The organism is Jatrophihabitans sp. (assembly GCA_036399055.1).
Taxonomy (GTDB): domain Bacteria; phylum Actinomycetota; class Actinomycetes; order Mycobacteriales; family Jatrophihabitantaceae; genus Jatrophihabitans_A.
This window is the reverse complement of the sequence record DASWNX010000022.1, coordinates 1-52,787: the sequence shown is the minus strand read 5'-3', so window position 1 is coordinate 52,787 and position 52,787 is coordinate 1. Positions and strand designations below refer to the sequence as shown.

At 70.6% G+C, this 52,787-nt stretch carries 39 protein-coding genes; 21 read left to right on the top strand and 18 right to left on the bottom strand.

Annotated elements, in window-relative coordinates:
- Both VGB75_09140 and VGB75_09135 read right to left on the bottom strand, forming a co-directional pair.
- On the bottom strand, positions 1-474 hold a 474-nt coding region (locus VGB75_09140), incomplete at its 3' end, for a class II aldolase/adducin family protein (GenBank protein HEY0167194.1).
- Positions 471-2,030 carry an FAD/NAD(P)-binding protein gene (locus VGB75_09135; GenBank protein HEY0167193.1) on the bottom strand — a complete coding sequence of 520 codons (1,560 nt, stop codon included), beginning with the start codon at positions 2,028-2,030 and terminating at the stop codon, positions 471-473. The genes VGB75_09140 and VGB75_09135, both read right to left, overlap by 4 nt.
- A 986-nt stretch (positions 2,031-3,016) precedes the next feature.
- Between VGB75_09135 and VGB75_09130 the strand changes: the two genes are divergently transcribed.
- The gene (locus VGB75_09130; GenBank protein ID HEY0167192.1) at positions 3,017-5,605 is read left to right on the top strand and encodes a carboxypeptidase-like regulatory domain-containing protein; all 2,589 of its coding nucleotides are present in this window, start codon (positions 3,017-3,019) and stop codon (positions 5,603-5,605) included.
- Between the two features lie 238 nt (positions 5,606-5,843).
- Complete coding sequence (locus VGB75_09125) at positions 5,844-8,795, top strand: carboxypeptidase regulatory-like domain-containing protein (protein ID HEY0167191.1); 2,952 nt, start codon at positions 5,844-5,846, stop codon at positions 8,793-8,795.
- 47 nt (positions 8,796-8,842) lie between these two features.
- Here the strand turns inward: VGB75_09125 and VGB75_09120 are convergent, their stop codons facing one another.
- Together VGB75_09120 and VGB75_09115 are read right to left on the bottom strand one after the other, a co-directional pair.
- Positions 8,843-10,270, bottom strand: a complete 1,428-nt coding sequence (locus tag VGB75_09120) for an L-serine ammonia-lyase (GenBank protein ID HEY0167190.1) — start codon at positions 10,268-10,270, stop codon at positions 8,843-8,845.
- 69 nt (positions 10,271-10,339) lie between these two features.
- Complete coding sequence (locus tag VGB75_09115) at positions 10,340-10,762, bottom strand: organic hydroperoxide resistance protein (GenBank protein ID HEY0167189.1); 423 nt, start codon at positions 10,760-10,762, stop codon at positions 10,340-10,342.
- A 92-nt stretch (positions 10,763-10,854) separates the two neighbouring features.
- Between VGB75_09115 and VGB75_09110 the strand changes: the two genes are divergently transcribed.
- Positions 10,855-11,562 carry a siderophore-interacting protein gene (locus VGB75_09110; GenBank protein HEY0167188.1) on the top strand — a complete coding sequence of 236 codons (708 nt, stop codon included), beginning with the start codon at positions 10,855-10,857 and terminating at the stop codon, positions 11,560-11,562.
- A gap of 33 nt (positions 11,563-11,595) precedes the next feature.
- Here VGB75_09110 and VGB75_09105 read toward each other — a convergent pair whose 3' ends face one another.
- The 3 genes from VGB75_09105 to xylA are packed head-to-tail and all read right to left on the bottom strand — an operon-like array spanning position 11,596 to position 15,457.
- Positions 11,596-12,765, bottom strand: a complete 1,170-nt coding sequence (locus tag VGB75_09105) for an ROK family protein (GenBank protein HEY0167187.1) — start codon at positions 12,763-12,765, stop codon at positions 11,596-11,598.
- Complete coding sequence (gene xylB, locus VGB75_09100) at positions 12,762-14,207, bottom strand: xylulokinase (GenBank protein ID HEY0167186.1); 1,446 nt, start codon at positions 14,205-14,207, stop codon at positions 12,762-12,764. The genes VGB75_09105 and xylB overlap by 4 nt, the downstream gene beginning before the upstream one ends.
- Before the next feature lie 2 nt (positions 14,208-14,209).
- Positions 14,210-15,457, bottom strand: a complete 1,248-nt coding sequence (gene xylA / locus VGB75_09095) for a xylose isomerase (protein ID HEY0167185.1) — start codon at positions 15,455-15,457, stop codon at positions 14,210-14,212.
- Between the two features lie 101 nt (positions 15,458-15,558).
- Here xylA and pgm point away from each other — a divergent pair, with 101 nt between their 5' ends.
- On the top strand, positions 15,559-17,232 hold the full coding sequence (gene pgm, locus VGB75_09090; GenBank protein ID HEY0167184.1) for a phosphoglucomutase (alpha-D-glucose-1,6-bisphosphate-dependent): 1,674 nt from the start codon (positions 15,559-15,561) through the stop codon (positions 17,230-17,232).
- An 88-nt stretch (positions 17,233-17,320) separates the two neighbouring features.
- On the opposite strand, the gene VGB75_09085 is transcribed toward pgm, so the two are convergent.
- Together VGB75_09085 and VGB75_09080 are read right to left on the bottom strand one after the other, a co-directional pair.
- Entirely contained in the window at positions 17,321-18,151 is an 831-nt protein-coding gene (locus tag VGB75_09085) for an aldo/keto reductase (protein ID HEY0167183.1), read from the bottom strand.
- Positions 18,152-18,232: 81 nt separating this feature from the next.
- Entirely contained in the window at positions 18,233-18,724 is a 492-nt protein-coding gene (locus tag VGB75_09080; GenBank protein ID HEY0167182.1) for an Lrp/AsnC family transcriptional regulator, read from the bottom strand.
- Positions 18,725-18,813: 89 nt separating this feature from the next.
- Here VGB75_09080 and pdhA point away from each other — a divergent pair, with 89 nt between their 5' ends.
- Genes pdhA through VGB75_09060 form a run of 4 tightly spaced genes read left to right on the top strand, consistent with a single transcriptional unit; the run spans position 18,814 to position 23,395 of the window.
- Entirely contained in the window at positions 18,814-19,908 is a 1,095-nt protein-coding gene (pdhA, locus tag VGB75_09075) for a pyruvate dehydrogenase (acetyl-transferring) E1 component subunit alpha (GenBank protein ID HEY0167181.1), read from the top strand.
- Positions 19,905-20,966, top strand: coding sequence for an alpha-ketoacid dehydrogenase subunit beta (locus tag VGB75_09070; protein HEY0167180.1), 1,062 nt, complete (start codon positions 19,905-19,907; stop codon positions 20,964-20,966). The genes pdhA and VGB75_09070 overlap by 4 nt, the downstream gene beginning before the upstream one ends.
- Complete coding sequence (locus VGB75_09065) at positions 20,959-22,314, top strand: dihydrolipoamide acetyltransferase family protein (protein ID HEY0167179.1); 1,356 nt, start codon at positions 20,959-20,961, stop codon at positions 22,312-22,314. The genes VGB75_09070 and VGB75_09065 overlap by 8 nt, the downstream gene beginning before the upstream one ends.
- Positions 22,315-22,357: 43 nt before the next feature.
- A complete protein-coding gene (locus VGB75_09060) occupies positions 22,358-23,395 on the top strand; it encodes an adenosine deaminase (GenBank protein HEY0167178.1) in 1,038 nt (345 codons plus the stop codon).
- Positions 23,396-23,440: 45 nt separating this feature from the next.
- Here the strand turns inward: VGB75_09060 and map are convergent, their stop codons facing one another.
- Entirely contained in the window at positions 23,441-24,223 is a 783-nt protein-coding gene (map, locus tag VGB75_09055) for a type I methionyl aminopeptidase (protein HEY0167177.1), read from the bottom strand.
- A 64-nt stretch (positions 24,224-24,287) separates the two neighbouring features.
- Here map and VGB75_09050 point away from each other — a divergent pair, with 64 nt between their 5' ends.
- On the top strand, positions 24,288-24,590 hold the full coding sequence (locus VGB75_09050; GenBank protein ID HEY0167176.1) for a helix-turn-helix transcriptional regulator: 303 nt from the start codon (positions 24,288-24,290) through the stop codon (positions 24,588-24,590).
- Positions 24,591-24,665: 75 nt separating this feature from the next.
- On the opposite strand, the gene VGB75_09045 is transcribed toward VGB75_09050, so the two are convergent.
- Positions 24,666-26,024: a trypsin-like peptidase domain-containing protein gene (locus VGB75_09045; GenBank protein ID HEY0167175.1), complete on the bottom strand. Its 1,359-nt coding sequence runs from the start codon at positions 26,022-26,024 to the stop codon at positions 24,666-24,668.
- A 113-nt stretch (positions 26,025-26,137) separates the two neighbouring features.
- On the bottom strand, positions 26,138-28,192 hold the full coding sequence (gene paaZ / locus VGB75_09040) for a phenylacetic acid degradation bifunctional protein PaaZ (GenBank protein HEY0167174.1): 2,055 nt from the start codon (positions 28,190-28,192) through the stop codon (positions 26,138-26,140).
- A 95-nt stretch (positions 28,193-28,287) separates the two neighbouring features.
- On the opposite strand from paaZ, the gene paaA reads away from it, so the two are divergent.
- Genes paaA through VGB75_09010 form a run of 6 tightly spaced genes read left to right on the top strand, consistent with a single transcriptional unit; the run spans position 28,288 to position 33,156 of the window.
- Positions 28,288-29,292, top strand: a complete 1,005-nt coding sequence (gene paaA, locus VGB75_09035; GenBank protein ID HEY0167173.1) for a 1,2-phenylacetyl-CoA epoxidase subunit PaaA — start codon at positions 28,288-28,290, stop codon at positions 29,290-29,292.
- A complete protein-coding gene (paaB, locus tag VGB75_09030) occupies positions 29,289-29,576 on the top strand; it encodes a 1,2-phenylacetyl-CoA epoxidase subunit PaaB (protein HEY0167172.1) in 288 nt (95 codons plus the stop codon). The genes paaA and paaB overlap by 4 nt, the downstream gene beginning before the upstream one ends.
- 32 nt (positions 29,577-29,608) lie before the next feature.
- On the top strand, positions 29,609-30,400 hold the full coding sequence (gene paaC / locus VGB75_09025; GenBank protein ID HEY0167171.1) for a 1,2-phenylacetyl-CoA epoxidase subunit PaaC: 792 nt from the start codon (positions 29,609-29,611) through the stop codon (positions 30,398-30,400).
- Positions 30,401-30,414: 14 nt separating this feature from the next.
- Positions 30,415-30,951 carry a 1,2-phenylacetyl-CoA epoxidase subunit PaaD gene (paaD, locus tag VGB75_09020; protein HEY0167170.1) on the top strand — a complete coding sequence of 179 codons (537 nt, stop codon included), beginning with the start codon at positions 30,415-30,417 and terminating at the stop codon, positions 30,949-30,951.
- Positions 30,948-32,036 (top strand): 1,2-phenylacetyl-CoA epoxidase subunit PaaE, encoded by a 1,089-nt coding sequence (gene paaE, locus VGB75_09015; protein ID HEY0167169.1) that lies wholly within the window; start codon positions 30,948-30,950, stop codon positions 32,034-32,036. Before paaD ends, paaE begins: the two co-directional genes overlap by 4 nt.
- Positions 32,037-32,082: 46 nt before the next feature.
- The gene (locus tag VGB75_09010; GenBank protein HEY0167168.1) at positions 32,083-33,156 is read left to right on the top strand and encodes an AI-2E family transporter; all 1,074 of its coding nucleotides are present in this window, start codon (positions 32,083-32,085) and stop codon (positions 33,154-33,156) included.
- A gap of 17 nt (positions 33,157-33,173) precedes the next feature.
- Here the strand turns inward: VGB75_09010 and VGB75_09005 are convergent, their stop codons facing one another.
- Together VGB75_09005 and solA are read right to left on the bottom strand one after the other, a co-directional pair.
- Positions 33,174-34,268 carry a glycerate kinase gene (locus VGB75_09005; protein ID HEY0167167.1) on the bottom strand — a complete coding sequence of 365 codons (1,095 nt, stop codon included), beginning with the start codon at positions 34,266-34,268 and terminating at the stop codon, positions 33,174-33,176.
- Positions 34,265-35,431 carry an N-methyl-L-tryptophan oxidase gene (gene solA / locus VGB75_09000; protein ID HEY0167166.1) on the bottom strand — a complete coding sequence of 389 codons (1,167 nt, stop codon included), beginning with the start codon at positions 35,429-35,431 and terminating at the stop codon, positions 34,265-34,267. Before solA ends, VGB75_09005 begins: the two co-directional genes overlap by 4 nt.
- A 71-nt stretch (positions 35,432-35,502) precedes the next feature.
- Here solA and VGB75_08995 point away from each other — a divergent pair, with 71 nt between their 5' ends.
- The gene (locus VGB75_08995; GenBank protein HEY0167165.1) at positions 35,503-36,195 is read left to right on the top strand and encodes a hypothetical protein; all 693 of its coding nucleotides are present in this window, start codon (positions 35,503-35,505) and stop codon (positions 36,193-36,195) included.
- A gap of 157 nt (positions 36,196-36,352) precedes the next feature.
- Here the strand turns inward: VGB75_08995 and VGB75_08990 are convergent, their stop codons facing one another.
- Both VGB75_08990 and VGB75_08985 read right to left on the bottom strand, forming a co-directional pair.
- Positions 36,353-36,808 carry a MarR family transcriptional regulator gene (locus VGB75_08990; GenBank protein ID HEY0167164.1) on the bottom strand — a complete coding sequence of 152 codons (456 nt, stop codon included), beginning with the start codon at positions 36,806-36,808 and terminating at the stop codon, positions 36,353-36,355.
- 343 nt (positions 36,809-37,151) lie between these two features.
- Positions 37,152-37,340, bottom strand: a complete 189-nt coding sequence (locus VGB75_08985) for a hypothetical protein (protein HEY0167163.1) — start codon at positions 37,338-37,340, stop codon at positions 37,152-37,154.
- Positions 37,341-37,484: 144 nt separating this feature from the next.
- On the opposite strand from VGB75_08985, the gene VGB75_08980 reads away from it, so the two are divergent.
- Positions 37,485-37,712: a hypothetical protein gene (locus VGB75_08980; protein ID HEY0167162.1), complete on the top strand. Its 228-nt coding sequence runs from the start codon at positions 37,485-37,487 to the stop codon at positions 37,710-37,712.
- A 140-nt stretch (positions 37,713-37,852) separates the two neighbouring features.
- On the opposite strand, the gene VGB75_08975 is transcribed toward VGB75_08980, so the two are convergent.
- A complete protein-coding gene (locus VGB75_08975; GenBank protein ID HEY0167161.1) occupies positions 37,853-39,826 on the bottom strand; it encodes an ATP-binding protein in 1,974 nt (657 codons plus the stop codon).
- A 245-nt stretch (positions 39,827-40,071) separates the two neighbouring features.
- Between VGB75_08975 and VGB75_08970 the strand changes: the two genes are divergently transcribed.
- Genes VGB75_08970 through VGB75_08955 form a run of 4 tightly spaced genes read left to right on the top strand, consistent with a single transcriptional unit; the run spans position 40,072 to position 51,791 of the window.
- Positions 40,072-40,665: a DUF4255 domain-containing protein gene (locus tag VGB75_08970; protein ID HEY0167160.1), complete on the top strand. Its 594-nt coding sequence runs from the start codon at positions 40,072-40,074 to the stop codon at positions 40,663-40,665.
- A gap of 5 nt (positions 40,666-40,670) precedes the next feature.
- Positions 40,671-43,070: a carboxypeptidase-like regulatory domain-containing protein gene (locus VGB75_08965; protein ID HEY0167159.1), complete on the top strand. Its 2,400-nt coding sequence runs from the start codon at positions 40,671-40,673 to the stop codon at positions 43,068-43,070.
- Between the two features lies 1 nt (position 43,071).
- The gene (locus VGB75_08960) at positions 43,072-45,732 is read left to right on the top strand and encodes a carboxypeptidase regulatory-like domain-containing protein (protein HEY0167158.1); all 2,661 of its coding nucleotides are present in this window, start codon (positions 43,072-43,074) and stop codon (positions 45,730-45,732) included.
- Positions 45,733-45,737: 5 nt separating this feature from the next.
- The gene (locus VGB75_08955; GenBank protein HEY0167157.1) at positions 45,738-51,791 is read left to right on the top strand and encodes a carboxypeptidase regulatory-like domain-containing protein; all 6,054 of its coding nucleotides are present in this window, start codon (positions 45,738-45,740) and stop codon (positions 51,789-51,791) included.
- Positions 51,792-51,907: 116 nt separating this feature from the next.
- Here the strand turns inward: VGB75_08955 and VGB75_08950 are convergent, their stop codons facing one another.
- Positions 51,908-52,345, bottom strand: a complete 438-nt coding sequence (locus tag VGB75_08950) for a hypothetical protein (protein ID HEY0167156.1) — start codon at positions 52,343-52,345, stop codon at positions 51,908-51,910.
- Positions 52,346-52,787 lie beyond the last annotated feature (442 nt).

The following is a 52,787-nucleotide window of genomic DNA, read 5'->3' as shown; positions in this document are numbered from 1 at the left end:
TTGGTCCTGGTAGAAGGCCGCTGACTCCTGGTCCAGGGGCAGCAGCAGCCGCTCCAGCGAGCCCAGGGCGCGCGAGTGCAAGGTGTGGGCGTGGGCGGCGGCCTCGGCGTGGGGGTGCATCTCGTGGATGGCGGAGTGGATCACGAAAGCGCTCGGGTTGACCTTATGCTTGCCTTCCACCACCACCCCGGCGCTGTCGACGCAGATCAGGTCCTCGACGGTCACCAGCTTGAACGACACCCCGAACGGGTTCACCCAGAAGCGGTCGCGGTGCTCGGGGTCGCGCACGGAGATGTGCCCGGCGATCCCCTCTCCGAAGCCGAGCCGGCCGAAGATCCGAAGAGCGGCCGCCAGGCGCAGCTTGCGGTGCTCGCGCTCCTGCTGATGAGTGGCGAAAACCGGGGCGGAGGGCAGCGGAAGACCCGTGTGCGTGTCGGCCAGAAACGCCTGCTCCTCAGGCTTGGTCATAGTCATGCCGGTGCTCCTTGAATGGTGGGCGCCGACGCCTGCGGGCCGAGGCGTTCTGGCGGAGCGATCCGGCTGCGGATCGCCAGGTCGCGCGCGATGTCCACCGCGCGGTCGACCAACGACTGCACGCCGAAAGTGAAGAACAACGAACCCGAGGCCGGATCGCCCAGGGTGTAGAGCCGGGACGGCGACCCATCCGGGCGCCGGGCCCTGCTGTTAGCCCGGTCAGTGACCAGCCCGCCATGGCGATGACGCAACGCCAACCCCTGCTCGGTCAGGGAGTCAGTCAGATCAGCGGCGCCCAAAGAGTAACCGCGAACTCGCGCGTTCACGGCGCTGACCACCACATCCGCGCTCTCAACCCGCCCGTCGACGGTCACCTCGAAACCCGCCCCGCCCGCGGCCGGGGCGATGCCCTGCAACCCCGCCTCCACGCTCAACTGCCCGCTGTCGGCCAACTCCAGCAGAAGGCTGGCGCTGGTCGGGGGCATCGGGCAGCACAGGCTCATGATCGTGCGGTAATGACTGCTCAACATCAGCTCCTGCTCCTCACCAGCCAGATAAGGCCAGATGTCAGGACCCACCTCAGGCACCGCCTGCTGAACCAACCGAAGCGCCACCGAGCTGTCATCGACCAACCCCAGATGCCGACGCAACCGGGCGATCCCAGACTCATCCCCCACACCGGTGACCTCAGCCAGCAACTCAGCCGGGTCCTCACCCCAATGCGCTAACTCCTTCGACATCAAATCGACCACATCAGCGATACGCAGCTGACCCACCGACCCACGCAACTCCGCCAACGCCGCTGAGGTGAAATGCTGCATCTGCAAAGCCACCGCCCGCTGACGCACCCCCGGCAACGAACCCGAGCGCGACAGCAACCGAATCGGCCCCCGATGCCCCTTGGCCCGAAGACCCAACGCCACATCCACTGCCGTCAAGCCCGTGCCGATCACCGCCACCGAGCTGTCATCACCGACCCCGAACAACCTGCCCGCCACCGGATACGGATCAGCGATGAAACCCTTGACCCCCGCCAACCCATACACATCAGTCGGCGCACCCGCCCCCGTGGCCAACACCGCGTAATCGACCACCGACACCTGCCCACCCGCACGCACCTCAAGCCGGCCATCACCGCACTGCCCGAACCCGGTCACCAACTCACGGACAATCCGCACCCGCCACCCACGACGCCCCAACGACAACAACGCCTGCCGCGCCGACTGCTCCAAATAATCCCCATACACCGCCCGCGGAATGAACACACTGCCCGACAACTCATCCACCAGAACCGACCGCTCAAGCATGATCTCCCGAGCCTGCAACCAGTTCCACAGATGCTGCGAATCCCCAGCCACCACCGACATGTCAGCCGGCACCGAATTCACCCGAACACAATCATCATCAGGCTGATAAGGCCGCCCCCGCCACAACCACCGCGACGGATCAAAGATCAACAACTCACCCGGCTCCACACCACCCCCACCATCAAGAGCAGCCAAAAAAGCCACCGCAGACGCACCCGCGCCCACCACCGCTATGGAGATTCCCGCCACCCGATCGTCTCCATTCCATGTTGAAGAGTCATTGCCTTGATTGCACCGAGAAAATTTACGTTTCTACGTGAATAGGATGTGTGCAGAGCACCTTTTGACTTCGGCGTGGTTACGCATGGCAGCCCTTCACACAAATAACATCAATCCTCGGCCGAAGGAGGGCATTAAAGCTCGGGATAAGCTTTGTGGCCCGACGCCTTGAATAAGTCATCCCCTAGCTGCGTCTGCACCCTAGGCAGAGCTATTGGCCATCACGCCGGGTGTGACTTAGGTGTGCATCGGCGTTAGAGCGCCAACCGTGGCCCGATCGCCGGCACGTGGTCGGGGAAGAAGCAGCATGCAGCCGCTACGTCTACCCGAACGTTCGGTCCCATAGCTCCCCTTCGGTCGATAACGCACTCGAACTATAGTACACTTTGTCCAGAATAACACCTCCCGTGCCTTTGTTGTATCGCGCACTCTTGGCTGGCTGGCTCCCCACGTGGCGCCCCCAAGGAATACGGCCCAGTGGAGACCTGAGGCGATCGCGTGCCTTGACTCACGGGAGGCGCGCACTGCGAGCACCCGTCCGCGGAGTCATCCAGCGTGGCAATGTATACGTGTGCTTGCCGCCGTACGGCGATTTCACATTAGGCATGGTCCGGCCCGCGAGTCTGCATCAAACGAATTGAGCGCAGGTGACACGTCCGCTCAACATCAGATGCGCTAACGACCTTCATGACCCTTTCGGGGCGCCCCGCCTGCTGGGTTTGTCGCCGAAATCGACGCAGTCACGGACCAGCTCGGCATGTAGCAATTAATCCGCAGGCGCGCAGCGACACCTGCTAACCGTGGGTCGTGGACGCTCCGCTGGCGGTCTCACTGCCCAGGCCGACGCCTGTTCCATGCGGCGCACGGACGGGGCGGCGTCGAGCAGTCGTCGCTGGCGTCGTCCCATCCCGCACATTGTGTTACTGTCCGTGACACTAACTTAACGGAGAGTTAATATGCGTACACACCGGCCCGTTCTTGCTCTGTTCGCCGCGGCGACCTTGGTGGCCGGATTGGTGACCAGCTCACCGTCCTACGCCACCGGGCCCACCGCGCCCAACCCTGCCACGAGCGGGGGAAGCCAGGCCGGCACGCCAGTCAAGCCGACTCGTGACAGCACCCCACCGGGACCGGTCACCAAGCTCCAGCTGACGGGCAACAACGCGCACTCCACCAGCCTGAGCTGGGTCAACTCCACCGATCCCGACTTCGCCGGGGTGCTGATCCGGCGAGCGGCTGGCGGCGTCCCGCCGATCTCGGCCTCGGACGGCACCCTGGTGGCGACCCTGACCACCCAGCAGACCACGTTCACCGACAAGCACCTGGCCGCGGCCAGCACCTACAGCTACGCGGTGTTCCCCCGGGACAAGAGCCACAACGCCGGCGTCGCGACCACCCTGACCACCGCCACCCGCTCGACCAGCACCACGACCGGCCTGCGCGGCAAGCTGGCCGACCAGCAGGGCCGCGCCATCGGCAGCGCCCAGGTCGAGGTCCGCGACGCTTCCTCCGGCGACACCATGGCCGTGGCGGCCACCGCCACCAACGGCCAGTTCTCCGTCACCGGCCTGGCCCCGGGCTCCTACTCACTCTGCTTTCGCACCGACAGCCATACCACCGGCCACTCAAGCACCGGATACCTGTCCGACTGCTCCGGCCCACGGTCCCACGGCTCCAGCCACACCGGCGCGCCGGTGTCCGTGCTGGCCGGCCAGATGACTCCCAGCCTGGTCGAGGACCTGCCAACCGGCGGCGCTCTCTCGGGCCGCGTCACCGACTCCACCGGCAATGGCCTTCCTAACGTCGTGATCTACACCTTCGATCCGAGCACCCCCGACTTCGGGCCCTACGTCGCCCTCACCCAGCAGGACGGGACCTACACCGTCGCCGGCCTGGCCGCCGGCTCGTACCAGGTCTGCTTCGACACCCAGGGCGCGAGTGGAGCGTCTGCCACCGGCTACCTCGATGAGTGCTACGTGGACCAGCCGCCGCGCACCGCCTCCGGCACGCCAGTCGCAGTGAGCCTCGGACAGACCAGCGCCGGCGTCGACGCCGCACTCGCGGTGGCCGGCGCGGTCACCGGCCGGGTCACCGATCCCGGCAACGCACCAGTGCAGGACATCGACGTCGACGTCTGGGTGCACGGCGCCTCGCAGCTCGCCGGCGCCAGCCGTAGCGTCAGCAACGGCTATTACACCGTCAAGGGGTTGCCGACCGGCAGCTACACGCTGTGCTTCGACGGCTCGCACGCCATCACTGCCGCCGCGCCCTACGGCTACACCAACAGCTGCAGCGGGCTGATGGTGGACGTGGTGGCAGGCCAGGCCACCACTCTCGATGAGAGCGTCGAGAAGGCCGGCGCGGTCGGCGGCGCCGTCACCGGCGGCGGCGGCCCGGTGCCCGGCGTCTGGGTGACCGTGTCCGACAGCTCAGGCAACCCGGTGAGCTCGGCCAACACCGACGGCAGCGGCAACTACCAGATCACCGGCCTGACGCCGGGCCAGGTGACGGTCTGCTTCGACCCGACCTACACCGCCGGCGGCTACCAGCGCACCTGCCACGGCGCCCAGGCCGACGGCAGCGGCACGCCGATCACCGTCACCGCCGGGCAGCTACGCACGGCCGACGTCCAGCTGTCGCGGGGCGCCTCGATCACCGGCACGATCACCAACGCCTCGGGCGCTCCGATCAGCGGCGTGCTGGTCAACGCCTACGGCATGGTCGGCTTCAGCGGCTACTACGCCCAGACCGACGCGGCTGGCAATTACACCTTCAGCGGGGTGAGCGCAGATGACTATCAGATCTGCTTCGACCCGTCCTACGCCCAGGCGCCGTCAACCGGCTACTACGCGGCCTACTACGCGGCCGAGTGCTATGACAACCAGCCCTCGTTCGAGACCGCTGACCTGGTCACCGTCGGCGCCTCTGGCTCGGTGCCGGTGAACGCGGTGCTGAGTGCGGGCGCGGCCATCACCGGGCAGGTCAGCGGCTCCGACGGCGCCGTGCTCGGCGGTGTCTACGTCTATGCCTACGATCCTGAGTCCGGCCAGCAGGCCGCCACCAGCTCCGACTACTCCGACGGCAGCTACCGGCTGGCCGGGCTGGCCGGGGGCGACTACACCGTGTGCTTCGACGCGTTCACCGTCCGCCAGCCGGCCGTCACCGGCTATGTGAACGAGTGCTACGAGAATCAGAACGGCGCCCTGGTGCACGTCACCACCGGTGTGGTCACGTCCGGCGTCGACGCCGCGCTGGCCGTCGGCGCCGGAATCGAGGGCCAGGTCACCGACTCCGCTGGCGAGCCGATCGCGCAGGTCACCGTCGAGACCCAGGGCAGCGACTGGGGGCTGTCTCTCAGCACCGACGAGGCCGGCCACTACCGGTTCACCGGCCTGCCGGCAGCGTCGCTGACGGTGTGCTTCCAGGCCAGCGAGGGCGGCGCCAACGGCGCCGGCTACCTGTCCGAGTGCGTGCCGGTGACCACCACCGCCGGCCAGGTCAGCTCCGCAGTGGACGTCGAGCTCACCGACGCGCCGACGGCCTGAGGCGGCTGAGTCTGGGCTGGCGCCGGCGGCGTGACGCTGCCGGCGCCGGCGGGCTCAGCACTCGAGGCTGACCCGCCAGCTCACTGCGTCTTCGCACCGGTCGCACAGGGGCAGAGCTGCCTTTTCAGGCGATCGGGCTAGACGCGACAACCCCGCCACGCTAGGTTCGCTGCGTAACACGACGTTTGACGCGCGTTAAGCGTTCTACGAGCGTCAAGCGTTCCAACGGGGAGTCACTATGTCTGCACGCCGTCCTGTCCTTGCCCTGCTCGCCGCGACATCTCTGGTGGCGGGGCTGCTGACCAGCTCGCCGTCCTACGCGGCCGGGCCCACCGCCACACCCAGCGCTAACCCCGCGCCCGGGGCCACCTCGGCCGGACCGAGCCGCCCCGGCGCCGGCCCCGGGGCGGGTCTCAAGCCCTCGCGCGACACCACCGCACCGGCGCCAGTCACCGCACTGGGCATGACCGGCAACGACGCGCACTCGATCAGCCTGGGCTGGACCAACCCCACCGACCCCGACTTCGCCGGGGTGCTGATCCGGCGGGCGGCCGGCGACGCCCCTCCGATCTCGGCTTCGGACGGCACGCTGGTGGCGGCGCTGGGCAGTCGGCAGGCCACGTTCACCGACAAGCGCCTGGCCCCGGCCAGCGCCTACAGCTACGCGGTGTTTCCCCGCGACAAGAGCCGCAACGTCGGCGCCGCGGCCACCCTCACCGCCGAGACCCGCTCGACCAGCAGCGCGACCGGCCTGCGCGGCAAGCTGACCGACCAGCAGGGCCGCGCGATCAGCCGGGCCCAGGTCGAGGTACGCGAGACGTCCACCGGCAACAGCATGGCCTGGGCAACCACCTCCGGCACCGGCCAGTTCTCGGTCACCGGCCTCACGGCGGGGTCCTACCTGCTGTGCTTCTCCCCTCACGACGAGACCGCCGGCCACTCGCCTACCGGTTACCTGCCTGGCTGCTACCGCCAGCAGCCCTACGGCTACGGCGACACCGGCACGCCGGTGACCGTCCTGGCCGGCAAGATGACCTCCGGCCTGGTCGACTACCTGCCGGTCGCCGGTGCGATCGCCGGCCGGGTCACCGACTCCGCCGGGCACGGCATCGCCGACGTCTCGGTGTCCGTGTGGGACCCCGACAATCCCAACCAGATCGGCCACGGCGCCACCACCCGCGCGGACGGCAGCTACACCGTGACCGGCCTGGCTGCCGGCTCGTACCAGGTGTGCTTCTACGGCCAAGCCGCACACGGGGCATCGGCCACCGGCTACCTCGACGAGTGCTATGACGACCAGCCGCCGTACGAATCCGGAACGCCTGTGGTAGTCAGCCTCGGACACACCAGCGCCGGCGTCAACGCCGAGCTGACCGCGGGCGGCGCGATCACCGGCATGGTCACCGATCCCAGCGGCGCCGCGGTTCCCGACATCTCGGTCGGGGCGTACGGCGCGGGCTACGGCTCGGGTTACAGCGACAGCACCGGTCAGTACGCCATGACCGGGTTGGCGGCTGGTAGCTACAGCCTGTGCTTCGACGGCTCGTACGTCAGCTCGGACGCCGCGCCCTACGGCTACACCAACAGCTGCGCCGGCGATCACTTCGTGACGGTGGACGTGGTGGCCGGTCAGGCCACCACGGTGAACGGGACCGTCGCTCAGGCCGGCGCGGTCGGTGGCACCGTCACCGATGACAGCGGCCCGGTCGCCGGCGTCTGGGTGGACGTCTACGACAGCTCGGGCCGCCTGCTGACCTCGACCGGCACCAACGACGACGGCAGCTACCAGCTCACCGGCCTGGCGCCGGGTCAGGTGACGGTGTGCTTCGACCCGACCTACACCGCCGGCGGCTACCAGCGGACCTGCTACGGCGCCCAGGCCGACGGCAGCGGGTCACCGATCACCGTGACCGCCGGGCAGTTGAGCACGGCCGACGTCCAACTGTCGCGGGGCGCCTCGATCACCGGCACGATCACCGACGCCTCGGGCGCTGCGATCAGTGGCGTGCTGGTCAACGCCTACAGCTGGACCTCCTACGAGGGCTACTCCTCCCAGACTGACGAGTCCGGCAGTTACACCCTCAGCGGCCTGTCCGCCGATGACTACCGAGTCTGCTTCGACCCCGCCTACGCCGAGGGTCCGGCAGCCGGCGGCTACGCCATGCAGTGCTATGACAACCAGCCCTCGATGGACACCGCGGATCCGGTCACGGTGGGATCCGCCGGCTCGGTCACGGTGGACGCGGTGCTGAGCTCGGGCGCGGCCATCACCGGGCAGCTCACCGGCTCCGACGGCGCCGCGCTCGGCGGGGCCTACATCTATGCCTATGATCCCGAGTCCGGCCAGTACGCCACTGCCAGTTCCGACTATGAGGACGGCAGCTACCGGCTGCCCGGGTTGGCCGCCGGCGACTACTCCATCTGCTTCGACGCCGCGAATGTCCGCCGACCGGCAGTCACCGGGTACGTGAACGAGTGTTACGACAACGGCAACGGCGCCCTGGTGCACGTCAGCGCCGACACGGTGACCACCGGCATCGACGCCGAGCTCGCCGTCGCCGCCGGAATCACCGGCCGGGTCACCGACTCAGCCGGCAACGGGCTCTCGTTCACCTACGTGGAAACCTTGGGGGTCGACGGCTCGTACCTCGGCGCTGGCAGCTTCACCGACGACACCGGTCGCTACCAGGTCACCGGCCTGCCTGCGACCGCGGTGGTGGTGTGCTTCCGCAGCGCCGAAGGCGGTCCGAACGGCGCCGGCTACCTGTTCGAGTGCTACGACGACCACCCGGACGCGAGCACCGCCAACCCGGTGACCACCACGGCCGGCCAGATGCGGACGGGCATCAACGCCGAACTCGCCGACGGCGCCGGCATCAGCGGCCAGGTCAGCGACTTGGCGGGCGCCGGCATCCCGTACGCCTTCGTCGAAGTCAATAGTGTCGATGGCTCGTACCTAGGCGGCGCCAACACCGACGAGACCGGCCGCTACCAGGTGGCTGGCCTGCCTGCGACCGCCGTGGTGGTGTGCTTCCAAACCTCCGCAGAGGGCGGCGCGAACGGCGCCGGCTACCTGTCCGAGTGCTATGACAACCAACCGGACGCGAGCACCGCCAACCCGGTCACCACCACCGCAGGCCAGGTGCGCGCTGGGATTGACGCCGAACTGGCCGACGCGTCGGCGGCCTGACCGGCCGAGTCTGGGCTGGCGGCGTGACGCTGCCGGCGCTCAGCGGCTCAGCACTCGATGATGTTGACCGCCAGGCCGCCGCGCGAGGTCTCCTTGTACTTGGCCTGCATGTCGGCCCCGGTCTGGCGCATCGTCCGGATCACCTTGTCCAGGCTGACGATGTGCTGGCCGTCGCCGCGCATCGCGATCCGGGCGGCGTTGATCGCCTTCACGGCAGCCATCGCGTTGCGCTCGATGCAAGGGACCTGGACCAGGCCGCCGATCGGGTCGCACGTCAGCCCCAGGTTGTGCTCCATGCCTATCTCGGCGGCGTTCTCGGCCTGCGCCGGGGTGCCTCCGAGCACCTCGCACAGCGCGCCGGCGGCCATCGAGCAGGCCGAGCCGACCTCGCCCTGGCAGCCCACCTCGGCGCCGGAGATCGAGGCGTTCTCCTTGTAGAGCACACCGATGGCGGCCGCCGTCAGCAGGAACCGGACCACGCCGTCGTCGGAGGCGCCGGGAACGAACCGGCGGTAGTAGAGCAGCACGGCCGGGATGATGCCGGCCGCGCCGTTGGTGGGCGCGGTGACCACCCGGCCGCCGGCGGCGTTCTCCTCGTTCACGGCGAGGGCGAACAGGTTGACCCAGTCCATCACCCGCAGCGGGTCGGTGGAGAACGAGTCACCGGTCAGCGACTGGGACAGCTCGGGGGCCCGCCGGCGCACCTTGAGGCCGCCGGGCAGGATGCCCCCATGGCCGCAGCCGGCCGTCACGCAGTCCTGCATCACCTGCCAGATCTTGAGCAGGCCGGCGCGTACCTCGGCCTCCGGGCGCCACACGCACTCGTTGGCCAACATGATCTGTGAGATCGGCAAGCCGCTGGCCGCGGCGTGGGCGCACAACTCGGCGGCGGTGGTGAAGGGGTAGGGCAGCACGGTGTCGTCGGCCTTGATGCGGTCGGCGCCGGTCGCGTCCTCGTCCACCACGAACCCGCCGCCGACCGAGTAGTACGTCCGCTCGCGCAGCGGGGTGGGCGGCTCCGGCGCGCCAGACTCCGCGCCTGCCTCGGCCGGCGCCGGTTCTGTGTCAATGGCCTCGGCGAAGGCGGTGAACCGCATTCCGTTGGGATGAAACGGCAGCGTCAGGCGCCGGTGCAGCACCAGGTCCGCGGTCGTCAGCTGAACCGGATGCCGGCCCAGCAACATCACCATCTCAGCCCGGCGCGCCTCGGCCACCCGGCTCAGCACGGTGTCGGTGTCGACGTCCTCGGGGGTCTCGCCCTCCAGGCCCAGCACCACGGCCCGGTCCGAACCGTGGCCGCGGCCAGTGGCGCCGAGCGAGCCGAACAGCTCGACGCGGACCCGGGCGACCTTCTCGAGCAGGCCGTCGGCCTCCAACCCCAGCACGAAGGTTCGGGCCGCACGCATCGGGCCGACCGTGTGCGAAGACGACGGCCCGATCCCGATCGAAAAGAGGTCGAACACGCTGATGGCCATATGCCCATTCTGCACCCTCGGCGGTCGACCTCCGGGTCAGTTCGCGTCAACCGCCGAGGGCCGCAGCTCTTAGACCGCCGTGAGCGTGACCACGATGTTGTCGCGGGTGGCCTTGGAGTACGGGCAGAACTGGTGCGCAAGCTCCAGCAGCTCATGGGCCTGGGCCGGCTCGACGCCCGGCATGCTGACCTCGAGCTCCACTGCCAGGCCGAAGCCGCCGTCGGCGGTAGGCCCGAAGGAGACGTGGGCGGTCACCTTCGAGTCCGAGGTGTCCACTCCCTTGGTCTTGGCCCGGTTGGCCAGCGCGCCCTGGAAACAGGCGGCGTATCCCGCGGCGAACAGCGTCTCGGGGTTGACCGCCGGCTCCGGCGAGGTGCCCGGCTGGGCAAGGTCGAAGTCGATGAGGCCGTCGGCGCTGGTGACGTGACCGGCCCGGCCGCCAGTGGCGGTGGCCGCGGTGACGTAGTTGACCTTGGTCAGTTCGTTGGGCATGAGGCTCCTTGTTGTCGATGACTGGCGGGTACCGCTGGCAGGTGGCTGGCAGGCGACAGCGCCGGTGAGGGCGATGGCATCCTGAACCCACCATGCCTGACGTCCAACACATCACCCGCACCGGTCATTTCCTGACGACAGTGGCCGAACTCACCATGCTGTCGCCGCGGATGCGCCGAATCACCCTGGCCGCGCCCGAGATCACCGGGCGGCACTGGCCGCTGGGCTGCGACATCGCCGTGGTGCTGACTGGTCCGGACGGGCGCGAGGTGCGACGGCGCTACACCGTCCGCTCCAGCGTCGGCGAGCAGCTGGTCATCGACGCGGTGCTGCACGGCCACGGCCCGGGCTCCAGCTGGGCCCAGGAGTTGCGGGTCGGCGGCCAGGTGAGCTTCTTCGGCCCGCGCGGCGAGCTGCCGCTGCCCGCGGCGTCCTGGCTGCTGGCGCTGACCGACGAGGCCGGGCTGCCGGCGATCGCAGCGCTGGCAGAGGCGGCCGGCGCGGCCGGCCGCGGCCTGCGGGTGCTGGCCGAGATCTCCGACGACGGCGAGCGCTACCCGCTGCCGGCCAACGCCGAGGTTCAGTGGCTGGCCCGCGACGGCCGGCCGGCCGGGCAGCCTGACCTGCTGGTCGGCGCGCTGGACCGGCTCCGGCCCGGGGCCGGCCCCGGCTACGCCTACGTGCTCGGTGAGTCCCGGGCGATCCTGACGGTGCGTGACGAGCTGGCGCGGTTGGGCCTGAGCCGGTCCGAGATCTACGCCAAGGGCTACTGGAACCACAACTCCCGCTCGACCCGCTGAGACACCGCCGCCTGCCGGGACTGCCCAACCCGCTCAGACGCCGGCCAGGACGGGGATGCCGGCCGGATCGCGCAGCGCCCGGTCCAGCACCGCGCCGGCCGCGCCCCGCGCGGCGGCGTCGATGCCCAGCGGCGACCTGCTGAGCCGGCCGGCGCCCCGCGGCGCCAGCGCCCGCCGGTCCAGCTGAGCGGTCAAGGACGGGGTGATGGCCTCGAACAGCCGGGCGTACACGCCGCCGAGCACCACAGTGGGCAGGTCCATCACGTTGAGCAGTGAGGCCAGGCCCACTCCCAGCGCGCTGCCGGCCCGCGCGACCGCGTCCAGCGCCGCCGGGTCCCCGGCCGCCACCGCGGCCTCCAGCTGCTCCAGGCCCGGTTGCCCGGCGGTGCGCAGCAGCACCTCCTGCCCGGCGTACTGCTCCACGCAGCCCCGGCCGCCACAGCCGCAGTCCGGGCCGTCCTGGGCGACCACCACGTGGCCGAGCTCGCCAGCGAAGCCGTTGACGCCCCGGAACAGCTCACCGGCCACCACCAGGCCGGCGCCTACCCCGATCTCACCGGAGACGTAGACGAAGTCCGGGCCCACCGCCGGCTCGGCGCGCAGGCAGGCCAGGGCGCCCAGGTTGGCCTCGTTGTCGACCAGCAGCGGCGGCAGTCCCAGCGCGGCAGCCAGCTGCCGGCCCGGTTGCCCGCCGGTGAGGCCGGGCAGGTTCGGCGCCCGCGACAGCGTTCCGTCGGCGCCGACCACGCCCGGCAGCGCCAGCGCTGCGCCGAGCAGCGGCCGGCCCAGTTCCCGCAGCACCTCGCCGACGAGCTCGGCTGTCTGCTCGATCACCTCGGCCGCGCTCCGGGCCCGGTTCTCCGCGACGCTGTGCCGGTAGCAGCGCAACTGCCCGGTCAGGTCCAGCACGCACACCGTCAGGTAGTCGACGTTGACCTCCACGCCCAGGGCCATCGGGCCCTCGGGGTTGAGGGTGACCGGACGGGCCGGCCGGCCTATCCCGGCAGTGGCCGGCGGCCCCTCCACCAGCACGTCACGGCTGATGAGGTGGTCCACCAGGCTTGAGACGGTGGCTTTGGTGAGGCCGGTCCGCTGGGCGAGCTGGGCCCGCGAACCCGGCGCGGCCGCCAGCGACGTGGTGATCAGGCTGAGATTGTGCCGCCGGACGGTCTGCTGGCCGGCGGGGTTTCCCAGCGCTGTCATCGGCTCAGGTGCTTGCCGGCCGCCTCGGCGTAGCGCTGGCGCAGTCCGGCGGTCGGGGGGCCGTCGTAGACGGTCGAGGCGCCCAGGTCCCACACCGGCGCCTCGGCGGCGCCGGACAGCACCCAGGCGGCCTGCCGGGCGGCGCCGTCGGCCACGTACTCGCCGGGCTCGGGCACCGTGACCGGCGCGCCGAACACCGACGGGGCTATCCGGCAGACCGCCTCAGACCGTGCGGCGCCGCCGATCAGGCGCACGCCCGTCACCGAGACGCCCTGAGCCACCAGGGCGTCCAGGCCGTCAGCCAGCCCGCACAGCATGCCCTCGACCGCGGCGCGGGCCAGGTTCGCCGGCTGCGAGTTGGCCAGCGTCAGCCCGTGCACCGCGCCGGTGGCGTGCGGCAGGTTGGGGGTGCGCTCACCCTCGAGGTACGGCACCACCGTCACACCGCCGGCCCCCGGCTCAGCCGACAGCGCCAGCCTGCTCAGCTCGGCCAGGCCGACCCCGAGCAGCCGGGCAGCCGCGTCGAGCACCCGGGCGGCGTTCAGGGTGCAGACCAGCGGCAGAAACGCCCCGGTGGCGTCGCTGAAGCCGGCCACCAGTCCGCTGGGGTCAGCCGGCTGGACCTCGCTGCGGGCGCAGGCCACCCCGGACGTCCCCAGCGACACCAGCGTGTCCCCGCCCATCTGCACTCCGAGCGCTCCGGCGGCGTTGTCACCGGCGCCCGGGCCGATCAGCAGCCCGGCATGCTCGGCGGCCGGCTCGGCGGGGCCGGCGACCCGGGGCAGGGTCGCCTGGTGTCCCAGCGCACGCGCCAGCAGGTCGGTGCGGTAATCGTTGCCGCGACCGTCGAAGTAACCGGTTCCCGATGCGTCCGAGCGGTCGGTCACCAGCGCGTCGAGGCGCCCGCCGGCGCCGGCCAGCTTCCAGCTCAGCCAGTCGTGCGGCAGGCAGACCGCCGCCGTCCGGGCAGCATGCTCGGGCTCGTGCTCGGCCAGCCAGCGCAGCTTGGTCACGGTCAACGAGGCCACCGGAACGCTGCCGACGGCCTCGGCCCAGTACCGCGGACCCAGTTCGGCGACCAGGTCTGCCGCCGCGGCGGCGGACCTGGTGTCATTCCACAGCAGCGCCGGCCGGATCACCTGGCCGTCGGAGTCCAGGCACACCATCCCGTGCTGCTGCCCGCCGACGCTGATCGCCGACACGTCGGCCAGCCCGCCGGCCTGCTCCAGCGCCACGCTCAGCGCGTGCCACCAGTGCTGGGGGTCCACCTCGGTGCCCTCGGGGTGCCCGGCCCTGCCCTGCCGGACCAGCCGCCCGGTGTCGGCGTCGCGGATCACCACCTTGCACGACTGGGTGGAGGAGTCCACCCCGGCGACCAGGGACCGGTTGCCACTTCGCTGCGCGCCGGGCTCGCTGGCGCTGGCCCGATGCTCGCTCGGCATGCTTACCGGGCGCCGGTGAGGTGTTCCAGCGCGAGCTGGTTCAGCCGGACGAAGCCGTAGCCGCGCTCCGCGGCCGCGTCGGCGTCGAAGTCCTCGAAGCTGCTGGCGTCGGCCAGCAGCTCGGTGTAGCCCTCTCCCTCGCCCAGGGTCGGCTGGGACAGCTCGCCGACCTTGGCGTGGGCCAGGGCCTGCTGCACCTCGGGGTCCGAGCGGAACGCGGTGGCCCGCTCCTTGAGGATCAGGTAGGTGCGCATGTTGGCGCGCACCGAGTCCCAGACCCCGTCGTAGTCCTCGGTGCGCGACGGCTTGTAGTCAAAGTGCCGCGGACCGGTGTATGCCGGGCTTGCGCCGCCGTCGGCGCCGGGTTTGCCGCCGAACTCCAGCAGGTCCACCAGGCCGAAGGCGTTGAACAGGTCGCCGTGACCGAACACCAGGTCCTGGTCGAACTTGATGCTGCGCTGGCCGTTGAGGTCGATGTGGAACAGCTTGCCGTGCCACAGCGCCTGCGAGACGCTGTGCACGAAGTTGAGCCCGGCCATCTGCTCGTGGCCGACCTCTGGGTTCACGCCCACCAGCTCGGGCTGGTCCAGGGATGAGATGAAGGCCAGCGCGTTGCCCACGGTCGGCAGCAGGATGTCGCCCCGGGGCTCGTTGGGCTTGGGCTCGAGGGCGAACCGGATGTCATAGCCGCGGTCGGTGACGAACTGGGTCAGCAGGTTCATCGCCTCCCGGTAGCGGTCCAGCGCGGCCTGGACGTCCTTGGCGGTGTCGTACTCGCTGCCCTCGCGACCGCCCCAGAGCACGAACGTCTGCGCGCCGAGCTCGACGGCGAGCTCGAGGTTGCGCAGCGTCTTGCGGATCGCGTAGCGGCGGATCGAGCGGTCGTTGCTGGTGAAGCCGCCGTCCTTGAACACCGGGTGGGTGAACAGGTTGGTGGTCACCATCGGAACGACCATGCCGGTCTCGTCCAGGGCCTGGCGGAACCTGGCCAGCTGCTTGTCCCGATCGGCGGCCGTGGCGCCGAACGGGACCAGGTCGTCGTCGTGGAAGGTGATTCCGTAGGCGCCGAGCTCGTCGAGCTTGTGCACCGCCTCAATCGGGTCCAGCGGCGCCCGGGTGGGGTCGCCGAACTGGTCCTTGGCCTGCCAGCCGATCGTCCACAGCCCGAAAGAGAACCGGTCAGCCTTTGTGGGAGTGAGCGTGGTGGGGGTGAGCGTGGTGGGAGTGAGCGTGGTGGGAGTGAGCGCCATCTGTCCTACCTCAGGTTTGTTTGTTTAGGCATTGAACTTACCTGTCACCGTACCTCTGCCAGGCGGTGCTGCATACCCCGTGGAAGTGGTTTGATCGAGGCATGCCCAATCCCTCTCGCGCCGGGTCGCCGGCCACCGCCGAGGACCTCGTCGACCTCGACAGCCTGATCGACGCCTACTACCAGCTGCACCCGGACGTCTCGGCCGCCGAGCAACGGGTCAGCTTCGGCACCTCCGGTCACCGCGGCTCGTCGTTGAGCACCACCTTCAACGAGGACCACATCCTGGCCACCAGCCAGGCGATCTGCGAGTACCGCGCCGTGCACGGAATCGACGGCCCGCTCTACCTGGGCGCCGACAGCCACGCGCTGTCCGAGCCCGCGGTCCGCTCGGCGTTGGAGGTGTTCGCCGCGCACGAGGTCGGCGTGCGGGTCGACTCCCGGCAGGGTTACACCCCCACTCCGGCGGTGTCCCGGGCGATCCTGAACCACAACGCCGGTCGCGGCGGCGCCGGGTCAGGTCAGGCCGACGGCGTGGTGGTCACCCCCTCCCACAACCCGCCCGGCGACGGCGGTTTCAAGTACAACCCGCCGGATGGCGGGCCGGCCGGCACCGACATCACCGGCTGGATCCAGGACCGGGCGAACGAGTTGCTGGCCGCCGGGGCGGCGAAGATCAAGCGGATCCCCTACGAGCGGGCGGTGGCCTCCGACCACGTCCAGGGCTTTGACTTCCTCGACGCCTACGTCTCGGCGCTGCCCGACGTGCTCGACCTCGAGGCGATCCGGGCGGCCGGCGTGCGGATCGGCGCCGACCCGCTCGGCGGGGCGTCGGTGGCCTACTGGGGCGAGATCGGCTCGCGCTACGGCCTGGACCTGACCGTGGTCAACCCCGACGTGGACCCGCGGTTCGGGTTCATGACCCTGGACTGGGACGGCAAGATCCGGATGGACTGCTCCTCACCGGCGGCGATGGCCTCGCTGATCGAGCGGATGCAGGCCGACAGCAGCGGCGCCACCCTCTATGACATCGCCACGGGCAACGACACCGACTCCGACCGGCACGGCATCGTCACCGCCGACGGCGGGCTGATGAACCCCAACCACTTCCTGGCCGTGGCGATCGGCTACCTGTACGCCAACCGGCCCGGCTGGCGCGCCGACGCCGCGGTCGGCAAGACCCTGGTCAGCTCGTCGATGATCGACCGGGTGGCCGCTGACCTGGGCCGGCGGTTGATCGAGGTGCCGGTCGGCTTCAAATGGTTCGTCCCCGGCCTGCTCGACGGCTCGGTGGGCTTCGGCGGCGAGGAGTCGGCCGGCGCGTCGTTCCTGCAGCGCGACGGCGGCGTCTGGACCACCGACAAGGACGGCATCATCCTGTGCCTGCTGGCCTCGGAGATCCTGGCGGTCACCGGTGAGTCGCCCTCCCAGCGCTACCGCTCGCTGACCGAGCGGTTCGGCGAGCCGGCGTACGCGCGGATCGACTCGCCGGCCACCCGGCAGCAGAAGGCGGTTCTGGCCAAGCTGTCACCCGAGCAGGTCACCGCCTCGACCCTGGCAGGTGAGCCGATCACCGGCCGGCTGACCACCGCCCCCGGCAACGGCGCGTCGATCGGCGGGCTGAAGGTGACCACCGAGCGCGGCTGGTTCGCCGCCCGCCCGTCCGGCACCGAGGACGTCTACAAGCTCTACGCCGAGTCCTTCGACGGCCCCGTTGGGCTGTCCCGGATCCAGGACGAGGCCCGCGAGATCGTGGCCGCCGCACTCCAGGCGTAGTCCCATTGTGCGGCCTGAATCCGCGGTTCCAGCCGGCTTCAGCGCGGATTCAGGCCGCACAATAGGGCCGATAGGCAGGGAGAGCCGATCAGCCGCGGCTGAAGGTGTCAGGATGCGGGCCGATCCGCTCACCCGTCTCCAGGCCTGCGATCGCGCTCAGGTCCTCGGCGCTCAGGCTGAAGTCGAAGAGCTCGAGGTTCTCCCGAATCCGCGACGGCGTCACCGACTTGGGGATGACCACGTTGCCCAACTCGATGTGCCAGCGCAGGATCACCTGGGCCGGGCTCTTGCCGAGCCGCTCGGCGATCTGAGTGATCACCGGGTCGGCCAGCACCTCACCGCCGCGTGCCAGCGGTGACCACGCCTCGGTGAGGATGCCGTGCTCGGCGTGAAAGGCCCGCAGCTCTGCCTGCGGAAGCAACGGGTGCAGCTCGATCTGGTTGATCGCCGGCACGACCGAGGTCTCGTCCAACAAGCGCTGCAGGTGAGCGGGCTGGAAGTTGGAGACCCCGATGGCGCGGACCCGGCCCTCGGCGTAAAGCTTCTCGAAGGCGCGCCAGGTGTCGACGTAGCGCTCGAGGTCCGGGGCCGGCCAGTGGATCAGCAGCAGGTCCAGCACTTCCAGGCCCAGCCGGTCCATGGACGCCTCGAAAGAGGCGGTCGCCGCGTCGAAGCCCTGTTCGGAGTTCCACACCTTGGTGGTCACGAAGAGCTCGTCGCGGGCAATGCCGGACTTGGCGATCGCCGCCCCGACGCCGGCCTCGTTCTGGTACAGCTTCGCGGTGTCGATGTGCCGGTAGCCGGCCTCAAGCGCGGTCGAAACGGCGGTCTCGGTCTCGGTGTCGGGCACCAGGAAGACCCCGAAGCCGACCTGAGGGATCTGGACGCCGTTGTTCATGGCCAGAGTGGGAACTGTCATGACTTGCAGTCTAGGCAGCGCGGGCGGCGCAGGCGAAAGCGCTTACTCACAGCCCCGCTGAGCGGATGCGCCACGCCGGCTCTACAGGCTCTTGCGGGGCCCGCTCAGCTCGTCGAGGATCAGCACGGTCTGGGTGGCCAGCACGTCGGGCATGGTCTGAAAGGTGTTGAGCACCAACTCCCGCATGCTGGCCGCGTCCTGGGCGCGCACCAGCAGCACCAGGTCGTTCTCGCCCGAGACCAGCGCGCCGTGCCAGACCTCGGGAATCTGCAGCACCTGCCGCCGGACCGCCTTCCAGGAGTGCTGGCTGATCTTGAGGTAGACGTAGGCCGAGATGCCGAAGCCATAGCGCTCGGGATCGATCGAGGCGCTGTAGCCGGTGATCACGCCCTCGGTCACCAGCCGCTCGACCCGGGTGTAGGCGCTGGCCCGCGAGATGTGCAGCTTCTCGGCCAGCGCGCGCATCGACACCCGGCCGTCCTCGCGCAGTTCGGCGACGATTGCCCGGTCGGTGTCGTCCAGCTGGACCGGTTGTCTAACCTCAACCGCTTGCGGGGGCTTAGTATTCGACATACTGCACGATAACAAGCCCTGGCTTGCCAATCGTCTGGATTCCGCCCGCATTTCTAGATCAACGGTCAGCCAGCCACCACACTTGGCACATGACTGTGGCCACTACGTCCGCTGGGTTCCTGCCCACCGCGACCCCGCGCTGCCTGATCGACGCCGACGGTCATGCCACCTCGGCCGACACCGGACAGCTGCCAGACGCCGACGTGCTGCTCGAGCTGTTTCGGCTGATGTCGCTGGGCCGCCGCTTCGACACCCAGGCCACCGCGCTCACCAAGCAGGGCCGGCTGGCGGTCTACCCGTCCTCGCGCGGCCAGGAGGCCTGCCAGGTCGGCGTGGTGACTGCGATGGCCCAGCGCGACTGGCTGTTCCCGACCTACCGGGACTCGATGGCGCTGGTCAGCCGCGGGATCAACCCCGTCGAGGTGCTGACCCTGCTGCGCGGTGACTGGCACTGCGGATACGACCCGTACCTGCACCGCACCGCCCCTCAGTGCACGCCGCTGGCCACCAACACCCTGCATGCGGTCGGCCTGGCGCACGCGGCCAAGCTGGCCGGCGAGGACACCGTGGCCGTCGTGCTGCTCGGCGATGGCGCCACCAGCGAGGGCGACACCCACGAGGCGCTCAACATCGCCGCGGTCTGGCAGGCGCCGGTGGTGTTCCTGGTGCAGAACAACGGCTATGCGATCTCGGTGCCGCTGGCCAAGCAGACCCGGGCCGAGACGCTGGCCCACAAGGGCATCGGCTACGGCATGCCCGGCGTGCTGATCGACGGCAACGACCCGGCGATGGTGCACGTGGCGATGACCGAGGCGATCGAGCGCGCCCGGCGCGGCGAGGGCCCCACCCTGATCGAGGCGCTGACTTACCGGATCGAGGCGCACACCAACGCCGATGACGCCTCGCGCTACCGCGACGACGCCGAGGTCACCCGCTGGCTGGCCCGCGACCCCCTCGCCCGGCTGCAGACCTACCTGCAGGACCAGGGGCTGATCGACGAGGCCGGCATCGCGGCGATCGCCGAGGAAGGCGAAACCCGGTCGGCCCGGCTGCGAGCGGCGATGAACGCCGATCCGGTCACCGACCCGGCGGAGCTGTTCGCCCACGTCTACACCGAGCCGACCGCCGCGCTGCGCCAGCAGGCAGCCGAGCTCGCCGAAGAACTCGCGGCGGAGGCGTCATGACCGCCTTCGCGCAGAAGTCTGTGGCCAAGCCCGAGAAGCTGGGCAGCCTGACCATGGCCGGCGCGCTGAACCGGGCGCTGGCCGACGAGCTGCGCGCCGATGACCGGGTGCTGCTCTACGGCGAGGACGTCGCCGCGCTTGGCGGCGTGTTCCGCGTCACCGACGGCCTGGCCGCCGAGTTCGGCGACCGGCGGGTGTTCGACTCGCCGCTGGCCGAGTCCGGCATCGTCGGCACCGCCATCGGCATGGCGATGCACGGCCTGCGCCCGGTGGTCGAGATGCAGTTCGACGCCTTCTCCTACCCCGCCTTCGAGCAGATCACCTCGCACCTGGCCAAGCTGCACAACCGCACCCGCGGCCGGATCACACTGCCGGTGGTGATCCGGATCCCCTACGGCGGCGGCATCGGCGGCGTCGAGCATCACTGCGACTCATCCGAGGCGTACTGGGTGTCCACGCCCGGCCTGAAGGTGGTCGCTCCCGGCACCGCCTCGGATGCCTACTGGTTGCTGCGCCAGGCCATCGCGTGCGACGACCCGGTCGTCTTCCTCGAGCCCAAACGGCGGTACTGGGCCAAGGAGGAGATCTCGGCAGAGCCCGCGGCGCAGTTCCACGAGGCGCTGGTGCGCCGCACCGGCGAGGACGTGACCCTGATCGGCTACGGCTCGATGGTGCCCACCCTGCTTGAGACGGCCGACGCGGCCGCTCAGGACGGCATCTCGGCCGAGGTGATCGACCTGCGCTCGCTGAGCCCGTTCGACGACCGGACAGTGGTCGCCTCGGTGCGCCGGACCGGCCGCGCCGTGGTGGTGCACGAGGCCAGCGGCTTCGCCGGCTTCGGGGCCGAGATCGTCGCCCGGCTCACCGAGCAGTGCTTTCACCAGCTGCACGCGCCGATCGGGCGGGTCACCGGCTTCGACATCCCGTACCCGCCGCCGATTCTGGAGAAGCATCACCTGCCCTCGGTGGACCGCATCCTCGACGCGATCGACCGGTTGCAGTTCGACGACACCGTGGTGCTGCCCAGCGCTCCCGCCGGAACCGACCTCCATGCCTGACTTCCTGCTGCCCGACCTCGGCGAGGGCCTGACCGACGCCGAGATCCTCACCTGGCTGGTGGCGGTGGGCGACGAGGTGCGCATCGACCAGCCAGTGGTCGAGGTGGAGACCGCGAAGGCCTCGGTCGAGGTGCCGATCCCGTTCGCGGGCAGGGTGTCCGCGCTGTTCGGCGAGCCCGGCCAGCGGATTCCGGTCGGCTCCCCGCTGATCGCCGTCGAGGAGGCCGGCGTCACCGCTGCCGCCGAGGACAGCAGCGCCGCCCGAGGTCCCGCGGCTGAGAGAGTCGATGCCGAGCACGGCGTCGCCGAGTCCTCGGAGTACTCCGGGGCCGTTCTGATCGGCTACGGCACCTCATCGGCGCCGGCCCGACGACGCGGTCGCGCCGGACGGCGGACGGTCCCGGCCGCAGCGACCGTCGCCACCAGCCCGGCGCCGGTCGCCCCCGGCCGGCAACTGATCGCCACCTCGGTGATCTCGCCGGTGGTGCGCAAGCTGGCCCGCGACCGGGGCATCGACCTGACCGCGGTCCGGCCCTCGGACCCTTCCGGCGTCATTCGCCGCTGCGACGTCGAGGCATTCTCCTCCGCGCCTGCCGCTGCGGCGCCGGCAGTCGTGACCGCGACGAGCCCGGCCGGCGCCGCGTCCGCGCAGGACGTGGCCGGCGTCGAGCGGGTGCCGCTGGTGGGTCTGCGCAGGGTGATGGCCGACAAGCTCAGCCAGTCCCGCCGCGAGATCCCGGAGGCGACCGTCTGGGTCGACGTCGACGCCACCGGCCTGCTCGAGGCGCGGCGGGCGTTGAACGCCGCCCGGCCGGACGAGCCGGTGAGCGTGCTTGCCCTGGTGGCCCGGTTCTGCGTGCTGGGACTGCAGCGCTACCGCGAGTTGAACAGCCGGATCACCTCTGATGCCGTGGAGATCCTGCCCGACGTCAACCTCGGCTTCGCCGCCCAGACCCCCCGCGGGCTGCTGGTGCCGGTGCTGGGAAAGGCGCAGGCGATGACCACCCGGCAGCTGTCGGCGGCATTGACGGCTCGCACCGAAGCGGCCCGGGCCGGCTCGCTGACACCGGCCGACCTGACCGGCGGCACCTTCACGGTGAACAACTACGGGGTCTTCGGGGTGGACGGCTCGGCCGCCATCATCAACCATCCCGAGGTGGCCATCCTGGGCCTGGGCCGGATCATCGACCGGCCGTGGGTGCACGAGGGAGCGCTGAGCGTCCGCAAGGTCAGCCAGTTGACGCTGGCCTTTGACCACCGGGCCTGCGACGGCGGAGTGGCCGGCGGCTTCCTGCGCTTCGTGGCCGACTGCGTCGAGAATCCGGTGACCGCGTTGGGTGAGCTGTGAGCCGGTGACCGCGAGTCCGACGCCTGGATGAAAGACTCGGCCGGTGATCCCCCCGCGCCCTGATCTCACGGCCTTCATCGCCGGCCTGCCCAAGGCCGAACTGCATGTGCACCACGTCGGCTCGGCCTCGCCTCGCATCGTCGCCGAGCTGGCCGCTCGCCATCCCGCGGCAGGCGTGCCGGCCGACGTCGACAAGCTCGCGGAGTACTTCACCTTCTCCGACTTCGGTCACTTCATCGAGGTCTACCTCTCGGTGGTCGATCTGATCCGTGACGCCACGGACGTCCGGATGCTGACCTATGAAGTGGCCCGCGACATGGCGGCCCAGCAGATTCGCTACGCCGAGCTGACCATCACGCCCTACTCCTCAGTGCGCCGGGGCATCGCTGCCGAGGCCTTCCTGGAGGCGATCGAGGACGCCCGGGTGGCCGCCGAGCGCGAGCTCGGCGTCGTGCTGCGGTGGTGCTTCGACATCCCCGGCGAGGCCGGCCTGCCCGCGGCGGCTGAGACCGCCCGGATCGCGACCGAGCTGAGGCCAGACGGCCTGATCAGCTTCGGCTTGGGCGGCCCGGAGATCGGCGTGCCGCGGCCGCAGTTCGCCCCCTACTTCGACGCCGCCCGGGCGATCGGGTTGCACAGCGTTCCGCATGCCGGTGAGACCACCGGTCCGGGCACCATCTGGGACGCGATCCGGCTGCTGGGCGCCGAGCGGATCGGGCACGGCACCTCGGCCACCCAGGATCCGGAGCTGTTGGCCTACCTGGCTCAGCATCAGATCCCGCTCGAGGTCTGCCCCACCTCGAACATCGCGACCCGGGCGGTGCCTGAGCTGTCCCAGCACCCGCTGGCCGAGCTGGTCGCCGCCGGCGTGCAGGTTTCCATCAACACCGATGACCCGCCGATGTTCTCCACTGACCTCAACAACGAGTACGCGATCGCCGCCGAGCTGTTGAACCTCGACGAGGCCGGCGTCGCCGCGCTGGCCGCCAACGCGGTCACCGCCTCGTTCGCCCCCGACGCGGTCAAGTCCCGGGTGCTGAGCGAGATCGAAAGCTACGCCGCCAGCGCCGGAGCAGCCTGAGAGCTCGAGCGGGCGCCAGGGCACAGGGCAGGTGCGGCTTCCGAGCTACGAGTGCGCCTGCGTCGGCAAGGTGAGGATGTCGGCTCCGTCGTCGGTGATGGCGATCGTGTGCTCACTGTGCGCTGTCCGGCAGCCCGTCGCGCTTCGCAGCGTCCATCCGTCGGCGTCGGTGATGAGTTCAGCGGTGTCGGCCATGACCCATGGCTCCAGTGCGAGCAGCAGCCCGGGGCGCAGCGTGTATCCACGGCCTGGCCGTCCGGTGTTGGGGACGTGCGGGTCCTGGTGCATCGTCGATCCGATGCCATGGCCCCCGAACTCGGCGTTGATCAGGTATCCCGCCTCGCTGAGGACCGAGCCGATGGCATGGGAGATGTCGCCGATGCGAGCACCGGGTCCGGCAGCGGCTATGCCCGCGCTCAATGCGCGCTCGGTCGCGCTGATCATCGCGACGCTCTCCGGAGGCTTTGTCTCGCCCACGATGAAGCTGATGGCCGAGTCCGCGGCGACTCCTGCTTGGGAGACGGCGAGGTCCAGCGTCAGCAGGTCGCCGTCGGCGAGGGTGTAGTCATGGGGCAGTCCATGGAGCACAGCGTCGTTGACGGCCGTGCAGATGTAGTGCCCGAACGGCCCGCGTCCGAAGGATGGCTCGTAGTCGACGTAACAGGACAGCGCCCCAGCCTCGACGATCATGGCCTGGGCCCACCGGTCGACGTCGAGGAGGTTCGTGCCGACCGTGCTACGGCTCTTCAGCGCCTGCAGGATGTCGGCGACCAGGGCGCCTGTCTGGTGTGCTCGGGCCAGTTCGGCCGGGTTCAAGATCTCGATCATGCGGCGCCTCTCACGCATCCAATGATAATCCCGGCCATATTATCCCGGTACTATCATCGGAGCCATGGTCAGGTTGCCGCTCACACCCGCAGAGGTCGAACGCGGACAGCGCCTGGGCGCGCTGTTGCGTCGCGCCAGGGCAGAACGCTCGATGCTCGATGTCGCGCTCAACGCACGTGTCTCACCCGAGACCCTTCGCAAGATCGAGACCGGCCGCGTAGCGACCCCTGCCTTCCCGACCATCGCTGCGATCGCCGACGTCCTCGGGCTCTCCCTCGATGCGGTGTGGGCCGAGATCAGCCAGCGCGAGCGTGGCGAACCGGCCGGCGCTGATCACCACAGGCGCGTGAGCGGGTTGGCCTCCTGAGCCCTGCCACCCCGCAGCTGCGGTGGAGGCGTCGAGGGAGCGTGGGCGAGGCTGTCAACCAGGGCCCCGGTGAGCTCAATCAGCCGGACCGGCGCCCAGCCTGACGCTGACACTGCGGCTCTGGCCCGCTGAGTCGGTATAGCGCAGCCGCACCTCATCGCCGGGCTGGTGAGCCTCCAGCACGCTCGACAACCCGCTGGCGCTGGTGATGGCCGTGCCGTCGACCGCGGTGATGGCCTCACCCGCCCGCAGGCCGGCCTCAGCCGCTGCCGAGCCAGGGACCACGCCTGAGATCCGGGCGCCGACGGCCTCCTGGCTGGACGAGCCGGTCGGCGACAGCTGCACCCCGAGGAACGCCGGGTAGCCGATGTTGACGGTGCTGCTCTCCTGTCCGGACTCGATCTCATCGGCGATGCCCAGCGCCTTGGCGATCGGAATCGCGAAACCGGTGGTGGCGCCGCCGAAGCGGGCAGAGGCCGACGAGGCGGCGGTGTCGATGCCGATCACGCTGCCGGTGGCGTTGTCATACAGCGGGCCGCCGGAGTCGCCGGCCTCGATGTCGGCGTCTACCTGGATCATCCCGGTCAACCGTTCGATGTCGCTGCCGTCGCTGTCGCTGGCGGTGATGGACTGGTTCAGCGCCGTCACCGTGCCCGTCGCCGCGGTCGGCGTTCCACCAGTTCCGCCCGCGTTGCCCACCGCGGTCACGGCGTCTCCGACTTCTACCTTTCCCGAGTCGCCGAGCTTTGCGGTGGCCAAGCCACTGGCGCCCTTGAGCTGCAGGACCGAGACGTCCTGGCTGGGAGCGGTGCCCACCACCGTGGCGGTGTAGCTCTTGCCGGTGCTGACCACTGTCACCGTGATCGCCGTGGAGTCCTCGATGACATGGTTGTTGGTCAGGATCTCACCGTCCGGACTCAGCACGATTCCGGTGCCGGCCGCCTTGCCCTGGCCGTAGTTGACGGTGGTGCTGATGTTGACGACTCCGATTTGCTGGGCGGCGGTGGCCGGCCCAGTGGTCCGGGCCGTGCTCGAGTCGCCGCCGTTGGAGCCGTTGCCGTCGGAGCCGTCGCCGTTGGAGTCGTCGCCGTTGCCGTTGGAGCCGTTGCCGTAGGGCGAGGCTTGGCCGTCGCCGAATGGGTTCGGGCTGTTCGGCGAGGTGACGGTGGCCTGCTCCGATGACTCCGGACCCGACCGCTCTGCCACCGCGATGCCGCCGACCGCCAGCGCGGCCACTGTGGCAGCAGCCACCGAGCCGATCAGCAGCCGGTGCGAGCGCGGCTTGTCGGGGACCGGCGGCGGGCTCCAGTACGGCTGCCCGGGGTAGTGCTGGGCCGCCGACCAGGCCTGCTGGTGGGCGGTCGGCACGTGATACGGCTGCTCCGACGGGGCGCTGGCGTGACCGGCCTGCTCGGGTGTGGACTGGTCGCTCACGCTGACCACCTCGGTTCGTGTCGTCTACCTGTCTGTACGACACGAGCTAACCGGCGCCGGCTCACCGCCAGCTTGGAGATGGACCAGAGCTGGCTGTGAGCGGCGGCGGTCGATCAGCTGTCGCGCTTGGCCACCAGGGTCAGCACGTCATAGGTGGCCACCAGCTCGTCGTCCTGGTTGCGGACGATGAGATCCCATCGCACCTCGCCGTAGGCCTCGGTCTGGCGCGCCTTCTTCTCCTTGCAGGTCAGCTGGGCGCGGATCGAGTCACCGACCTTGACCGGTGTGATGAAGCGCAGGTTGTCCAAACCGTAGTTGGCCAGCACCGGTCCCGGCGCGGGGTCCACAAACAGGCCGGCGACCCGGGAGATCACGTAGTAACCGTGCGCGACGATGCCCCCGAACAGCGGGTTGGCCGCGGCGGCTTCGGGATCGGTGTGGGCGTAGAACGAGTCACCGGTCAGCGCCACGAACTGCTCGATGTCCTCAGCGGTGACGGTGTGGCTGTCGGTGAACAGCACCTGCCCGATAGCCAGATCCTCCAGGTGCTTGCGGAACGGGTGCTCGTCCTCGGTGATCGTCGGCGCGCCAGGTGTCCAGCGTCCGGTGACGGCTGCCAGCGCCCGCGGCGAGCCCTGCACGGCGGTCCGCTGCATGAAGTGCAGCACGCCCCGGACACCGCCGAGTTCCTCACCGCCACCGGCCCGGCCTGGGCCGCCGTGCACCAGCAGCGGCAGCGGCGAGCCGTGGCCGGTGGAGGACCGCGCGTCGTCACGGTCGACTACCAGGATCCGGCCGTGGTGAGCCGCCGCTCCCAGAACCACGTCGCGGACGAAGTCGGGATCGTAGGAGTAGACCGATCCGACCAGCGAGCCCTCGCCCAGGGCGGCGAGCTCGATGACCTCGTCAGCGTCCTGGTAACCGATCAGGGTGGCCACCGGGCCGAACGGCTCCACGGTGTGCACCGCCTCGGCGGTGGCGCTGCGGGCGCGCAACACGGTCGGCGCCACGAATGCCCCGTTCTCGGGCAGCGCCTGGGCAGCCGCGGAGCCCAGGCCGCCGATCACCACATCGGCCCCGGCCTCCAGCTTGCGCAAGTTCGCCGCCAGCTCATCGCGCTGCTCCAAGGTGGCCAGCGCTCCCATCGTGGTGCCTGGGGTGCGCGGGTCACCGACCACCACCTTGGACAGCCTGGCGGTCAGCGTCTCGATGACCGCGTCAAGCTGGCCGGACGGCACGAACGCGCGCCTGATCGCGGTGCACTTCTGGCCGGCCTTGACGGTGATCTCGCGGCTCAGCTCGCGGATGAACAGGTCGAACTCAGGCTGGCCGGTGACCGCGTCCGGGCCGAGGATCGCGCAGTTGAGCGAGTCCGCCTCGGCGGTGAACTTCACCGACTCGCGATTGACCACCGGGTGCTGGCGCAGCTGCCGGGCGGTGGCGGCAGAGCCGGTGAACGAGACGACGTCCTGGCCGGTGAGGTGCTCGAGCAGCCCGTCGGGCGCCGCGCAGACCAGCGAGATGGCGCCCGGGGGCAGCAGCCCCGACTCGACCATGTCGGCGAAGACCTTCTCCGTCAGGTAGGACGTCTGCTCAGCCGGCTTGACCACGACCGGAACGCCGGCCAGGAACGCCGGCGCGAACTTCTCGAGCATGCCCCACACCGGGAAGTTGAAGGCGTTGATGAACAACGCCAGCCCGCGCCGGGAGGTGTAGATGTGCTGGGCCGCGAACGAGCCGTCCTTGGACAGCTGATCGACCGGGCCGTCGATGTAGACCGTGGAGTCCGGCAGCTCGCGGCGACCCCTGGAGGAATAGGCGAACAGCACTCCGATGCCGCCGTCGACGTCGAACTTGGAGTCGAACAGGGTGGCGCCGGTGGCGTAGGACAGCGGGTAGTAGTCGGCTTCGCGCCGGTCGTTGAGGTAGCCGGCCAGCTGCTTGAGGATCGCGGCGCGCTCGGTGAAGGTCAGCCGGCGCAACGCCGGGCCGCCCACCGTGCGGGCGTAGGAGTAGGCCGCGGCCACGTCGACCGGCTCGGTGGACCAGCGGGCCACCGGTTGCGAGGTCGAGGCGTCGAGCAGGTCGAAGCCGTCGCCGGTGGGGGTGACCCACTGGTCACATAGGTACGAGCGCAGCAACTCGGCCACGAGAGATCCCCTTTTCATCCTGGGTCGCCTGCGGATTCGGCTAGAGCAGCTTGCCAGCGACCGGAGCGCAAGCATAGACTAACCGAACGATCATTCGGTTTTGGGGAGAGGTTATGGACGCCACTGCGCAGGAGCCCACGAGGCAGGACGTCATGGGGCAGGACGCCATGGGGCAGGACGCCGAACTGGAGGCGGCCTTCCAGCGACTGATCGCCTCCGACGGCCGGGTCGAGCCACGCGACTGGATGCCCGAGGGCTACCGCAAGACCCTGATTCGCCAGATCGCCCAGCACGCCCACTCCGAGATCATCGGCATGCAGCCGGAGGGCAACTGGATCACCCGGGCGCCGTCGCTGCGCCGCAAGGCGATCCTGCTGGCCAAGGTCCAGGACGAAGCCGGCCACGGCCTCTACCTGTACTCAGCCGCCGAGACGCTGGGCATGAGCCGTGAAGAGATGCTGGACCTGCTGCACGCCGGCCGGCAGCGCTACTCCTCGATCTTCAACTACCCGACGCCGACGTGGGCCGACGTGGCCGCGATCGGCTGGCTGGTCGACGGCGCCGCGATCACCAACCAGGTCCCGCTCACCCGGTGCTCCTACGGCCCCTACGCCCGCGCCATGATCCGGATCTGCAAGGAGGAGTCCTTCCACCAGCGCCAGGGCTTCGAGTCGCTGCTGCACCTGTCGCAGGGCACCCCCGAGCAGCATGCGATGGCCCAGGACGCGGTCGACCGGTGGTGGTGGCCCTCGCTGATGATGTTCGGCCCGCCCGATGACGACTCCCCCAACTCCGCGCAGTCCACGGCGTGGGGAATCAAGCGGTTCTCCAACGACGAGCTGCGCCAGCGGTTCGTCGACATCTGCGTTCCGCAGGCGCAGACGCTGGGCCTGACGCTGCCCGATCCGGACCTGGCCTGGAACGCCGAGCGCGGTCACTACGACTTCGGGGTCATCGACTGGACCGAGTTCCAGGAGGTGCTCAAGGGCAACGGCCCGTGCAACCGCCAACGGATCGCCAACCGCAGGCAGGCGCACGAAGACGGCGCCTGGGTGCGCGAGGCTGCTGCCGCCTACGCGGCGAAGAAGCAGGCGGCCGCGGTGACGGAGGCGGCGTGAGCACCCCACCCAGCCCGCTGTGGGAGGTGTTCGTGCGGCCCGCCCGCGGCTCCAACCACGTCCATGTCGGCTCGCTGCATGCCGCCGACGCGACCCTGGCGCTGCAGAACGCCCGCGACCTCTACACCCGCCGCAGCGAGGGCGTCTCGATCTGGGTGGTGCCCTCGACCGACATCACCGCCAGCTCGCCGGAGGAGAAGGACGCCTTCTTCGAGCCCTCGGCCGACAAGCCCTACCGGCACCCGACGTTCTACGAGATCCCCGACGGGGTCGAGCACCTGTGAGTGAGCACCGCAGCGAGCGAGGAGCGCAGTGAATGACTAGTCCCGTGAGCGCGCCCGGTGAGGCCATGCCCGCCCCTGCCAGCGCCGAGGTGGCCTCTTACGCGATCCGGCTCGGCGACGACGCCCTTATCCTGTCGCACCGGCTTTCGGAATGGTCGGCCCGCTCCCCGCAGATCGAGGAAGACCTGGCGCTGGCCAACATCGCGCTCGACCTGCTCGGCCAGGCCCGGACGCTGCTCGCCTACGGCGGCGCGTTCAGCGGCCGATCCGAGGACGACCTGGCCTACTTGCGCGAGGAGCGTCAGTTCACCAACCTGCAGCTGACCGAGATCGACAACGGTGACTTCGCCGTCACCATGATCAGGCAGCTGCTGTTCTCCTGCTACCAGTACGAGCTCTACCGCGACCTGCAGTCCTCCCGAGACGCCCAGCTGGCCGCGATCGCCGCCAAGGCCGTCAAAGAGGTGGCCTATCACATCGAGCACGCCAGCGCCTGGGTCATCAGACTGGGTGACGGCACCGAGCTCAGCCACCAGCGCAGCCAGGCCGCGCTCGAGGCGGTGTGGCCTTTCACCCACGAGCTGTTCGCAGACGACGAGCTGGCCCGCAGGATCGCCGACCTCGGGGTCGGCCCGTTGCCCTCGAGTCTGCGCCCGGCCTGGCTCGGATCGGTCCAGGCCGTCCTGACGGAGGCGACCCTGAGCGTGCCTGCCGGTGACTGGAAGCCCTCCGGCGGCCGCGACGGCTTGCACACCGAGGGATTCGGCTACCTGCTCGCCGAGATGCAGCACCTGCACCGATCGCACCCGGGGGCTCAGTGGTGACACCAGCAGTGACGATGAGGACCGACTCCGACCTGGAACGGCTGGCGGCGCTGCGGCTGGCCGCCGCGGAGGTTCCCGACCCCGAGATACCGGTGCTGACCATCGCCGACCTGGGCATCCTGCGTGATGTCCGGTTCGCCGTCGACGGCCTGCCCGAAGTGGTGCTGACCCCCACCTACTCGGGTTGCCCGGCCACCGAGGCGATCCGGCAGGACGTGCTGGCCCACACCCGAGGTGTGGACCCGCGGACCCGGGTGGTCATCGAGCTGGCGCCGGCCTGGACCACCGACTGGATCACTGAGGACGGCAGGGCCAAGCTGCGTGACTACGGCATCGCCCCGCCGCGGCCGACCCGAACCGGTCCGGTCGCTCTGAGCCTCACCAGCAGGCCCGCTGGTCACGGTGTCGACGATCCCGCCGCCCCTGCCCGCTGCCCACGCTGCGACTCGGCCGACACCGAGCTGATCAGCCAGTTCGGCTCCACGCCGTGCAAGTCCCTGCGACGCTGCCGGAGCTGCGCCGAGCCCTTCGACGAATTCAAGTCGCTGTGAGCGGCGGCTTTCACGAGCTCACCGTCGCGCGCGTCGAGCCGCTCACCGACGAGGCGTGCGCGGTGCACTTCACGGTGCCGGCCGAGCTGCGCGCCGAATACGACTTCACGCCGGGTCAGCACCTGACGTTGCGCCGGAGCTCCACCGGCGCCTCCGCCGGTCAGGAGGAGCGCCGGACGTACTCGATCTGCTCGACGCCCGCGGACCTGGCCGAGCGCGGCCAGCTGCGAATCGGCGTCAAGCGGATCACCAACGGGGTGTTCTCCGGTTGGCTGACCGGCGGCGTGCGAGCCGGCGACGTGGTCGAGGTGATGACCCCGGCCGGCCGGTTCGGCACCCCGGTGTCGCCGGACAACGAGCGCCACGTCAGCTGCCTGGCCGCGGGCTCGGGCATCACCCCGGTGTTGTCGATCGTCGCCTCGATCCTGCGCGCCGAGCCCGCCAGCCGGCTCACCCTGGTCTATGGCAACCGGACCTCCAACGACGTGATGTTCCTGGAGGAGTTGGCAGACCTCAAGAACAGCTATCCGAGCCGGTTCACCCTGCTGAACGTGCTGTCGGCCGAACCGCAGCTGTCTGACCTGCTGACCGGCCGAATCGACGAGGACAAGGTCGCCATCCTGCTGGACGGCCTGTGCAAGGACGTCGACGAGTGGTACCTGTGCGGCCCACTGGGCATGGTGTCCAGCACCCGCGCCGCGCTGGTGGCCGGCGGGGTGCCCAGCACCGCCGTGCACTCAGAGCTCTTCTACGTCGGCGACGAGCCCCCGGAACCCGTCGTCACGCAGTCCGAGCACGCCGACTCCGACCGCAGCCAGGTCACGGTCACGCTGTCCGGGCGGACTTCGACGATCGCGGTCGGCTACACCGGCCTCAGCATTCTGGACGCCGTGCTGGCCAACCGTCCGGACGCGCCGTACGCCTGCAAGGGCGGTGTCTGCGGCACCTGCCGGGCGCTGGTGACCGCCGGTTCGGTCTCGATGACACGCAACTACGCCCTGGAGCCTGAGGAGCTGGCCGCCGGGTTGGTCCTGGCTTGCCAGGCGCGCCCGGTGACCGCCGAGGTAAGCCTGCAGTTCCAGTAGGCGCAGGCAGCGCCTGATCAGCGCTTACTCCACTAACCTTTGCCGCATGGACGTCAAGGGCGCGGTCCCCATCGGCGGGCAGCCGGTCGAGGAAGTGGTGAACGTCCGGCGGCCGCGCTCTGTCATCGCGTTCGCGTGCTGGTTCGCGGTCGGGGTGGGGGTCGCCTACCTGGGGTTCCGCATCGTCGAGCAGCTGCGGACGCTGCTGTACCTGCTCGCGTTCTCCCTGCTGATCGGCGTGACCCTCGATCCGCTGATCGGCTTTCTGCAGCGGCGTGGAATGCGCAGGCCGGTCGCCGCGCTGCTGACCTGGCTGGCCGTCGTGGTGCTGCTCAGCGCGCCCATAGTGCTCGCCGTGGACGCCGCCAGCACCCAGCTGCCGACGCTGATCGAGTCGGGGCCGGAGCTGATCCGCGACGCCGGAAGCCACCTGGGCCCGCTCGGTGACCGGATCGCGGCCGCCACCGAGTCCTCGACCAGCAACTCGGTCAACCCGACCGACTTCCTCGACTACGTCGTGACCGGCGGGACGCTGCTGTTCACCGCGGTCACCGACATCGTGGTGGTGGCGTTCCTGTCGCTGTACTTCGCGATCGGGCTGCCGCACCTGCGGGAGCTGACTCTCAGGGCGATCCCGGCCTCGCGGCAGGTCCGCGCCACCCGCATCCTCGACGAGCTCATCGTGCAGGTCGGGCGGTTCATGCTGTCCACGGTGGCGATCGCCATCCTGTGCGGGCTGGGCACCTCGATCTGGGCGCTGGCGTGGGGAATCCCGTACGCGGTGATGCTCGGGGCGCTGGTGACGGTGCTCTCCCTGGTTCCGGTGATCGGCTCCACGGTCGGCGGGGTGGTGGTGACGCTGGTGTCGCTGTCAGTGAGCCTGCCCACCGCGATCGCCACCCTGACCTTCTACCTCGGCTACCGGCTGTTCGAGGACTACCTGATCCAGCCGCGGGTGATGAAGTTCTCCGTCGAGCTGCCCGGCGTGATCACAGTGCCCTCGGTGATCCTCGGCGGCGCGGTGCTCGGCGTTCCCGGCGCGCTCTTCGGGGTGCCCCTGGCGCTGATCCTGCGGGTGCTGGTGCGGGAACTGGTCTTTCCGGCCACCGACCAGGCCTGAGGCAGGCGGGCCGAGACTCAGCCGATGATCGCCTCGGCGGCCTGCCGGCCGGCCTCGACCAGCCACCGCGCCGGATCCTGCTGAGCCGCTCGCACCGAGCCCGCCAGCTCGCTCAGGCTGAGCAGGCCGACACCGGGCGCCGCGGCCGCCATCTCCTGGGCCACCGACCCGGCCACCACCAGGGCCGGCACGCCGTCGCGGGCAGCCAGTCGCAGAACGTGCCCGCAGGTCTTGCCGGTCAGCGAGCCGGCGTCGAAGCGCCCCTCGGCGGTGAGCACCAGGTCAGCCCGCCGCACCGCCTCGGGCAACCCGACGAGTTCGCCGATCGCCTCGGCGCCGGGCGTCAGCTGTGCCCCCCAGTAGGCCAGTCCGTACCCGGCGCCGCCGGCCGCTCCGGTCCCGGGCTGGTCCGGGTCGGTTCCCAGCACCGCCGCCAGCCGGCGCAGGCCCTGATCGAGCTCCGCCACCTCAGCCTGATCGGCGCCCTTCTGCGGTCCGAAGACGAAGGCGGCGCCGGTCGGGCCGAACAGCGGGGCCTGCACATCGACCAGCACCCGCACCCCGCCGGGCGGCGGGAGCGCCAGCCGGTCAGCGCGCACCGCCGCCAGCCCGCCCAGACCGCGACCGCCGGGCGGCAGCAGGCCCGCCACGCCCACCAACTGCGCGCCCAACGCCGACAGCGCCCCTGCCCCGCCGTCGGTCGAGGCGGAGCCGCCGAGCGCGATCACCAGGCTGCCCGCGCCGGAGCGCAGCGCCGCCGCCACCACGATGCCCAGGCCGATGGTGTGCGAGCCCATCGGGTCGAGCGGGCTCAACCCGGCGATGCCGCAGATCTCGGCGAGCTCGATGGCAGCGGTGTCGCCCGCGCGCAGGTAACGGCCCAGCCTGGGCCTGCCCACCGCGTCCACGGTGGGCACCGGCGTCCAGCGCGCGTCCGGCCGGTCGGCCGCCAGCACCGCCAGCGTGCCGTCCCCACCGTCGGCCATCGGCAGCAGCACCAGCTCGTCGTCCGGCCGCACCGAGCGCCAGCCCTGAGCCAGCGCCGCGGCGGCGGCCGGCGCCGGCAAGCTGCCCTTGAGCTTGTCCGGCGCGATCAGCACCCGGGACCTCATCGCCGACCGGCGAACCGATCGGGTGAGAGGAAGCCGATGTCGTGGCGGGTCGCTCCGTCGATCACCAGGTCGGCGACGATCTCACCCACCACCGGGACGAACTTGAACCCGTGTCCGGAGAAGCCGAGTGCCAGCACCACCCGGCCCGACGAGCCGGGAGCCATGCCGAGCAGGAAGTCATCGTCGGGAGTCCCGGGGTACATGCACACCTGGCTTGTCACGCACTCGCCCGCGAGGTCGGGCAGGGTATGGGCCAGCAGCTGCTGAAGCCTTTGGAACTCCGACTCCGACACCGTCCGCCGCAGCGTGTCGGGATCGACGTCGACGTCGGACCAGTCGTGGTAGAACGCCGCCTTGACACCCTCGTCACCGGCCTGGTGCGGAAATCCGTACACCTCGAGACGGTCTGCCCCGGGCGCCACCGGATGGCTCCACAGATAGACCGGGAAGCGCTCGGCGTCGAAGTCGGCCACCGAGGTGCGCGGCCGCAGCCAGTGCACCGTCTGGCGCTGCACCTGGATCGGGTATCCGTCCAGGCCGGCCAGCCGCCCGGCCCAGGCGCCGGTGGCGACCACCACCCGCGGCGCCTTCAGGTGCTCGCCGCCGGCCACCAGGCGCACCTGGTCAGAGCCCACCTCGACCTGCTCGACCGCCGTCTCGAACCGCAGTTCGGCGCCGGAAGCGGCGGCCAGCTCGAGGTTGGCCAGCACGCTGGCCTCGGGGTTGACGAATCCGGCGTCAGCCTCATAGACCGCCAGCTGGTCCTCGGGCAGCGCGAACTGCGGGTACTTGGCGCGCAGGCCGGCCGGGTCGAGCACCTCGTGCGGCAGCGACCAGCGCCGGGCCGACGCCAGGGTCCCCGTGACCACCGCGCTGTCGGGCCGGCCGATCATCAGCGCGCCGCATCGGGTGAGCAGCTGAGCGCCGATGGCCGCCGACAGCTCATCCCACAGCTGATAGGCGCGGATCAACAGCGGCACGTAGTCCGGCTTCTCGAAGTAGGCCTTGCGCACGATCCGGGTGGCGCCGTGTGAGGACCCCAGCGGATGCGCCGGGGTGAACTGCTCGATTCCCAGCACCCGTTGCCCCCGGGCGGCCAGCGAGTGAGCCGCCGCCGACCCCATCCCGCCCAGCCCGATGACGATCACGTCGTAGTCGCTCATCCACCCACTCCTGGCGCCTGCTCATCCCCACTCGCTCTTCGCGCTAACGCTCATGACGTTACGGTGTGCGCGTGAGCTGGCTGACCGAACCGGACGAGGACTCCGACGAGCGGCAGCGGCCACCGCGCGACCGGCTCAAGCTGGCAGTCACCATGCTGGCCGGGTGGCTGGCGGTCAGCCTGATCGTGCTGGTCGGGTTGCTCACCTTCGCCGGCCCTCGCTCGACGGACCCGACGGCGCCTGCGTCGCCATCCGGCCCCGCCGCGGCCGGCTCCACCTCGCCCGGCAGCTCGTCGGCGCTCGCCGGCCCGAGCGGCTCACCCGCCGGCTCGCAGCGCCCCGCCGCCGGCTTGCTGCTGCGGGCCGGCGACGACCAGACCGACTGCGCGGCGTACTCCTACGGGCAGGTGCAGGTCTTCTTCGCCCGGACGCCGTGCGCCTCGGTGCGCCGCAGCCTGTTCAGCGCCCGGCAGGACGGCAGGGACGTGGTGGTGGCGGTCAGCACGGTGACCTTCGACAACCCCAGCCAGGCCGCTGACTACCTCGACCTGGTCACCTCGGACGGCACGGGAAACGTCAACGACCTGCTGCGCGAGGGCGGCCGCTACCCGGGCTCGCCGAGCAAGTTGCCGGCGGCCGCGTTCGCGTCCCGGCGCGACGGCGTTCGGGTCGTGGTGGCCGAAGCCGCCTTCGCGCAGGGCCGATCTGACAATCAAGACGCCGGGTTGCTGGCGATCGCGCGGCGGGCCGTCGACGCCGGCTGAGTCAGCCACCGGTCGGGCTCGCGTCACCTCGCGTCGCGTCGCCTCACTTGGCGTCCAGGATGGCCCAACCCCAACGGAGGCGATTAAATCGTGTGCGATCTATCAAGTGGACGGCTCGCCGGGCGCGATCGAGCGGCCTGACCGGGACGGGGCAGGATCAGCCCTGCTTCTTCTCCAGGTCGGCGGTCAGCCGGCGTAACTTCTTGATCAAACGGGCCCGGGCGGCTGCGTCCAGCTCGGTGGCCTCGCAGATCTGAGCCGGCACCCCGGCAGCGCGGCGGCGCATCGCCTTGCCCTGGCGGGTCAGCTGCACGTCTACGGTCCGCTCGTCCCCGGGACGCCGGCTCCTGCTGACCAACTCCAGGGCCTCCAGCCGCTTGACCAGCGGGGAGAGGGTGTTGGACTCCAGGTGCAGTCGGGAGCCGATCTCGCCCACCGACGACGTTCCCTGCTCCCACAGCAGCATCAGGACCAGGTACTGCGGGTAGGTCAGCCCCAGCTCGTCGAGGACCGGGCGGTAGGTGGCTGTCATGGCCCGCGACGCCAGGTAGAGCGCCAGGCACAGCTGGTCGTCAAGACCTTCGGTCGACTCTTGCGAGCGCATCGCCGTCATACCGGCAAGGGTAATCCGGGTTACGCCCTTTGGATGCCTTCAAACTGCCTGATTTTGTCCTACAGCGCCCAACGCTGAGTTACTCACCAGTACGAGGACTGCAGACAGAGCCAGGACCTGCAGACGCAGAGAAGCCCTGCCCGACCCGGCACCCCCGTACCGTCGCGACAGGGCTTCTACTGGTCTTGCATCCCTCGTGTACCCCCGTACCAGGCAAGAATATCGAGCCCAGCACGGGCCACACAAGCGGCAAACTAGTCACCGACCAACTACAGCCCGTGGTCGAACTGGGCCCGGTTTATGCTGCAAACAACGCGCGATTCTCTGCCGGTAGGAGATAGAGTCACTTGTCGTGGCCTCCTCTCCCGACACCGGTGCGCACAGTGCCGACGAAGGCCATCACGCCGACGATAGCCGCCACTCCGATCAAGGCCGTCACGCCGACGAGAAGCGACACGCGGACGAGAGCCGCCACACCGATGAGAGTGATCGCGCCGCCGACGAGAGCCGCCCCACCGACGAGGGCCGTCACCCCGATCAAGGCCGCCCCACTCAGAACCGTTCCTCTCAGAACCGTTCCTCTCAGTCCGGGGCGCCGCATGCGGCGCCGACTCAGAGCTGCGCGTTCTGCGGCGGGGCCGACGTGGTCTGGGTGCATCCGCTGGCGACTGACCGCGTGCAGTTTCGGCGGTTCGGCAAGGACGACACACTGCCTAGCTTCTGGGCGCTCTGTGAAAGTTGCGAGCAGCTCTACCAGGACGGCGAGGACGATCAGCTGATCGCTTTGATGAAGCTGGCCGGCGGGTGGATCTGGCAGGGCACTGACGTTGAGGACGTACTACGCAAACCGGTCGATGTCTTCCGAGAGGCCGACCTCGGCCGCCGGCCGATGGGAAAGTCCTGATCTCGCCCAGCCCCTGATCTCGCACGGCCCGCAGGGTTTCGCACTGCCTCTGGCGCCGCACTCGTCGGGTCGAGGTGAGACCGCGAGCTGTCTGCTTCAGCGGTTGACACGCTCCAGCCGTCAGCCGCAGACGTCAGCGGTCAAGCCGGGAGAAAGCCGTGCTCGGGAACCCGCCGGCCCAGCTTGCGGTATTCACCCACCGTCGCCACGGCGAGGTGGCGCATGCCTATCGGCTGGTCAGCGCTGATCGCGTCATAGGCCGCCGACAGCACGATGTTGCGGATGTCCCCGCCGGCCAGTTCCACCGATTCGGCCAGAAAGTCGAGATCGACCGGATCATGGGGATCCAGCGCCTGCAACTGCTTGAGGTGGCTCTGCCACAGCCGTCGCCGGGTGGCGGCGTCCGGATCGGGAAAGTGCACGATGAAGCTCATCCGACGCGAGAAGGCCTGATCCAGGTTGCCTCTCAGATTGGTCGCCAGGATGGTGATGCCGTCGAACTGCTCCATCCGTTGCAGCAGGTAGGCGACTTCCTGGTTGGCGTAGCGATCGCGTGAGTCACGCACCTCCGACCGGCTGCCGAACAGCGCGTCGGCCTCGTCGAAGAAGAGCACCACATCCAGCGCCTCAGCCGACTGGAACACCTTCTCAAGGTTCTTCTCGGTCTCGCCGATGTACTTGTCCACGATCGCGGACAGGTCGACCTGGAACAGGTCGATGGACAGCTCCTCGGCGATCACGTTGGCGGCCAGGGTCTTTCCGGTGCCGGGGCTTCCGGTGAACAGCGCCGCGATCCCGCTGCCCTTGGCGCGCAGCGGCCCGCGGGCGGTGACCTGGTCGCGAACCCGAGCCCAACTGACCAGCTGGTTCAGCGACTGCCGGGCGTGCTCGGGCAGCACCAGGTCGGAAAAGCTCGGGCCCGCGCCGGTCTGGGCCGAAGCCGCGATCCGGTTCACCCCGGCGCCGCCCGAGCCGCCGACCCGGCGAGCCGCCTCGCGCACCAGAGCGGCCGACAGCGGCTGCTGCTGGGAATCGGCCAGCATCCGCGCGTACCTGGCGGTCTCCAGAACCTCCTCAGGGGTCAGCCGCAGCCCGAGCAGGACATGGCGCAGCTCGTCATCGGAGGAGGCCAGGTCACCGAGCCCGGCGTGCCAGACCGCGGCGCGATCGGTGACCGCCAGCGGACGGGCGTCCACCGCCAGCGGAAACCGGCGCGCCCAGCTCGGATTCCACGGCCGGGCGCCGACCGCGACGACCGGCACCGCAGCCCGCTCCAGTAGCTCCAGGCCGGCCACGTTGGCCGGTTCGCCGAGCAGCTCGGCGCCGGTCACCACCAGGCCGCACCCTCGCAGGCCGGCTTCTCGGGCGGCTGAGGCCAGCGCTGCGAGCAGCTCGGTGTCGGCCGGGCACCGGTGAAGATCCACCGCCAGGCACTGCAGCCCGAGGGCGGCGAACGCGCTGGCGGCCAGTGAGTTGCCGGCCGCGGCGGCGCTCGACCTGACCCACACCAGCGGCACGCCGTTGCTGATCGCGGCCGACAGCACAGCGGTCTCGGCCAGCTCGATCGGAACCGGGAAGCTCAGCATGGCGGCGACCGGCGGATCGGACTGGTCCGAACCGGCGAGAAAGGACACCACCGGATCCGGAGCGCGCAACTGCCGCCCCAGCCACGGCTCCGGGCCCAGCACCTCGATCAGCCGGTGCCGGCGCAGGGGACCGTCCGGGCCGAGCCGGTCGAACCCGTCCGGCGCCAGCGTGGGAATCCCGGACAGCTCCAGGGCCAGCCCGACGCTGGGCCGGGCCGGCGCGCTCAGCCCGCGCAGCAGCCCGAAAGCCATGCCCAGGTTGGCGTCGAGATCCGCGGCGGCGGCGACCGTCAGCAGCCCGGCGTCGACCGGGTCCAGGCCGAACACCTCGCTCAGGCCGGTGAGGACGTCCTGTTCGCTCTCGGCCGGACCAGCGGCGTAGTCGGCACGCAGCACGGCGATGATCGAGTCGAGCTCTGCGCTCGCGCCGCTCCGGTCGCCGGCTGGCTGCTGGCCGCCGGCCGCCTCTGACCGGCGCCGGCCGGCCACCGCGATCCGGTCGACCAGCTCGGCCATTCGCTGTCGCATGGGGTGTCTCCTCCTGCACTGCAGGTCGTTCCCGCTGACGTTTTCAGCCCATCCGGGGTGGTTTAGCCCGCCCGTGCCACTGTTCTCGATAACCAACTGCTAACAGCGACTGCACACTTGCGAACTTGACGTTATGATTTCGGGCAGACGTGAGTGCAAGGCTGATACAGGTTGCCACGTCCTCGGGGGCACTACAAACGCGGCATTCGCCGGTCTTTGTTTCGCGCACTCGAGGGGATGGACCTGTGCTGATCCCCCTCGTCGAACAAGGTCTGGAGAAGCTGGTCCGAGCCGCGCTGCCGCTGCCCGAGCAGGTGGGTGAGGTGTCCTTCGACCCGCCATCTCGAAGCTGGTCTGCCCAGCTCAGCCGGATCACCGTCAGCATGTTCCTGTTCGGGGTGGGGCGCAGCCCGCAGCCGCCCCGCCCGATGCCCGAGCGCGCCGACGCCAACGGCCGCCTCCAGCGGCGCGGGCCACTGCCCATGATCGAGCTGAACTACCTGGTCAGCGCCTGGGCCGGCAACGTCCGCGACGAGCACGAATTGCTCGGCGACGTGCTCGGCTGCTTTCTCACCCATCAGGCGCTGCCATCGGAATTCACCGCCCCCGGACTGCTGTCCAGCGTGCAGATCGCGCTGGCGCCGGCCGATACGGGACGCGTCAAAGACGTCTTCGCCTCCATCGAGGGCTCGATGCGGGCGGCGTTCGAGATCGTGCTGACCACGGCCCTGGACGTCGGCGCCTGGGCGGACGCGGCGCCGGCCGTGCAACGCATCCAGGCCCTCACAGCGCCGATGCCGGCCCGGCTTGCCGGGTCCCAGCCTGCCGGGGCGCCCTGACCGCCATGCTCGTCACCGCAGACACCCGGCTCATCGACATCTCCCCCGGCGGCAACGCCGAGGTGGTGCTCGACATCCGCAACACCAGCACGATCATCGACGGCGTCACCACCCGGGTCATCGGCTTGCCCGCGGCCGGCGTGACCAGCAAGCCGATGCTGCTGCCGCTGTTCCCCGACGCCAGCGGGCAGGTCACCCTCTCGGTCGGCGTGCCCACCAGCTATCCGGCCGGACGGCACGCCGTCACCATCGAGGTCGCCTCGGTCGGGGCCGGCCTGCCCTCGGCCTACCTCGACCTGGACATGCTGGTGGCGCCGCGGCCGGAGCTGTCCATGAGCTGCCGGCCACAGGTCGTTCGGGCCCGCCGGCAGGCCCGGTTCGTGCTCGAGCTGGCCAACGCCGGCAACGTGGCGCTGGACGTCTCACTCACCGCGGTGGACGCCGACCGCGCGGTGAGCACCTCTTTCACCCCGCCGCGGCTGCGGATCGAGGCCGGCGCCGTCGCGGTCTGCGTGCTCAGGGTGCGCGGGCCGCGGATGATCACCGGCGCCGAACTGGACCGCACCCTCACCGTGCAGGCAGTCGGGGTGGCCGCCGGCGCGGCGCCCGACGCTGACCTCGACGGGCCGACGGCGCGTTACACCGGCCGCGACGAGGACGACCTGTGGCTGGAGGAGCTGCGCGCCGAGGCCGACCCGGCCCGGGCAGCCGCCGACGCGGCGGCGGTCGCCGATCCGACGGCCGTGCTGGCGCCGGTCACGCAGAGCGCCGCGGTCCGGTTGCGGCAGCGTCCGATGCTCAGCCGGGGCCTGCTGACAGCGCTCGTGCTGCTGACGATCGTCGGGCTGTGGGCCTCGGTGTTCCTGCTCGGCCTGAGCCAGGCGTTCAAGGGCGAGCCGATGACCAAGCAGGCCCCGGCCTCGTTCTTCGCCGCCGCCGACGCGCCGAGCGGCGGCATCGCCAACGCCGCGTCGGTCACCGACGGCTCAGCCCCGGCCGGCGCGCTGCCCAAGACCGGGCCGCTGCCACCCGGGGTGGGCGCGGTGATCACCGGCACCGTGACGGCGAAAAGCAACCACCTGCCGGCCGGCCGCATCCTGGTGGAGGCGCTGCGCACCACCGACAAGGGCCTGCAGGTCGCGAGTTCGGCGGCCAGCCAGGCCGACGGCACGTACTCCCTCGCCGGGCTGTTCCCGACCCGCTACCTGCTGCGCTTCAGCGCCACCGGGTACAAGACGCTGTGGTACCCGGCCGCTCCCACCCAGGCCGGCGCGAAGCCGGTCACCGCCGACACCGAAGCCGCGACCGGCGGTGTCAACGCCGTGATCACCGGACTGCCCGCCTCGATCCAGGGCAGCATCGACGCAGGTGACACCCTGTCGCCGGTGACCGCGACCGTGCGGGCCACCTCGCTGATCGGCAAGGTCACCAGGCCGGTCGCCAGCACCATCACCTTGACCGGCGGCAGGTACCAGCTGAGCAACCTGCCCGCTCCCGGAATCTACGAGTTGAGCTTCACCGCGCCCGACTACCAGGCGACCACCGTGGTGACCGCCGTCGCCGGCGGCCAGAAACGGTTCCAGTCGACCGTCCGGCTCAGCGTCGGCAACGGCCAGATCGGCGGGGTGGTGACCGACGGCCGGCAGCCGCTGGGCGGAGTCGCCATCACCACCACGGTGAACGGCAAGGACGTCACCATCGGCACCCCCACCACCGGCACCGTCGGCAGCTTCGTGATCCCGGCGCTGCCCACCCCGGGCACCTACGTGATCACCTTCAGCGCCTCCGGCTACGGCGCCCACACCTCGGTGGTGCAACTCGGCCCCGGTCAGAGCCGGTCGGGCTTGAACGTCTCACTCGCCGCCGGCGTCGGCAGCGTCAGCGGCACCCTCGTCGACTCGGCCGGCAACGGCCTGGGCGGAGCGAGCGTGACGGTGGGCGGGGCGCCGACGACGATGTCCTCCACCACGCTGACCACCGGAGCGGTCGGCTACTTCAGCTTCAACGCCCTGCCCGCGCCCGGCTCGTACACCCTGACCTTCAGCCTGCCCGGCTACGCCGGGACCACGATGCCGATCGAGCTCAGCGCCGAAGGCGCCCCGCCACGGATCCAGGCGGTGCTGGCCACGGCGCTGGGCCGGATCACCGGCGTGGTCACCGGCCCGGCCGGCAGCCCGCTGCCCGGGGCGAGCGTGGTCGCCACCGACGGCAAGCAGAGCTGGAAGTCCCAGGCCACCGGCGCCGGCGGCGGCCTTCCCGACGGCGGCTACCTGCTGACCGACCTGGCGCCGGGCGCCTACACCGTGACCGCCAGCATGCCCGGCTTCAGCCAGCAGACCGCGCTGCTGAGGGTCACCGCCGGCGACACCGTCCGGCAGAGCCTGCGGCTCGGGGCGGGCAGCTGAGATGCGCGTCGACATCGCCCCACGCGGCAGCGTCATCGAACCGGGCCGCACGCTGCCGATCACGGTGCTGGTCACCAACACCGGCGAGCTGATCGGCGGGTACACGCTGCGGGTGCTGGGCGCTGACCCCAGCTGGGTGCGGTTGGAGACCGATCAGCTGTCGCTGTTCCCGGGCGCCTCCCAGACCGTGATCGTCAACGTGACCATCCCCGATGGCATCGCGGCCGGCGACCGGCGGATCGCGATCCAGGTCCGCGAGCTGACCCAGCCGTACGCCAACGCCGTCGAGGAGATCGAGCTGCACGTGCCGGCTGCCCCGGCGGTGCACCTGCAGCTGGACCCGGTCACCGTCTACGGCGGCCGGCGAGCCTCGTTCGGCGCGGTGATCCAGAACAAGGGCAACACCACCGTCAGCGGCCGGCTGGCCGGCGCGGACGCCGAGGACAAGCTGCGGTTCGGCTTCGCGCCCGAGGCCATCGCGCTGGCGCCCGGCGAGCACCGGATCGTGGAGCTGACCACCCGGGCCCGGCGGCCGCTGATGGGCTCGCCCATGGTGCGGGTCTTCACCGTGCACCTGGACGAGCGGCACCTGGACGAGCGACACCTGGACGAGCGACACCTGGACGAGCGCGCGGAGCCGGCATCGCCTGGCAGGGCGCGCCTGGCCAGGCGGCTGCTGGACTCCCAGCGCGGCAAGCCGGCGGCGCCCGCGCCGGCCGCCCCCAGACCGGACGTCGCGCCGCTGGCCACCGGGACGTTCCTGCAGCGCCCCTGGCTGTCCCGCGGGCCGATCTCGCTGCTGGGCCTGCTGGCCGCGGTGACCGTGTTCGCCATCGTGATCACCGTCGCGCTGGCCAGGCTGGTGGGCCAGTCGGCCGCTGACCGCGACCTGGCGCTGCAGGTCGCCCAGGCTCGCACCGTCTCCAGCGCCATCGGCACCGCCACGATGTCGGGCACCGTCCGGCTGCTGACCTCGGGAACCCCGGTGCCCGGCGTCGCCGTCGAGGCGTTCAGCACCGCCGACCTGGCCAACGCGATCGCCACCACCGCCACCAGCCCGGCCGGCGCCTTCACGTTGCCCAACCTGCCCGAAGGCAGTTACAAGCTGCGCTTTCGCGGCGCCGGCTTCGTCCAGCTCTGGTATCCGGGCGCGGCCACCGACGCCGACGCCAGCACCGTCGCGGTTCAACCGGGGCAGGCCCGCCAGGGCCTGGACGTCCGGCTCGGCGGTGTTCCGGCCACCATCTCGGGAACCGTCACAGGCGAGGACGTCTCGGCCGCGTCGGTGTACCTGGAATTGCCCAGCGCTGCCGGAGCCGCCGCGCGCGCGCCGTCGGCCTCGACGCCCCCGGGCACCACCCAGGCGATCGTGCGGACCGTCCCGGTCGGCTCGGACGGCCAGTTCAGCATCGCCGACGTGCCCTCGCCCAGCGTCTATGACCTGGTCGTGGTCAAGCCCGGCTACGCCAACGACGTGCAACGGGTCGACCTCGGCGGCGGCGAGGACCGCAAGGGGGTCCAGCTGCGGCTGCGCAAGGGCGACGGCCTGATCAGCGGCCAGGTGAACGGGCCCACCGGCGCCCTCGGCGGCGCCACCGTCACCGCCACCTCGGGGAGCACGGTCGCCCGGACCGTCTCGCTGACCCAGGACAGGGTGGGCGGCTTCACCCTGCTCAGCCTGCCGACCCCGGCCAGCTTCACCCTGGTGGTCAGCAAACCGGGTTACGCGTCCCAGACCGTGACCATCGCGCTGTCGGCGGGGCAGAAACTCAGCGGGGTCGCGGTCAGCCTCGGCCAGTCCGCCGGCAGCCTGTCGGGCAAGGTCAGCCAGCTGCCCAGCGGCAGCCCGGCCCAGGGTGTCACCGTCACCGTCACCAACGGCGCGCTGACCGTGCAGACCGTCACCCAGAGCACCGGCAACGTCGGCGGCTGGACGGTAGGCGGGCTGAGCATTCCCAGCACCTACACGGTGACCTTCTCCCGTGCGGACCTGGCCGGCCAGACCGTGTCGGTGTCGCTGGACCAGTCCGGCGCCATCACCCCGGGCTCCCAGGGCGCGCGGATCACCTCCGAGGGCATCGGCGTCAGCATGCAGTCCTCGACCGCGGTGGTCCAGGGAACGGTCTCCCAGCGCGGCGCCGGCCAGGGCTCCAGGCCGGCGCCCACCGGCGAGGTGCAGATCAACCTGGTGTCGGGCACCTCGAGCTTCGCGGTGACCAGCGCCAGCAAGCCCGACAACCGGCTCGGCCAGTTCGAGATCGGCGGCGTGCCGCCGGGCACCTACACGCTCAGCGTGAACCGGCGGGGCACCAGCCCGACCTCCACCATCGTCACCCTCGGCGCCGGCGAAGTCCGGGTCTACAACCCGGTGCTGGCCGCGCCGGCCCAGATCAGCGGAGTGGTGGCCACCGCCAACGGCCAGCCGCGGCCCGGCTGGCAGGTGCAGCTCTACCTCGCCAGCCAGTACCCGACGGTCATCACCCGGACTGTCACCACCGACAGCGCCGGACGCTACGTGCTACCTGACGTCGACGCCCCGCAGAGCTATGTGATCGAGACCCGGCCGACCGCCTCGGCCGCGGCGCAGGGCTCGGTCACCCGTGAGATCGACGCCAGCGAGCAGTTGAGAGTCGACATCACCGTCCCGAACCCGGGCGGCTGAGTGAGATGACCCGACCACCCTCGCAGGGCCGTGGCATGCCGGCCCCGGAACCAGCTCCCTCAGCGAACCTGCACGCCGTCAGCCGGACCGGCGCCGGCGAGACCGTGGTGGTCGAGCTGGGCCTGGTGAACCACGCCCAGGGCCCGCGGCTGCTGAGCGTGTCAGTGCTGGGCCTGGACTCGTCATGGTTGCCGGCGCCGCTGCATGTCGGCCCGGTGGCGGCCGGCGCCAGCAGGGTGGTCGAGCTGTCGCTGCGGCCGCCTTCGGGCACCATGCCGGGCCGCTACCCGTTCGTGGTCGCCGTGCAGGCCAGCGACCCGGCGGCGGCGCGCTCGTCCGCGCCCCATCTCAGCGGCGTCACCGCCACCACGATGGCCGAGGGCTCGCTGATCGTCGACGAGCCCAGCCGGCTGAGCATGGAGGTCTCGCCCACCGACTCGACGGCGGTCTTCGGCCGCCGGATCGAGGTGCTGCTGCGCAACACCGGCCAGAGCCCGGCCAGGGTCGAGCTCAGGACCGAGGTGTCCCACGGCGCCCACCTGCGGCTGAGCCGGCGTCGGCTGCAGGTGCCGCCCGGCGGGTCGGCCCGGGTGCGGGGCCGGCTGACCCTGAGCCGGCCGCGGATGTTCGGCGGCCGGGCCCGGCACCCGTTCCTGGTGGCGGCGCGCGGCTTGGGCGCTCCGACCAGCGTGACCGGCGCCCTCACGTCACGGCCGTTGTTCAGCCCGCTCGGCATGAAACTGCTGGCCATCGTGACCGTGTTGGGGCTGTGGGCGGCGCTGGCCGGAGCCGGGATCCCGATGCTGGCCAAGTCGGTCCGAGGCAACCAGGCCACTCAGCAGGCCGGAAGCTCGAAGTCCGCTGAGCCCTCGGACTCGGCCACCGGCGGGCCGGGCTCGGGCGGGTCGGGCTCGGGCGGGTCGGGCTCCGGCGGGTCGGGCTCCGGCGGGTCGGGCTCCGGAGGTTCGGGCGGCGCTAAGCCGGCCAAACCGGGGCCGGCCAAGGCGGGACCGGTCCCCGCCACCGCCCAGGCCGCGGGGGTTCGGCTGAACGGGATCGTCACCGGCGCCGCGCCGGCCGGGGTCAAGGTCTCGCTGCAGCCGACGTCGCTGGTGGATGAGAAGGCCGCGGGCGCCCAGCCGGTCGGGCTGTCGGCCAAGGCCGTCACCGAGAGCCGGCGCGGGGCGATCGGCAAGATCTCCGCCTCGCAGCTGACAGCCCGGGCCCAGAGCGCGGTCTCGGCCAAACAGTCCACGCTGACCCGGCAGAACGGGGCCTGGTCATTCGCCGGGATCAGCGCTCCCGGGTACTACCTGCTCACCTTCGCCAAGCCCGGTTACCAGACCCGGCAGTACATCCTCAACGCCGCCGACGCCGACGCCACCGAGCCGCTGCCGGTGGCCATGACCGCCGGCAACGGCAGCCTGACCGGCCGGATCACCGGGCCGGCCGGCGCGGTCGGCGGCGCGACCATCACGATCAGCGACGGCCAGAACGTGGTGGCCACCAGCTCGACCTCCTCCGGCAGCATCGGCGCCTGGAAGGTCACCGGGCTGTCCACCCCGGGCGCCTTCCTGATCAGCGCCAGCAAGGACGGCCTGAGCCTGGAGTCCTCGCTGGTCACCCTGGCCGCGGGCCAGTCCAAGGCGCTGGACCTGGGCCTGAAGTCGGGCATGGGATCGCTCGTCGGCACCGTCCAGGGCCTGGACAGCCTCGGCGTCAGCAGCGGTGTCGGGGGCGCCACCGTCACCGCGACCGACGGAAGCATCACCCGCACCGCCACCACCGTCACCAGCGGGCCGGTCGGCCGGTTCACCCTGCCGGCGCTGCCGGCGCCCGGCAAGTACAGCGTGACCATCGCCGAGCCCGGCTTTCTGCCGCAGACCCATCAGATCCAGCTGGCCGCCGGGCAGTCCAGGGCTGTGGTCGACGCGATGCTGACGCCGGCCACCGCGGTCGTCGGCGGAACCGTCAGCGACTCCGGCGGCCTGGGCCTGGTCGGCGCCGGCCTGGTGCTGACCGGCCCGGCCAACACGTACAAGACGATGAGCGTGTCCAACCCGCCGGGCTCGTTCCGGTTCAACGGCGTGGCGCCGGGCACCTACGTGCTGGGCGCCGAGCTCTACGGCCGCACCACCAGTTACGCCACCGTCACCGCCAAGGTCGGCGGGGTGGCCTCGGTGGCCCTGAGGCTGAACCCGACGCCGGGCGGTGTGCTGCCGTCCAGCTCGCACGTGCGCGGCCGGATCACCGACGCGCGCAGCGGCGGCCCGCTCAGCTGTGACCAGGCCGATGACTACGACCCGCTGCTGCCGCCGGGCAGCAAGGCCAACCTGGACCTGTGCAAGATCAACGTCGGGGTCGACGTCTCCCAGCACGCCGTAGAGGTCGCCTGCGCCCCGGGCGGGGCGGCCAACCCGCTGATCGTCTGCGGCGTCGACCCCAGCCAGGAGTACACCGTCCCCTCGATCGACCTGCTTCCGATCACCGGCCTGCTCCCCGGCCTGCACCGCGTCGTGGTCAGCGCGCCGGGGTATGAGAGCGGCGCCGTCGACGTGCAGGTTCCGCTCGGCGCCACCGTGGAGGCGCCGCAGCTGGCGCTGTACCCGTCGGCCACCGTGGTCGGAACCGTCAACGCCACGGTGGGCAACCTGAGCACCGGCCCGGACCTCAGCAAGGTCGACGACCCGGACGAGCCGGTGCCCACCGGACAGGACTACGCCCACCAGGTCGACTACCGCACCTGCGTGCTGGTGCTGCCGAGCAGCCCGGCGCCGGCGTCACCGCCGACCTGCGCCCTGGCGCCGCCGAGCAGCCCTGGCGGCGTGCAGACCTGCGTGCCGGTCCCGGCGGTCGGCAAGTGCTCGCTGACCTCGACCTCGAACGGCTCCTACACCGTGCGCGGTTTGGCGCATGGCGCCTACCTGGTCTACGTCCACCCGCTCAACCCCGAGTACCGCCCGGTGCCGGGCGCGCAGGTGATCCTGGACCGTGGCGCGACGGGGCGCTATGACGCCAACCTGCACCGGCTCGCCCGGCTGGTGCTGTCGGTGGTGGCGCCCAACGAGTCCGGCGGGCTGGTCAACGCCACCGATCCGGTCACCGTCACCGTCACGCCGGCGCCGCTGGCGGCCCAGCCGCTCATCCGGACCGGCGTCGCCGGGCGGGTGCGGATCGTCGCGCTCGGTCCCGGCTCGCACACCGTGGCCGCGTCCAAGGGCGCCAACAGCGGCACGATGTCGGTGCCGGTGGGTGAGGATCAGGAGCTCAACACCCAGCTGGCGATGACCCAGTCGATCCCGCAGTTGATCGGCTGGGTGAGCAGCTCCTACACCGGTTCGAGCCAGGGCCTGGCCAACGCCTCAGTCACGGTCAGCGGGGTGGTCGCCTATTCCGGCACGACCCCGATCCGGGCGCAGGTCAACGTGGTCACCGACTCGCGCGGCTGCTTCGCGGTGACCGCGGACGGCAACGCGCCGACCTCGGGCATGGGCGCCTGCGCGACGGACTTCGCCGACATCCCGCGGGCCCGGCTTGCGCTGGTGGTCGGCCAGGCCGATGTCAGCATCGCCGCCAGCGATTTCAACGCCTACAACGTGACCGGCCTGGCGGTGACCACCGGCTCGCTGATCGCGGTCAACCTGGCGCCGACCGCTCGGGCCATCTCGGGCGCGGTGACGATCAACCCGGCGGACGCGAGCGTCAACCGCTCGAATGTCAACATCACCGTCAACCGCAAGGCGACCGGGACCGGCGTGGTCGACGTCTCGGTGGACGCCGACGGCGCGCTGAGCTGGACGGACTCGGAGTACCCGCAGGCCGGCCTGGTCCGGCCGGGCAACTACCAGCTCACCGCCAGCCTGCCTGGTCACGCCAGCGCCACGGTCAGCTTCAGCTGTGCCCTGGGGGTGGACTGCGTGGTGCCGACGATGGAGCTGCGCCAGCTCGGCAGCCTGGAGATCTCGCCGGTCGACAGCGGCGGCAGCGCTGTGACGAACGCGATCTTCGTCCTGTCCGGCGGCGGCTCGACGCCGGTCACCCAGACCGCGCCGCCGGGCTCGGCCAGCGTCACTTTCAACGGCCTCACCCCTGGCGCGGCGTACAAGGTGCGCATCCAGGCGGCCGGGCACGCCTTCGGCAGCACGGGCGTCGACATCGCCGTGACCTGCGCCGACGGCGCCACCAGCATCTCCATCGCAGCCGGCGCCCAGTCCAGCTGCGTGGCCACGCTCAACGCCCGCGGATCGATCGTCGGCGCCACCCAGGCGGTGTTGGGCGCCGACATCACCCAGGCGCTGGGCAACGTGCTGCTCACCGCGACCTTCTGCGGCGCGAGCGCGACGGCGCTGGCGCACTGCCCGGCGACAGCCGGAGCCACCGGTTTCACCGCCATCAGCGACAGCGACGGCCAGTTCCGGATCACCGGGACCAACTCCCGGGACGGCCTGGCCGCCGGCGGTTGGGTGGTCGACATGTCCGCGACGGGCTACACCGCCCAGCAACGCGAGTACTTCCAGGTCAGCACCGGTGCCACCGACTCCACCCGAGTGCTGAAGCTCAACGCGAACAAGGTCAATCTCAAGGTCGGCGTCGCCGACACGGCCTCGAACGCCAGCGCTGACCTGGTCACCGACGCGACCCTGGTCCTGACGCCCAGCGACGGCAGCCAGGCCGCGGTCACCCAGACCACGGTGGGGACCGGCAACCTCTACCAGTTCAACGCCATCGTGCCGACCACGTACACCTTGCAGATCAGCGGGCCGAACATCGCCACCCTGAACGTGCAACTCACCGTGTTCGTCGGAGTGGCCAACCAGACGATCTACGTGCGCACCGATGTCCGGACGAGCAGCATCTCGGGCATCGTGTCCGGTGAGCAGGGCACCAGCCAGGTCGCCAGCCCCCTCGACGGCGTCACCGTCAGCCTGATCAGGATCAGCGACAGCAGCGTCGTCAAGACCACGACCAGCGGTGGGGACGCCGGCGCCGGGTTCTTCGGGTTCAGCCCGGTGGCCGATGACTCATACGTGGTGCGGTTCGCCAAGACCGGCTACCTCACGCTGAACAGCCCGACCTCGGTGAGCTCAGGGCAGAATCCCACGTTGAGCCCGTCGCTGGAGCGGGTGAAGAACAACGTCGTGGTCACCTTCACCGCCAGCAACGGCTATGCGGTGGACGGCGCCAAGGCCTACCTGACCGCCAGCCCGCTCAACAGCAACCCGCCGCAGGCGCCGCAGACGCTGACCGGCACGGCGCCGTCGTACACCACGACGTTCAACTCGGTGCCGTCGGGAAGTTGGACGGTCTGGATCGAGTTGCCCGCCAATCACCATGGCAAGGTGATGTCAACCGGTGGCTCCCCGACCCAGGTGAGCGCCACTTCTCCTTATGCGATAACGGTGTCGGGCGCCGGCTCCGGGGTGAGCACCTCGGTCGGCTTCACCATCGCCGAGGTCCAGCTGGATCTGAAGGTGCTGGCCACCCCATTGGCGTTGGACACCAACCCGGCGCCGGCGACGGTGTCGCTGGTGGTCAAGCAGGGGACGACGACGCTGTACACCGCGGCGTCCTTCCCGACCTCGACCTCGACCGTCAGCAATGTCTCCTCGATCTGGGTCGTCCCGTCGCTGGCGTACACGCTGACAGCCAATCCGGGAACCAGTCACGGGGTGGGCTGGACCACGGCGACCCAGTCGGTGACGCCGGCCTCTTCGAGCACGCCGACCTCGGCGCAGGTCTCCTTGACCCAGAAGGGCGGCTCGCTGGCCATCACGGTCAAGCAGAGGACCGGGGGCGCGCTGGTGGAGGGGGCCACCGTCAGCCTGTTGCCGGCTGATGCGTTGGTGACCGCGCCGACCGATGACGTCAGCGACAACAAGGGTCTGGCCAATTTCAGCCAGCTGCCACCGGGCGATTACGACGTCACCGCGACGAAGACGACCACCACTGGTTCGGGGGCCACCGCGGTCACCACCACGCAGACGGGCACCGTCACCGTCACGGTGACCGCCTCGACCACCGCGCAGGCGGTCAACGTCTCCATCGCGACGGTTCCCTGACGCCGCGCTTGGCATGCTGACTGGTGGCAGCGGCTGTGCGGCAGCGCCGGTCGCGCTCCGAGTCGAGCGCGCCGGCCGCGAGTCGAGCCGTCGACTGATCGGGCCCGGGTCGCGGGCTAGCGGTGCGTGAGGAGCTGGGCGGCCGCCGGCGGCTGGCTCACCAGCGCTGTCCGACTCGCGGCTTCGGCGTCTCGCGTGGCGAGGAACAATCCAGCGACCAGGACGAGCACGACTATCAGCAGCGCTGTCACCTTCAGCCCGCGTCGGCGGGTGCGGCGCCGGGCCGGCTCGCCCTGCTCCGTCGCCCGCCAAGGGCCGGGAGGTCGCGAGGCTCCGGGCGTTCGCTCGCTGATCGCGGTGAATCCGTGCCGCTCGTACAACGCCCGCCGCTGCGAGCTGGAGATGGTCTCGTAGGCGGCGGACAGCTCGGCGGCGTAGCGGATGGCGCCGTCGCGGGTGGCGCGGTTGATCTCCAGTTCGTAGGCGGCACGGATCCGCTCATCGGAGGCGTCACGAGGCACGCCCAGCAGCTGGTACGGATCCTTCTCGGCCACCGTCGAACGGTACCAAGGCCGGATGAGAAGTGTTCGCATCTTCTGGGCCGAGACGGTGTCGAGCGTTCCTCAGCCACTGTCCTCAAGCGTTCGATGCCCCATGCGGCCGTCATTGCCGGCTCAACCGCTGACTGCGTCTGGGTGTTCGGGTGGGCTCGATCCAGGCGGGCGGGGTCCGGTGGGGGTCGCCGTCGGTCATCTGGCAGGTCCCGCCCGCGCGTTCGAACTCACGGTGGTGATAGCCGCAGACCAGCGTGAGGTTGTCCAGGTCGACCGTGCTCCTACCTCATTGCCGGTTGATGCGGTGGTTGCGTCTGGGTGTTTGGGTGGGGTCGATCCAGGCGGGCGGGATCCACTGGGGGTGGCCGTCGGTCATCTGACAGCTCCAGCCGGCGCGGTCGAACTCACGATGGTGATAGCCGCAGACCAGGGTGAGGTTGTC

Excerpts from the sequence above, each read along its gene's own strand:
- VGB75_09130 (HEY0167192.1), top strand. The coding sequence starts at position 3,017 with ATGCGTACACACCGGCCCGTTCTTGCTCTGTTCGCCGCGGCGACCTTG.
- VGB75_09125 (HEY0167191.1), top strand. The coding sequence starts at position 5,844 with ATGTCTGCACGCCGTCCTGTCCTTGCCCTGCTCGCCGCGACATCTCTG.
- VGB75_09120 (HEY0167190.1), bottom strand. The coding sequence starts at position 10,270 with ATGGCCATCAGCGTGTTCGACCTCTTTTCGATCGGGATCGGGCCGTCG.
- VGB75_09115 (HEY0167189.1), bottom strand. The coding sequence starts at position 10,762 with ATGCCCAACGAACTGACCAAGGTCAACTACGTCACCGCGGCCACCGCC.
- VGB75_09110 (HEY0167188.1), top strand. The coding sequence starts at position 10,855 with ATGCCTGACGTCCAACACATCACCCGCACCGGTCATTTCCTGACGACA.
- VGB75_09105 (HEY0167187.1), bottom strand. The coding sequence starts at position 12,765 with ATGACAGCGCTGGGAAACCCCGCCGGCCAGCAGACCGTCCGGCGGCAC.
- xylB (HEY0167186.1), bottom strand. The coding sequence starts at position 14,207 with ATGCCGAGCGAGCATCGGGCCAGCGCCAGCGAGCCCGGCGCGCAGCGA.
- xylA (HEY0167185.1), bottom strand. The coding sequence starts at position 15,457 with ATGGCGCTCACTCCCACCACGCTCACTCCCACCACGCTCACCCCCACC.
- pgm (HEY0167184.1), top strand. The coding sequence starts at position 15,559 with ATGCCCAATCCCTCTCGCGCCGGGTCGCCGGCCACCGCCGAGGACCTC.
- VGB75_09085 (HEY0167183.1), bottom strand. The coding sequence starts at position 18,151 with ATGACAGTTCCCACTCTGGCCATGAACAACGGCGTCCAGATCCCTCAG.
- VGB75_09080 (HEY0167182.1), bottom strand. The coding sequence starts at position 18,724 with ATGTCGAATACTAAGCCCCCGCAAGCGGTTGAGGTTAGACAACCGGTC.
- pdhA (HEY0167181.1), top strand. The coding sequence starts at position 18,814 with ATGACTGTGGCCACTACGTCCGCTGGGTTCCTGCCCACCGCGACCCCG.
- VGB75_09070 (HEY0167180.1), top strand. The coding sequence starts at position 19,905 with ATGACCGCCTTCGCGCAGAAGTCTGTGGCCAAGCCCGAGAAGCTGGGC.
- VGB75_09065 (HEY0167179.1), top strand. The coding sequence starts at position 20,959 with ATGCCTGACTTCCTGCTGCCCGACCTCGGCGAGGGCCTGACCGACGCC.
- map (HEY0167177.1), bottom strand. The coding sequence starts at position 24,223 with ATGATCGAGATCTTGAACCCGGCCGAACTGGCCCGAGCACACCAGACA.
- VGB75_09050 (HEY0167176.1), top strand. The coding sequence starts at position 24,288 with ATGGTCAGGTTGCCGCTCACACCCGCAGAGGTCGAACGCGGACAGCGC.
- paaZ (HEY0167174.1), bottom strand. The coding sequence starts at position 28,192 with ATGAAAAGGGGATCTCTCGTGGCCGAGTTGCTGCGCTCGTACCTATGT.
- paaA (HEY0167173.1), top strand. The coding sequence starts at position 28,288 with ATGGACGCCACTGCGCAGGAGCCCACGAGGCAGGACGTCATGGGGCAG.
- paaC (HEY0167171.1), top strand. The coding sequence starts at position 29,609 with ATGACTAGTCCCGTGAGCGCGCCCGGTGAGGCCATGCCCGCCCCTGCC.
- paaD (HEY0167170.1), top strand. The coding sequence starts at position 30,415 with ATGAGGACCGACTCCGACCTGGAACGGCTGGCGGCGCTGCGGCTGGCC.
- VGB75_09010 (HEY0167168.1), top strand. The coding sequence starts at position 32,083 with ATGGACGTCAAGGGCGCGGTCCCCATCGGCGGGCAGCCGGTCGAGGAA.
- VGB75_09005 (HEY0167167.1), bottom strand. The coding sequence starts at position 34,268 with ATGAGGTCCCGGGTGCTGATCGCGCCGGACAAGCTCAAGGGCAGCTTG.
- solA (HEY0167166.1), bottom strand. The coding sequence starts at position 35,431 with ATGAGCGACTACGACGTGATCGTCATCGGGCTGGGCGGGATGGGGTCG.
- VGB75_08990 (HEY0167164.1), bottom strand. The coding sequence starts at position 36,808 with ATGACGGCGATGCGCTCGCAAGAGTCGACCGAAGGTCTTGACGACCAG.
- VGB75_08975 (HEY0167161.1), bottom strand. The coding sequence starts at position 39,826 with ATGCGACAGCGAATGGCCGAGCTGGTCGACCGGATCGCGGTGGCCGGC.
- VGB75_08965 (HEY0167159.1), top strand. The coding sequence starts at position 40,671 with ATGCTCGTCACCGCAGACACCCGGCTCATCGACATCTCCCCCGGCGGC.
- VGB75_08960 (HEY0167158.1), top strand. The coding sequence starts at position 43,072 with ATGCGCGTCGACATCGCCCCACGCGGCAGCGTCATCGAACCGGGCCGC.
- VGB75_08955 (HEY0167157.1), top strand. The coding sequence starts at position 45,738 with ATGACCCGACCACCCTCGCAGGGCCGTGGCATGCCGGCCCCGGAACCA.